Genomic DNA, 57671 nt, shown 5'->3' on the forward strand with positions numbered 1-57671 from the left:
ATGGACGGGGTATCAACATATCTGGCGTTGACTTTTGGCACGCTGTTGAGTTCTCAAGGAACGGACGCTTCCTTCGAAACCGTTTCACCGGTTTCTCCGGGCGCTTCCCTTCGGTGTTTCACACGCTATCAGACTATTTCCGGCTCTCCGTACCCGCGTCTCTCGCAAGGCATGCGAAAGCGGACCCGAGATTTGGATCAAGTAGCTGATGGCGCCGCCCTGAACCTGGATGTGCACGCAGATGTCCGCGGTGCTTCATCCGGTGGGCAGGGATACGACAGTACAGCGCCCCGCGCGGCCGTGGCAAATCGATTCCTGCCCCGGGCACCCCCTCCTGCCTGCGCCACGTGTGCGGAATCCGTAGTTCCTATGACTTACTCTTCTGGGCAGTGCGCTGTCCGGGACAGGTGGTGACGGCGCGTGATGAATCTTCACCCCCCGGGAGGCTCCCATGACCAGCGTGACCTCACCGGTCGCCGGCCGCGTGATCGGACTCGAAGCAGTGCCCGATCCGGTGTTCTCCGGCGCCATGGTCGGTCCGGGCACGGCGATCGACCCGGTGGTCGAGCCCTTCGTGGCCGTGGCCCCGGTCGACGGCATCGTCGTCTCCCTGCACCCTCACGCGTTCGTCGTCGTGGACGGCGAGGGGCACGGTGTGCTCACCCACCTCGGCATCGACACCGTGCAGCTGAACGGTGAGGGCTTCGAGGTCCTCATCAACAAGGGGGACACCGTCAAGCGCGGTGACGCGATCGTGCGCTGGGACCCGGCCACCGCCGTGGCCGCGGGCAAGTCGCCGATCTGTCCGATCGTGGCGCTCGAGGCCACGGCCGATGCCCTGTCCGACGTCAAGGCGGACGTCGATGTGAAGGCGGGCGACGCACTCTTCAACTGGTGAGCCGGGCGTGCGTCCGGCGGCCGATGGAGACCGGACCGGGCGGCGTACTGCTGGTACGACATCCACCATGGCGGGGTTCCGCCGTATCGACCGGGGACGGGTGACATGGAGACAACGCTGCGAGGCGTCGGCGTGAGCCACGGGGTGGCCATCGGCGAGGTGCGCCATATGGGGACGGCGGTCCTGGAGCCGCCGGCGAAGCAGATTCCGGCCGACGAGGCGCCGCGCGAGCAGGGTCGGGCGCGCCAGGCGGTGGAGGCCGTGGCGGCCGATCTGGTCGCGCGCGGCAATCTGGCGGGCGGCGAGGCCCAGGCCGTGCTCGAGGCGCAGGCCATGATGGCGCAGGACCCGGAGCTGATCGCCGATGTCGAGCGGCGGATCACCGTGGGCAGCACCGCCGAGCGCGCGGTGTACGACGCCTTCGCCGCCTACCGGGCGCTGCTGGCGGGGGCCGGTGACTATCTGGCGGGCCGGGTGGCCGACCTCGACGATGTGCGGAACCGGATCGTGGCGCGGCTGCTGGGTGTGCCGATGCCGGGTGTGCCGGACAGCGATGAGCCGTATGTGCTGATCGCGCGGGACCTCGCCCCCGCCGACACCGCGCTGCTCGACCCGACGCTGGTGCTGGGGTTCGTGACCGAGGAGGGCGGGCCGACGAGCCACAGCGCGATCCTCGCCCGTGCCCTGGGGGTGCCGGCCGTGGTCGCGCTGCCCGGTGCCGGGGATCTGGTCGAGGGAACCATGATCGCCGTCGACGGCAGCACGGGTGAGATCTTCGTGTCCCCGAGCGAGGAGAAGCGGGCCGAGCTGACGCGGGCCGCCGAGGAGCGCCGGGCCGCGCTGGCCGCCTCCTCCGGTCCGGGCGCGACGTCGGACGGGCACAAGGTGCCGCTGCTGGCGAACGTCGGTGGACCGGCCGATGTGCCGGCGGCGGTCGAGGCGGGCGCCGAGGGTGTGGGGCTGTTCCGCACCGAGTTCCTCTTCCTCGACGACAGCACTCAGGCGCCGTCCGAGGAGAAGCAGGTCGCGGCGTACCGGCAGGTGCTGGAGGCGTTCCCCGAGGGCCGGGTGGTGGTCCGGGTCCTGGACGCGGGCGCGGACAAGCCGCTGGACTTCCTCACCCCGGCCGATGAGCCCAACCCGGCGCTGGGCGTGCGCGGTCTGCGTACCCTGCTGGACCACCCCGAGGTGCTGCGGACGCAGCTCACGGCGCTGGCCAAGGCGTCGGAGGGGCTGCCGGTCTATCTCGAGGTGATGGCCCCGATGGTGGCCGACCGGCTGGACGCCAAGGCGTTCGCCGACGCGTGCCGCGAGGCGGGGCTGCGGGCCAAGTTCGGCGCGATGGTGGAGATTCCGTCCGCCGCGCTGCGGGCGCGCTCGATCCTCCAGGAGGTCGAGTTCCTGTCGCTGGGCACCAACGACCTGGCGCAGTACACCTTCGCGGCCGACCGTCAGGTCGGTGCGGTCTCCCGGCTCCAGGACCCGTGGCAGCCCGCGCTGCTCGACCTGGTGGCGGCGTCGGCGGAAGCCGCGCAGGCCGAGGGCAAGAGCTGCGGTGTCTGCGGTGAGGCCGCCTCCGATCCGCTGCTGGCGTGTGTGCTGGCCGGTCTGGGTGTCACCAGCCTCTCCATGGGTGCGGCCTCCATTCCGTATGTGCGCGCGACGCTGGCCAAGCACACGCTGGCGCAGTGCGAGCGGGCCGCCTCCGCGGCGCGCGCGGCGGACACCGCGGAGGATGCCCGCCGGGCGGCGCAGGCGGTGCTGTCCGGCGAATGAGCCGGTGAGCTGCGAGATGCGAGCCGTGAGGTATGAGCCGTGAGCTTTGAGCTTTGAGCTGTGAAATGTGGGTTGTGAGCTTGGGGTATCGCTGAAGGCGTCCCGCCGGGCGGCGGGACGCCTTCGGTCATTCCGGGCGGCTGAGCGGAATGCCCGCCCGGTATTCGACGCCGTGCTCCGGAGGGATGGGTTCACCGGTCTCGGCGTCGGTGCAGTACGCGGTGAACACCTCCGCCTCGCTCAGCGGGCGCAGCCAGCCGTCCTGCAGCGCCCAGCCGCGGACCGTCTCCGGGGAGTCCGCCACGATGGTGCGCAGCACCAGGCCGCCGGGGCTGCGCAGGGCGAAACCGCAGGCCAGGACGGTGCGGAAGACCAGCCCCGAGGGCTCGGCCAGCTGTGGCGGGCCCGCTTCCCGCGCGTCGGCGTGGAGCACGGCGACCAGCGAGGTGCCGTCCGCCGGGACGCTGCAGACCAGATGGTGGATGCCTGCCCCGGCCGCCTCGACGACCGCGCGTAGCGCGGCCCCGGCGCGGTCGAACGCGGCGCGTGCGGTGGTGTCGTCGCGGCACTCCCCGTCGTGGCCGGCGCGGGAGAGCAGAGCCGTGGCGTACTCCCAGGTGGCCTGCTCCTCGGCCACACCGATGAGCCGTGGCACCAGACGGGCGATCGGCTGGCCCTCGTAGGTGACGGTGCCGCCCGCGGCGGCCAGCTCCGCCGTATAGCGCGTGCGGCTCGCGGCGGTGTCCGGGTCGAGCCGGGTGTCCGCGCAGAACTCCTCGTAGGCGACGGGGTCGAAGAGGGCGACGGTGGTGTGGACGCCCTTGGCGGCGAGCGCCTTCAGCAGCCCCTCCATCTCTCGTAGATACGCTCCGTGGTCGTCGAAGGCGAACGACGCGTAGTGCCGCATGGCGGCGAAGTCCCGCTCGTCGGCGAGCAGGGCCACGGTGCTGGGCACCTCTCTGCGGAGGGCGCGCCGGGTGGTCTGCCTCCGCGTACTCCTCGTACGCTGCCGCGTCGTCGGCTTCTGTGGCTTCGGCTTCTGCGTCTTGGGCCTCTGCGTCTTCGGCTTCCTGTGCTCGTCCGGGCGGTTTCGGTGGCTCCTGCGGCCGGTGTGCGCCATGACTCCCCCTCAGCGCGGATGTTCAGTGCTCACTCACCGTAACCGGGGCCACTGACAACGCTCCGTCACCGCGGTCCCGTACCAGGTGGCGCTGGGCGCCGCACATCGCGGCGAGCCCGGCGCCGAGGCCGAGCCAGCCGAGGGGGCCCGCCGCGATCGCCGCCGTCACCGCGAGCGGTCCCGCGCTGCGTTGGACGGCCTGGGCCAGGCCGTGCACGCCGAGGTAGGCGCCCTGTGCGACGGGCGGGGCGAGGGCGACGGATAGTTCCCAGGAGATCGTGGCGTGCAGCATCTCCGCGACGGTGAAGGCCGTGGCGGCCAGCACCAGCGTGACGGCCGCGAACCAGGGCGCGCCGACGGTCGAGACGGCCAGCGCGGCCCCGCCGACGAGGAAGGCGGCGGCCAGCGGCCACAGCGAGGTGCGCGCGGTGTGCGGGGTGGCGCCGAAGCGGGCGAATGGGACCTGGAAGAGCACCACGAGCACGTTGTTGAGGACGAGCAGCAGGGGGGCGAGTTGATGCGGTGTGCTGGTGGCCGTCACGGCCCACAGCGGCAGGCCGACCTTGAAGACGGAGTCGTCGAGGAAGAGGACGGCCTCGCTGGCGGTGTAGGCGAGATAGCGGCGGTCGCGCCAGGGGTTGGGGGTGGTGGTCTTCTCGGGTGCGGACGCGGGGGCGGATTCCCCGCTGGCGGGTTCGCCGGGTTCTCCGCGTTCGCCGGGTTCACCGGGTTCACCGGGTTCACCGGGTTCACCGGGTTCACCGGGTTCACCGGGTTCACCGGGGGCCGATTCCTCGGGCGCGCGCGCCGACTCGGCCGCGATGCGGGAGGCCGAGGGCGGTTCGGCGCAGCCGAGCGTGAACAGCGCGGAGGCGACGAAGGAGAGCGCGTCGCCGATGAGCAGCCAGCGGTAGACGGTGACCGTGCCGCCGGTGAGTGCCGCGGCCGCCACGAGGCCGCCGACGGCCCAGCCGACGTTCATGGCGGTGCGGCTGATGGCCTGGTAGCGGACGCGCTCGGGGCCCGCGACCCGGGTCGCGTACAGCTTGGTCAGGACGGAGGCAGCGCGGTCGCCGAGGCTGCCCACCGAGGCGATGGCGAGCAGGAGCCGGAGGTCGGGGGTGGTGAGGAGGGCGAATGAGGCGGCGGCGCGCACCAGTTGGACGCTGATCAGGAGTGGGCGCAGTCTGACGCGGTCGGCGAGGAGGCCGCCGAGGGGTGGGCCCGCGATGCCGATCGCTCCGGATACGGCCAGCAGCACGCCGATCTCGGCGGTGCTGAGCCCGGCGGCGAAGGTGAAGTAGAGCGTCGCGGTCGCGCCCCACAGGCCCGAACCGATCCGGTCGACGAAGGTGACGATCAGCATGCGTCGGCCGTCCCGGCCGCCGGGGATGCGGTCGCTGAGCGCGGTGCGGCGCGTTGGCTTGCCCACCCTGGTCCCCCTTGACATTCTCTTTTGTGTTGATACAAAGTGTCTTCTGTGGCGACACAATATGAGATCACCGGTGCGTCGGCCAAGGGGATTGCCGCGTCCGTCGAACGGGGCGTGGTGGAGGGGGCGTTGGCGCCCGGCACCGCGCTGCCTCCGGTGCGCCGGCTGGCGGAGCGGCTGGGCGTGAGCCCCGGGACCGTCGCGACCGCCTACAAGGAGCTGCGGCGGCGCGGGATCGTGGTGACGCAGGGGCGGGGCGGCACGGTGGTCGCCCCGACGCCCGCGGTCGCCTCGCGCCGCCCGCCGCCGGTGCCGGAGGGGGTGCGCGATCTGGCGGGCGGTCATCCCGACCCGGCCTTCCTGCCCGCTGTGCTGCCGACCGCGCGGCTGTCCCCCGGAGTGCGGTCGCACCGCGCCCAGCCCCGGCTGGCCGGTCTGGAGGAGCTGACCCGCGCCTGGTACGAGCGCGACGGCGTGCCGGCCGAGCACCTGACCTTCGCCCATGGCGCGCTGGACTGCGTGGCCCGGCTGCTGTCCGTCGAGCTCAGGCCGGGTGACGCGGTGGCGATGGAGGACCCCGGCTACCACCATCTGCTGGACCTCGTCCCGGCGCTGGGGCTGCGGAGCGTGCCGGTGGCCGTGGACGACGAGGGGATCCGGCCGGACGCGCTGCGGGCTGCGCTGCGGGCGGGGGCGCGTGCGCTGATCTGCAGCCCGCGCGGGCAGAACCCTTACGGCGGCTGGTTTTCGGCGGGGCGGCGGGATGCGCTGCTGGGGGTTTTGGGTGAGGCGGGGGGTGAGGTGCTGGTGATCGAGGACGATCATGCGGCGGATGTTGCGGGGGTGCCGTTGTACAGCCTTACGGGGGGTGGGTCGGGTGGTGCGGGTGATATGGGTCGTGCTGGTGGTGTGGCTGGTGTGGGTCCTGCTGGTGGTGCGGGTGGTGTGGGTCGTGCTGGTGGTGCGGGTGGTGTGGGTCGTGCTGGTGGTGCGGCTGGTGTGGGTCCTGCTGGTGGTGCGGGTGGCGTTGCGGACGGTCCGGCGCGGTGGGCGCAGGTGCGTACCGTCTCCAAGCACCTGGGGACCGACCTGCGGTGGGGCGCGCTCGCCTGCGACCGTACGACGCTGGCGCGCCATGACGGCCGGATGCTGCTGACCTCGGGCTGGGTCAGCCATGTGCTGCAGGAGACGGTCGCCCGGCTGATGACCGACCCGGAGACCCAGGCCCTGGTGGCCGCGGCCCGGTCCGCCTACGCCCGGCGGCGTGAGGCCCTGCTGGCCGCGCTGTCGGCCCGCGGGATCGCCGCGCACGGGGCGAGCGGGATGAACGTGTGGGTGCCGGTGCGGGACGAGGCAGCGGTGGTCAACGGGCTGCGGACACGGGGGTGGTGGGTGGCGGCCGGTGCGAGGTTTCGGCTGGCTGCCGGGGCGGGGGTGCGGGTGACGACGGCGGGGTTGGGGGAGGCGGATGCGGAGGTGTTGGCGGGGGATTTGGCGGGGGTGTTGGGGGAGGCGCAGGCGACGTATGGGGGGTAGGCGGGGTTCTTTCCCCACCCCGCCCCTTCCCGAACCGGGGCGCGGCCCCGGCCCCCGCCGGGGCTCCGCCCCAGCCCCCGTTTCGGGGGCTCCGCCCCCGGACCCCCGCCGGGGCTCCGCCCCTGGACCCCGCTCCCCAAACTCCCCCAGCCACCGCTGGGAGGTGCCCCCTGGAAGGGCTGGAGGGAGGCTCACGCTCCACAAACCCCGGCAGGGCCGGAGGGTGGCGCTCCGCCCCTAGGCCCCTCAAGCCCCGGAAGGGCGGCTCACCCCGGGGTTCCTCAAACACCGGAGAGAGCGGCTCGCCCCAGGACCCCTCAAACACCGGAGAAGACGGCTCACCCCAAGACCCCTCAAGGCCCACAGGGGGGGCGGCTCACCCCAAGACTCCTCAAGCCCCACAGGGGACGGCTCACTCCAGGACCCCCTCAAGCCCCACAGAGAACGGCTCACCCCAAGACCCCTCAAGCCCCACAGAGGCCGAAACCCTAAGCCCCCGCCCCGCCCCTCTCCCGGGCCAAGCGCTCGTAGTAGCGCAGCAGTTCCACGTCGTCCACCGAGCCCGGGTTGACCGCCTTGTCCAGGGACGTGCCCTGGAGGAGGCGCTTGACCGGGACCTCGATGCGTTTGCCGGTGAGGGTGTGGGGGACGCCGGGGACCTGGATGACTTCGTCGGGGACGTGGCGGGGGGAGAGTTGGGTGCGGATGGTGGTTTTGATGCGGGTCAGGAGTTCTTCGTTCAGGGTGGCGCCCGGGGTCAGGTGGACGAAGAGGGGCATCCAGTAGCCGCCGTCGGGTTGTTCGACGCCGATGACGAGGGATTCGCGGATCTCGGGGAGGCGTTCGACCGCCTCGTAGATGTCGGCGGAGCCCATCCGGACGCCCTGGCGGTTGAGGGTGGAGTCGGAGCGGCCGTGGATGATCACGGTGCCGCGGGAGGTCAGGGTGATCCAGTCGCCGTGGCGCCAGGCGCCGGGGAACATCTCGAAGTAGCTGTCGCGGTAGCGGCTGCCGTCGGGGTCGTTCCAGAAGCGGACCGGCATCGACGGCATCGGGCTGGCCACGATCAGCTCGCCGACCTCGTTGACCACCGGTTCGCCCTGTGGGTCCCACGCCTGGAGGTCGGTGCCGAGGCCGGGGGCCTGGAGCTCGCCGATGTAGACGGGGAGGGTGGGCACGGCGCCCGCGAAGCAGCTGCACACGTCGGTGCCGCCGCTGACGGAGGCGATCCACATGTCCTCGGCCACCTCGTCGTGGATCCACCGGAAGCCGTCGGGCGGCAGCGGGGAGCCGGTGGTGGCGACGCATTTCACGGCGGAGAGGTCGAAGTCGCGGCCGGGGTGGACGTCGGCCTTGCGGCACGCCATGACGTACGCGGCGGAGGTGCCGTAGAGCGTGGTGCCGGTGCGCTCGGCGACACGCCACTGGGCGGCGGTGTCCGGGTGGCCGGGGCTGCCGTCGTAGAGGACGACGGTGGCGCCCACCAGCAGCCCGGACACCAGGAAGTTCCACATCATCCAGCCGGTGGAGGTGTACCAGAAGAAGCGGTCGTCGGGGCCGAGGTCGCAGTGGAGGCCGAGCTGCTTGAGGTGTTCGAGCAGGATGCCGCCCTGGGACTGGACGATCGCCTTGGGCAGACCGGTGGTGCCGGAGGAGTAGAGCACCCACAGGGGGTGGTCGAAGGGGAGCTGTTCGAAGACCGGCTCCGCCGGTTCGCGGACGATGTCGTCCCACACCAGCGTCCCCTCGGGGGCGGGGGTGCCCAGCAGCGGGATGTGGACCACGGCGCGCAGGCTGGGCAGCTCGGCGCGCAGCTCGGTCACGGTCGCGGTGCGGTCGTGGGTCTTGCCGCCGTAGCGGTAGCCGTCGACGGTGAAGAGCACCACGGGTTCGACCTGCTGGAAGCGGTCCAGGACGCTGCGGGCGCCGAAGTCTGGGGCGCAGGAGGTCCATACGGCGCCGACGGCGGCGGCGGCCAGGAGGGCCACGGTGGCCTGGGGGATGTTCGGGACATAGCCGCTGACCCGGTCGCCCGGGCGGACGCCGAGGCGGCGCAGTTCGGCGGCGACCGCGCCGACCTGGCCGCGCAGCTCGGCCCAGCTGACCGGGCGCGGGTCGTGGACCTCGTCGACGTGGAGCAGCGCGGGGTCGTCGGCGCGGGCGGGGTCCTCGGCGGCGCGCAGGGCGTGCTCGGCGTAGTTGAGGGTGGCGCCGGGGAACCAGCGGGCGCCGGGCATGGTGGCATCGGCGAGCACCCGCTCGTACGGGGTGGCGAAGCGTACCTCGAACCATTCGGCGACCGCCCGCCAGAAGGTCTCCAGCTCCGCCACCGACCAGCGGTGCAGCGCGGCGTAGCACGCGGCCGGGTCGTCCGAGGCGGGCGCGGGCGCGCCGTGACGCTCGGCCGCCCAGGCGTGGAAGGCGGTCAGCCGGGACCGGGCGATCCGGTCCGCGCCGGGCTGCCACAGGGGGTGCGGCCGGTGGTCGGAGTGGGCTGCGGTGGTCATGGGTGTCGGCTCCCGGGCTGTCCGCGTCGGATGTGTCCATGGGGTGGCACATCCGCCTCGTATGCATCCGGTCAGGACGATGCCATGTGATCGACTCCCGCACCAGGGGCGCCACTCCAGATCACAGGCCGGGATCATGTGTGGGGACCCCAGGTGAACTGGAGTTGAACCATGTCCCTGCCGGGCGTCGGCAATGGCAGGCTGATCAGTATGGATGCGCGTGACCTGGTGCGGTCGGAGAAGCTGGTGCGGTCGGTGAGGGTGCTCTGCACCGCGCAGGGACTGCGGTCACTGCGCTCGGCGTGGCGGCGTCGGCGTTCCGACGCGGCCGGGCTGCCCCGCCGGGGCACCGAGCTGGCCCGGGTGCCGGGTCAGGTGCGGGGGGCCGATCCGGAGCCGGGGGGCGGGGTGGTGCGGTTCGCGCGGTCCTCGCTGCGGGTGCGGGTGACCACCGGTGGCGCGGTGTTCTGCGGCTGGGACGGGGCCGAGCCGGAGCCGTCGTACGCGCTGGACGGGCCCTGCCCGGAGGCGGACGAGCGGGCGGAGCTGGAGCCGGACACCGATGGCGGCTGGCGGGTGGTGTCGGAGCGGGTCACGGTGATGGTGGGGCGAACCGGCACGGTGGAGGTGCGCACCCCGGGCGGGGTGGTGCTGCGGCGGGATCTGCCACCGCGGTGGTGGGAACCGGCCGGAGCGCGGGGGCCCGCGGAGTCGGAGGCGGGGTCAGGGCTCGGCGGACCGGGGTCCGCGGAGGCGGGGCTGGAGGCGGGGTCCGCCGAGGCGGGGCAGGGGGCGGGGTCCGCCGAGCCGGGGCTGGGTGCGGGAGCCGCCGAGCCGGGGCAGAGGACGGGAGCCGCCGAGCCGGGGGCGGGGGCGAGGCTCTCGGAGCCGGGGCAGGAGCCGGGGCCCGCGGAGCCCGGACCCGCGGAGCCAGAGTTCGGGCCGGGGCTGGGCGGGGACGATGCCCGCTGGCTCCAGCTGTCCGAAGTGGCCGCGGACGCACGCTTCTTCGGGCTCGGCGGACGGGCCTCGGGACCCCGGCTGCGGGACGGGGTGTACCGGCTGTGGAACACCGATCCGGGCGGCAGCTTCGAGCCGGGGGACGATCCGCTGTATCTGACCATGCCGGTGCAACTGGTGGTGGCCGACGCGGGCACCCATCTGGTGTTCCACGACAACTCCTGGGACGGCACGGTCACCCTGCGGGAGGGCGAGGAGGGCGCGGGCTCCGGCCATGACCGGCCCGGCCGCTGCCGGACGCGGATGGAGGGCGGCCCGCTGCGCTACTGGGTGATCGTGGGCACCACCCCGGCGCGGGTGCTGCACGGCTGGACGGCGCTGACCGGCGCCCCGGCGGTACCGCCGCGGTGGGCGCTCGGCCATCACCACGCGCGCTGGGGGTTCCGCGACGCGGAGGAGGTCCGTCGGGTGGTGGCGGGCTACCGGGAGCGGGGTCTGCCGCTGTCCGCGCTGCACCTGGACATCGACCACTTCATCGGCCACCGGGTGTTCACGGTGGACGGCGCGCGCTTCCCCGATCTGCCGGGGCTCGCCGCCGAGCTGCTCGAGGACGGGGTGCGGCTGGTGTCGATCGTCGACCCCGCGGTGAAGGCGGAGCCGGGCAACGCGGTGTACGAGAGCGGGGCGGCGGACGACGTCTTCGTGCGCGACGCCCGGGGGCGTGAGGTGCGCGGAGTGGTGTGGGCGGGCGAGTCGGTGTACCCCGACTTCACCGATCCTCGGGTGCGCAAGTGGTGGGGCGGGCTCTACGCGGAGCGGCTGGCGCAGGGCTTCTCCGGGGTGTGGCACGACATGAACGAGCCGGTGTCGTTCGCCGCCTTCGGGGAGACCACGCTGCCGCGTTCGGCCCGGCACGCGCTGGAGGGCCGGGGCGGCGACCACCGCGAGGCGCACAACGTCTACGGGCTGGCGATGGCGCGGGCGGGCTACGAGGGGCTGTGCGAGCTGCGCCCCGACGAGCGGCCGTTCCTCTTCTCGCGCTCGGGGTGGGCGGGGCTCCAGCGGTACGGAGGCAGCTGGTCCGGCGACGTGGCCACGGGCTGGGCGGGGCTGCGGGCGTCGCTGTCGCTGGTGATCGGGCTGGGTCTGTCCGGGGTGCCGTATTCGGGGCCCGACATCGGTGGCTTCACCGGATTTCCCTCGCCGGAGCTGTATCTGCGGTGGTTCCAGCTGGGCGCGTATCTGCCGCTGTTCCGCACCCACTCGGCGATCTCGGCGGGGCGGCGGGAACCGTGGGAGTTCGGCTCGCGGGTGCTGGAGCACGCGGCGGCGGCACTGCGGACGCGGCAGCGGCTCCTGCCGTACTTCACCACGTTGGCGCAGTTGGCGGCGCGCACCGGCGCCCCGTATGTGCGGCCCGTGTGGTGGCGGACGCCCAAGGACCGGGCGCTGCGCGACTGCGAGGACGCCTTTCTGCTGGGGGACGCGCTGCTGGTGGCGCCGGTGCTGGAGGAGGGCGCCCGCCGGCGTCCGGTCCGGCTGCCGCGCGGCCGCTGGTACGACACGGTGACCGGCCGGGCCTACCACGGCCCCGGTCAGGTGGTGCTGGACGCGCCCCTGTCGGGCATTCCGGTCCTGGCCCGGGCCGGTTCGGTGGTGCCCGTGGCGGCGCCGGACGGCGGGGTGGAGCTGGAGGTGTGGACCCCGTGCCAGGGCCGCAAGGGCGCGGGCACGGGCACGCTGGCCGTGGACACGGGCGACGGCTGGGAGAAGCCGGAGCTGCTGCGCTTCACCACCCGGCTGCGGGACGGCGAGGTGACGATCGAGCGCGAGGGCGGCGGCGAGGTGGGATACCCGGTACGGGTGCGGGGCGAGGCCCCGCCCTCCGAAGACCGCCGCGGCTCCCGAACGAGCTGACCGCGACGCGGCCTGCCCAGTGCGCCGCGGGCTTGTTTTCGCTTCTCGTAGTGGGATAAGTGATGGGCATGCCAAGACTCGCCGTCGCGCTGCGCGCGCTCGCTCTGCCCGTTGCCGCTCTGCTGGCCGTCGCGCCGTACACCCCGGCGCAGGCGAAGGCGGAGCCGAAGGCTCCGAAGGAGTTCGTGGCTCTCCGGGACGTCGATCCGACGATTCGGCAGGAGATCCGCTACTTCACGCCGCACAACTTCACCGGCGATCCGGTGGACGGCTACCGCCGACCGATGTGCATCCTGACCCGTCCGGCCGCCGAGGCGCTGCACCGGGCGCAGCGTCAGCTGCTGCGGCGCGGCTACACCTTGAAGGTGTACGACTGCTATCGGCCGCAGCGCGCGGTGAACGACTTCGTGGAGTGGGCCAAGGATCTGGACGATCAGCGGATGAAGGGCGAGTTCTATCCGGAGGTCGACAAGACGCGGCTGTTCGAGGACGGCTATATCGCCGAGAAGTCGGGGCACAGCCGGGGCAGCACCGTGGACCTGACGATCGCGCGGCTGCCCGCGCTGCCCACGCGCCCGTATGTGCCGGGCGAGAAGCTGGTGCCGTGCTACGCGGCCAAGAAGGACCGCTTCCCGGACAACTCGGTGGACATGGGCACCGGGTACGACTGCTTCGACACGCTCTCGCACACCCTCGATCCGCGGATCAAGGGTGTGCAGCGGGCCAACCGGCTGCTGCTCAAGGGCATATTGGAGAAGCTCGGGTTCGTCAACCTGGCCGAGGAGTGGTGGCACTACACCTTCAAGCCGGAGCTCTTCCCGGACACCTACTTCGACTTTCCCGTCGCGCGCCGCTCGCTGAGCGGCTGAGCGGCTGAGCGGGCCTCACAGCCGTCCCCCCGCGGTGTCCGAGGACAGCCGCTGGGCGATGTACACGGGCACCACGGACACCAGGATGAGCAGCGCGGCGACGACGTTGACGACGGGGGCCTGGTGGGGGCGGGCCAGGTTCTCGTAGATCCAGATGGGCAGGGTGCGGGTGCCGGGCCCGGCGGTGAAGGTCGTGACGACGATCTCGTCGAAGGAGAGCGCGAAGGCCAGCAGTCCGCCCGCGAAGAGCGCCGAGCGCATGGCGGGGAAGGTGACGTACCGGAAGGTCTGCCAGGAGCGCGCCCCGAGGTCGGCGGACGCCTCGGCCAGGGAGGGCGCGATACGGCGCAGCCGGGCGCCGATGTTGTTGAAGACGATGACGACGCAGAACGTGGCGTGCCCGACGACCACCGTGAACAGGCCGAAGCCGATGCCGATCGGGTCGAGGACGGTGCGGAAGGCGGCGTTGAGGGCGATGCCGCTGACGATGCCGGGCAGCGCGATCGGCAGGACGAGCAGGAAGGACACGGTCCGCCGCCCGAAGAAGCGGTGCCGGTGGACGGCGTACGCGGCGAGGGTGCCCAGGACCAGGGCGATCGCGGTGGCGGCGAGCCCGGCCTTGAGCGAGGTGAGCAGGGCCTCGCGGGCGCCGTCGCTGTGCAGGGCGGCCCGCCACCAGCGGCCGGTGAGGCCGCTGGGCGGCCAGCCGAAGGAGCGGTCGGCGTTGAAGGAGTTCAGCAGCACCAGCAGCAGCGGGACATAGACGATCGCGAGGCCGGCCGCGGTGACACAGCCGAGGACCACTCGGGCGGTGCGCGAGAGGCGCATGGGCCCACCTCCTGGGGCGACTGGGACGACTAGGGCGACTGGAGCGGCTAGAGCGACTGGGGTGACTAGAGCGAGTCGAGGGCGCCCGCACGGCGTACGGCGGCCAGGTAGCAGACGATGAGGACCACGGGTACGGCGGAGAGCGCGGCGGCCATCGGCAGGTCCAGGGTGACCTGTGAGGCGATGACATTGCCCAGCAGCTGGGTCTTGCCGCCGACGATCTGCACGGTGAGGTAGTCGCCCAGGCTGAGCGAGAAGGTGAAGACGGACCCGGCGAGCACGGCGGGGCGTACGGCGGGCAGGACGACGGAGCGCAGGGTGCGCCACGCGCCGGCGCCGAGGTCGGCCGAGGCTTCCAGCATCCGCTCGGGGAGCCGTTCGAGGGCCGCGTACACCGGCAGGATCATGTACGGCAGCCAGAGGTAGGCGAGCACGACGACGACGGCGGTGGTGCCGTAGCCGGGCCCGTGCAGCCCGAACGGGGCGAGGGCGGCGCCCACGACGCCGTCCTCGCCCAGCATGACCCGCCAGGCGTACGCCTTGACCAGATAGCCGGCCCACAGCGGGGTGAGCACGGCGACCAGCAGCGGCCGCCGCCACCGCCGGCCCGCGACCCGCGCCATGCAGAACGCCATGGGCAGGGCGAGGAGCGCGTCGATGACGGTGACGGCGACCGCGATGGACAGGGTGCGCAGGGCGATGGTGCGGTAGACGGGGGTGGTCAGCAGTTCGTGGAAGTTGTCGGTGTTCCAGGTGTGGACGACGTCGGAGGTGAAGGAGTCGGTGGCCCAGAAGGCCGACAGCAGCAGGATGGCGAGCGAGCCCAGATAGGCCAGGGTCAGCCAGAGCAGGGGCGGGGCGAGGAGCGCGGTGAGGCGCAGCCGCGAGCCTGAGGTGGGCGCGGCGGGCATCTCAGCCCTTGACCTCCGTCCAGGCCCGGGTCCACTGGGCGTAGTCGGTGCAGGTGGCGTCCTTACGGCCGTCGAGGCACTCCTTGATGGGCGTGGTCCAGAAGTGGACGCGCTGGAAGTACTTCTCGTCGTCCGCGTGGAAGATCGCGCAGTGGTTCGGGTCGGAGGTCTCGGCGCACGCCTTACGGTTGGCCGGAGCCTCGCCGAAGTACTCGGCGACCTGGGCGTTGACCTTGGGCGAGACGATCCAGTCGAGCCATTTGTAGGCGCAGTTGGGGTGTTCGGCCTTGGCCGACACCATCCAGGTGTCGGACCAGCCGGTGGCGCCCTCCTTGGGGAGTACCGCCTTGACCGGGGCCTTCTCGGCCTTGGTGAGGTTGGCGATGACCTGCCAGGTGGTGCCGATGACGCTGTCGCCGCCCTTGAAGGCGGTGATCTCCTTCTGGTAGTCGCTCCAGTACTCCCCCACCGCCTTGTGCTGCTTCTTCAGCAGGGCGACGGCGGCGTCGAGCTGCTTCTGGTCCAGCGCGTACGGGTTCTTGATGCCGAGGGAGGGCTTGGCGCGCATCAGGTAGAGCGCGGCGTCGGCGATGTAGATGGGCGAGTCGTAGGCGGTGACGTGCCCCGCGTACCGCGCGGAGTCGTCGAAGACGGCGCGCCAGGAGTCGGGCGCGGGCTTCACCTTGTCGGTGCGGTACATGAGGAGGTTGGCGCCCCGGCCGTGCGGAATGCCGTACATCCGGCCGCCCTTGGAGTTGAACGGCTGCTGTTTGAGGGCCGGGAAGATGTCCTTGTAGTGGGGGACCAGCTTGGTGTTGACGGGGGCCGCGTCGCCGGAGGCGATGAGGCGCAGGGTGGCGTCGCCGGAGGCGGAGACCGTGTCGTACTGCCCGGTCTTCATCAGCGAGACCATCTCGTCGGAGGTGCCGGCCGTCTTGGTGTTCACCTGGCAGCCGGTCTTCTTCTCGAACGGGTGAACCCAGTCCACCTTGGGGTCGTTGGAGCCGTCCTCGGCGTAGCCGGCCCAGGCGATGATGTTGACTTTGCCCTCGCCCTTGCCGAGTTCGTCGGGTGCGTGACCGCTCTTGTCGTCGTCGCCGCCCGAGCCGCATCCGGCCGCGGTCAGCAGCAGCGCGCAGACGGCGGCCGCGGACCTCCACGCAGATGTCTTCCGTTTCCGCATCCGGTCCTCCTCGTCCCACTAGGCACTTGAGGCCCGGCCAGTATCGGGCGAGTGGTGGGTCCTCGCCAGGGTGCCGTCGGCAATGGCAAGGTCAACTCGGGACCGGGAAAGCGTCCTTATCGTCCCAGGACAGCCCGATCTCGCCGTCCAGACGGGCGGATTGGGGGAGTCCGGTGAGGTTCTGGCGGAGCACGGTGAGCCGATCGCCGTGCGGGAGCGCGATGGTGAAGCGGGTGTGCGCCCCGGCGTGCACGATGTCGGTGACGCGCCCCGTGACGGTCCGCCGGCCGTCGGCGGGCGGTTCCGCAGGCGGTTCCGCAGGGTCCGTGAGCAGGATCCGCTCCGGCCGGATGGAGTACGTGCCGGGGCGGCCCACGACACGCTCCGCCGCCTCGCCGCGCAGCAGGTTGGTGGTGCCGACGAAGCCCGCGACGAAGGCGGTGGCCGGGCGTTCGTACACCTCGACCGGCGGGCCGGTCTGCTCGACGCGGCCGTCGCGGACCACGGCGACGCGGTCGCTCATGGTCAGTGCCTCGTCCTGGTCGTGGGTGACCAGGAGGAAGGTGATGCCGGTGGTGCGCTGCAACTCCTTGAGCTCGGTCTGCATCTCCTGCCGCAGCGCCAGGTCGAGCGCGCCGAGCGGTTCGTCGAGCAGCAGCACGGCGGGCCGGTCGACGAGGGCGCGGGCCAGGGCGACGCGCTGGCGCTGGCCGCCGGAGAGCTCGGCGGGGCGGCGGGCGGCGAAGCCGTCCAGCCGTACGGTGGCCAGCGCCTCGCGGGCGCGGGCGAGCCGCTCGGCCTTGCGGACGCCGCGTACGGTCAGCGCGTAGGCCACGTTCTGCTCGACGCTCATATGCGGGAAGAGCGCGTAGTCCTGGAAGACGGTGTGCACATCGCGGCGGTTGGGGGGCGCCGCGGTGACGTCGTGTCCGGCGAGTTCGATACGCCCCGCGGTGGGCTGTTCGAACCCGGCGATCAGCCGCAGCAGGGTGGTCTTCCCCGATCCTGACGGGCCGAGCAGCGAGAAGAACTCGCCCTCGCGGACGGCGAGATCGACGCCGTCCACCGCGCGCACCGTCCCGAATTCCTTGGTGACGGCCTCGAGCCGGACGGCCGTGCGCGTCGTCGTGGTCCCGGTCCGCGTCCTGGTCTCCGTCTCCGCCACCGGCCGCTCCCCTCACCCTTCGGCTGATCAGGCCCGTGATCCGGCCCGTGATCGCGGTCACTGTACCGGGGTTACGCGCGCCGCGGTCCCCGTGCCACACTTCTGACACATCGTCAGTTACGAGGTATCGGGAGGGGCCGTGTCCCCCACGCGTGTGCCCGTGGTCGACGGGTGGTTCACCGCCGAGGGCGGGGAGTTCCGGCTGCTGGGGACGTGCTGTCGGGACTGCGGGGCGGTGTACTTCCCCCGGGAGGACGCCTTCTGCCGCGCGCCGGGCTGCGCGGGCACCGAGCTGGCGGAGGTGCCGCTGTCCCGCCGCGGGCGGGTGTGGTCGTACACCGACGGCCGCTACCGGCCACCCGCCCCCTACCCGTCCGACCCCGAGCGCACGTGGCGGCCCTACACACTGATCGCCGTGGAGCTGGCCGCCGAGCGGATGGTGGTCCTGGGCCAGGGCGCCCCCGGTGTGACCGTGGCCGATCTGGCCGTCGGCATGGAGGTCGAGGTGGTACCGGGGGTGCTGGCGGAGGAGGACGGGCGCACCCTCACCACCTGGCACTGGCGGCCCGTTCCCGGGGAGGCGTCATGACCGGCGAAGTGGCCGTGCTCGGCGCCGGGATGCACCCGTGGGGGAAGTGGGGCCGGAGCTTCGTGGAGTACGGCACCAAGGCGGCGCGGGCCGCGCTCGCGGACGCCGGGCTCGAGTGGTCCGCGATCCAGTCCGTGGTCGGCGCCAACACCGTGCGCTGCGGCTATCCGGGGCAGGTCGCGGGCGCGACCTTCGCCAAGGCGCTGGGCTGGCAGGGCGCCCGTGTCACCAGCGTGTACGCGGCGTGCGCGTCCGGTGCGCGGGCCATCGACACCGCCCGCGCCCAGATCCTGTCGGGGATGGCGGACACCGTTCTGGTGGTGGGCTCCGACGCGGCGCCCAAGGGGTTCTTCGCCCCGGCCGGCGGTGAGCGGCCGGACGATCCGGACTGGCTGCGCTTCCGGGTGCTGGGCGCCACCAACCCCGCCTATTTCGGGCTCTGGGCGCGCCGCCGAATGGCCCTGTACGGCGACACGGCCGAGGACTTCGCGCGGGTGAAGGTGAAGAACGCGGCCGCGGGCGCCGCCAACCGTTACGCCCGCTACCGCTCCCCCGTCACCGCCGAGGAGGTCGCCGCGTCGCCGGTCGTCGCCGATCCGCTGCGGCTGCTGGACATCTGCGCGACCTCCGACGGGGCGGCGGCGCTGGTGCTCGGCAGCGTGGAGACGGCGCGGCGGCTCGGAATGGCGCGCCCGGTCCGCATCCGCGCGGTCTCGTCGGTCTCCCCCACCCATCCGCGCACCGCGCTGGACCTGCCGGACATCGCCACCGACTCCGCCCCGCCGGGCTCCCCCGTCCCCGATCCGTTCCGGCCCTCCATCGCGCGGGCGGCGTACGAGGAGGCGGGTCTTGGACCGGAGGATCTGTCGCTGGCCGAGGTGTACGACCTGTCCACCGCCCTGGAGCTGGAGTGGTACGAGGACTTGGGGCTGTGCGCGCCCGGGGAGGGCGCGAAGCTGCTGCGCGAGGGGGCGACGGCGCCGGGCGGGCGGATTCCGGTCAATCCGAGCGGGGGTCTTGCGTCCTTCGGGGAGGCGGTTCCGGCGCAGGCCATCGCCCAGGTGTGCGAGTTGACCTGGCAGCTGCGCGGGCAGGCGGGCGAGCGGCAGGTGCCCGGCGCGCGCGCCGGAATCACCGTCAACCAGGGGCTGTTCGGGCACGGCTCGTCGGTCGTCGCGGTCCGCTGAGCGGCGCCCGAGCGGTAGCCGCTCGGTGGCCACCGGGTGGCTGTTCGGTGTCCGCCCGGTGGTCAAGTGGTGCCCGAGTGCGCGGCGATACCAGGGCAACGCCCTTACGGTTGTCACGAACACCGTTGCCGTCCATCACCTTGACGCCCCCTGACCACCGGTGAACACTGCTGCGGTGTCAGTCGGCGTCGCCGCACGCAGGCTCTCTCCACGGTCACCCCCCATGGGCGATTCCGATGCACCCGCACGCTCGAAAAGACCCAGCACGGAGGACCGGGGCCACCCGCCCCGGGCGAGGTCCTAGGAGCCGCCATGAGCAATGGGGACATCTTCACCGGTGAGGTCATCGGCACCGCGATACTGATTCTCTTCGGGGCGGGCGTGTGCGCCGCCGTCACCCTGAACCACTCCAAGGCCAAGTCGGCCGGGTGGATCGTCATCGCCTTCGGCTGGGGCTTCGGCGTCATGGCCGGCGCGTACACCGCGGCCCCGCTGTCCGGCGCCCATCTCAATCCGGCGGTGACCGTGGGCGTCGCCGTGGACACCGGCGACTGGGACAAGGTGCCGCTCTACATCCTCGGGCAGCTGGTGGGCGCCGTGATCGGCGCGGTGCTGACCTGGGCGCTGTACTACGCGCAGTTCGCCGCCAACGCCGATGAGAAGACCGCCCTGCCCACGCTCGGGGTCTTCTCCACCGTCCCGGAGATCCGGAACCCGGTGGCCAACCTCGTGACCGAGATCATCGCGACCGCCGCGCTGGTGCTGCCGCTGCTCGCGTTCGGCCAGGTCGAGGGCATCGGGATCGGCCCGGTCACCGAGGGCGGTGGCACGGTGGTCCTCGGCTCGGGCATCTCCGTCCTGCTCGTCGCCTTCCTGGTGGTCGGCATCGGCCTCTCCCTGGGCGGGCCCACCGGCTACGCCATCAACCCGGCGCGCGACCTCGGGCCACGTCTCGCCCACGCCCTGCTGCCCATCCCCAACAAGGGCACCTCGGACTGGGGTTACGCCTGGATACCGGTGGTGGGCCCGCTGATCGGGGCCGTGCTGGCGGGTCTCGTCTTCAACGCAGCCTTCTGACCGAAGGAGACGCCATGCCGCATCCGACGGACACGTACGTCGCCGCGATCGACCAGGGCACCACCTCCAGCCGCTGCATCATCTTCGACCGGAACGGCGCGATCGTCGCCGTCGACCAGCGCGAGCACCGCCAGATCTTCCCCAAGCCCGGCTGGGTGGAGCACGACGCCACCGAGATCTGGTCCAAGGTGCAGGCCGTGGTGGCCGGCGCGCTGGCCAAGGCGGGGCTGCGGGCCGACCAGCTGACCGCGCTGGGCATCACCAACCAGCGCGAGACGACGGTCCTGTGGGACCGCCGCACTGGCAAACCGGTGCACAACGCGATCGTCTGGCAGGACACCCGCACCTCCGGCCTGTGCGAGGAACTGGGCGGCGAGGTGGGCCAGGACCGCTTCCGGGACACCACCGGACTGCCGCTGGCCAGCTACTTCTCCGGGCCCAAGGCCGCCTGGCTGCTGGACCACGTGCCCGGGCTGCGCCGCCGCGCCGAGATGGGCGAGATCGCCTTCGGCACCATCGACTCCTGGCTGATCTGGAACCTCACCGGCGGCACCGACGGCGGAGTGCACGTCACCGATGTGACCAACGCCGGACGCACCCTGCTGATGGATCTGCGGACCCTCCAGTGGGACACCTCGATCCTCTCCGCGATGGGCCTTCCCGAGGCGATGCTGCCGGAGATCCGCTCCTCCGCCGAGGTGTACGGCACGGCGGTCGGGCAGCTGGCCGGTGTGCCGGTGGCCTCCGCGCTCGGCGATCAGCAGTCCGCCGTCTTCGGCCAGACCTGCTACGGCGTCGGCGAGGCCAAGAACACCTATGGCACCGGCAGCTTCCTGCTGCTCAACACCGGTGACCGCCCGGTGCCGTCCAAGAGCGGGCTGCTGACCACGATGGGCTACCGGCTCGGCGGCGAGCGGCCCGTCTACTGCCTCGAGGGATCGATCGCGATCACCGGCGCGCTGGTGCAGTGGTTCCGCGACCAGCTGGGCATCATCCGCTCCGCCGACGAGATCGAACCGCTCGCCCGAAGCGTGGACGACAACGGCGGGGCGTACATCGTCCCGGCCTTCTCGGGGCTGTTCGCCCCGTACTGGCGCTCGGACGCCCGCGGTGTGATCACCGGCCTCACCCGCTATGTCACCAAGGCGCATCTGGCCCGCGCCGTCCTGGAGGCGACCAGCTGGCAGACGCGCGAGGTGGTCGACGCGATGTACCAGGACTCCGGGGTGCGGATCAGCACGCTCAAGGTCGACGGCGGAATGACCGCCAACGGGCTGCTGATGCAGCACCAGGCCGATGTGCTGGGCGTTCCGGTGATCCGTCCGGTGGTCGCCGAGACCACCTGTCTGGGCGCGGCGTACGCGGCCGGGCTCGCCACCGGCGCGTGGCAGGACCTGGACGAGCTGCGGGCCCACTGGAAGCGGGATGCCGAGTGGACCCCGCGGATGTCCGAGGAGGAGCGGACGCGCGAGTACGGCAACTGGCGCATGGCGGTGGAGCGCAGCTTCGGCTGGCACAGGGAAGGGCTGCGGGCCGAGGACTCCTGACCCTCGCCCGGCGCCGACGAACGGCGGCCCGTACCGCCGGTGCGAACGGCAACCCGTACCACCCGTGCGAACGGCGCGGCCCGCACCCCGGACGGCGGGGTGCGGGCCGTGCCGTTCAGCCCCGTGCGGAAGCCGGCATCTCAGCCCCGCGCGGAAGCCGGCATCTCAGCCCCGCGCGGAAGCCAGCATCGCGTGCTCCACCACCGAGATCAGCACATGCTTGACCGAATCGCGCTCCCGGGCGTCGCACAGGACGACCGGGGTGCCCGGGTCGAGGTCCAGGGCGTCGCGCACCGAATCCTCCGGATAGCGGTCGGCCCCCTCGAAGCAGTTGACGGCCACGGTGAAGGCGATGTCCCGCCGCTCGAAGTAGTCGATGGCGGCGAAGCAGTCCTCGAGACGGCGGGTGTCGGCCAGCACCACCGCGCCCAGCGCGCCGGTGGCCAGCTCGTCCCACAGGAACCAGAAGCGGTCCTGGCCCGGTGTGCCGAAAAGATAGAGCACCAGGTCCTCGCGGAGCGTGATGCGCCCGAAGTCCATGGCGACGGTGGTGGTCGTCTTGGACTCCACCCCCGCGATGTCGTCGACCGGCCGGCCCGCCTCGGTGAGGATCTCCTCGGTGCGCAGCGGTCTGATCTCGCTGACCGCGCCCACCAGGGTCGTCTTCCCCACCCCGAAGCCGCCGGCCACCAGTATCTTCAGCGTGACCGGTTCGACGATATGAGGGCGGCCCAGGTCAGAGTGCCCGTAGCCCATTGATCACCTCGCGCAGAATCCTCTCGTCCGGCAGTTCCGCCGGAGGTACGGGCCGGGACACTCGGACGAGTGCGGCGTGGAGCAGATCGCCGATGAGCACACGGATCACGCCGATCGGAAGGTCGAGCTCCGCCGCCAGTTCGGCGACGGACTGCGGGCTGTCCCGGCTCAGCTCGACGATGTCGATGTGCTCCGGGGACAGCGTCTGGTCGGCGACGGTCCGGTGGTCGGCGCTGTCGGCGACGACCACCGCGATCAGATCCAGCTTCTCCTCGGCGGCGCTGCGGGTGCGTCCCCGCGTCATCGCATAGGGCCTGACCACCGGTCCCGCCGCGTCGTCGAACCACCGGGCGGCGCGCTCCGGGTCTCCGCTCATTTCCCCCGGCCTCCGTCACCCGGTGGAGCGCGGGGCCGAGCCCAGATGCACGCCCACCCGCTTGACCAGCAGCGTCATCTCGTACGCTATCTGGCCCACATCGGAGTCGGCGTCGGCCAGGACGGCGAGACAGCTGCCGTCACCGGCCGCGGTGACGAACAGGAAGGCGTCGTCGAGCTCGACGATGGTCTGCCGGACCCGGCCGACGTCGAAGTGGCGGCCGACGCCCTTGGCGAGGCTGTGGAAGCCGGAGGCCACGGCGGCCAGGTGCTCACCGTCCTCGCGGGACAGATCGCGTGAGCCGCCGGTGGGGAGTCCGTCCCCGGAGAGCACCAGCGCCTTGCGGATGCTGCCCACTCTTCCGACCAGTTCGTCCAGCAGCCAGTTCAGCTCGCCCGACGCGTTGGGCGATCCGTTGGGCGCTGCGGCGTTCGATGCGGTCATCGACCGTCCCCCTCGTGTGTCGTTCCCGGGCTTGCGTCCGCGCCTCCGGATCCGGTGGCCGACTGCCGCCGACCGCGCTGCCAGCCCCGTTGGAGCGAGGCCATGGTGGCCCTCGCCTGTTCGGCTTCGCGCTCGGGATCGATCTCGGCAGGGGTTCGGTCGTCGGTCGGGGGTGCGGGGTCGTTCTTCAGCTGCGGGGCCAGGCTGGCCTGCCGTACCCGCTTGGGGAGGCCGGAGGCCGCCCGCTGGGTGGGCACCGGGCTCTGCTCCGGGCCCCGGCGCTCCGGCTTCCGGCGCTCCGGCTCCCGGCGCTCCGGCCCCGTGCGCCGCGGGCCCTGGCCGCGGCCCTGGGCCTGGTCCTGGCCCTGGCCCTGGCGTTCGGAGCCCTCGGCCCAGGACGGCTGCCCCGGGCCCTGCGTACGGCCGTGCCGTCCGCCGGACGTGCCCTCGACCGGCCGGCCGTGGTCGGCGACCAGGACCGGCGGGACACGGCGGGGCAGCGGCGCGGGGCCGCCGCCCGGTTGTGGGCCCGGGCCGTCCGGAGCCTGCTGGTGCTGCTCCACGGTGGACGGGACGGGCCCGGTGCGCACGGACTGGCGCGCCTTCAGACCGCGGGCGCGGAAGATGCCGCCCACTTCGTCGTCCTCGTCGGCGTCGTCGTGGGCCTCGTGCATCAGGGACGCGGTCAGGGAGGCGAGCTGGGAGTCCTGCTCGGCCTCGTCGACGGGCCCGAGCCGGACGTCGCCCACGCCGGGCCGCGCGGTGTCGGCGTAACGGCCGCCGGCGGCGCGGTCGTCGGTGCCGCGGTCGTCGGCGTCCCCCCGGGCGCCCTCGTCGGTGAGCAGGTTGGAGGGGATGAGCACGATGGCCGTGGTGCCGCCGTACGGGGAGGGCTGGAGCGAGACCCGCACGTTCTGCCGCTGGGCGAGCCGGCTGACCACGAACAGCCCGAGCCGGTCGGTGTCGGACAGCTCGAACTCGGGGGTCTCGGCCAGCCGGAGGTTGGCCTCCAGCAGCGCGTCGGGCGTCATGCCGAGACCGCGGTCGTGGATCTCCAGGGTGAAGCCCTTGGCCACCCGCTCGCCGTGCACCTGGACGGCGGTGTGCGGCGGCGAGAAGACGGTGGCGTTCTCCAGGAGTTCGGCGACGAGGTGGGTGAGGTCGCCGACGGCCGGGCCGACGACCGCGATCCGAGGCAGCCGGCGGATCTCGATCCGCTCGTAGTCCTCCACCTCGGCGACGGCGGCGCGTACGACGTCCATCAGCTGGATCGGCTTGCGCCACTGCCGGGAGGGGGCCGCGCCGGAGAGGATGACCAGACCCTCGGCGTGCCGCCGCATACGGGTGGTCATGTGGTCCAGGCGGAACAGGTCGGCCAGCTCGTCGGTGTCCTCGGTGCGCCGCTCCATGGTGTCCAGCAGGGTGAGTTGACGGTGCAGCAGCACCTGGCTGCGGCGGGCGAGGTTGACGAAGACATCGGAGACGCCCTGGCGGAGTTCGGCCTGTTTGACCGCGGCCTCGACGGCGGCCCGCTGGAGGGTGTTGAGGGCCTGGCCGACCTGGCCCATCTCATCGGGGCCGTAGTCCAGCCGGGGCGCCTCGGTCTCCACGTCGATCTGCTCGCCCGCGCCGAGGCGGCGCATCACGCTCGGCAGCCGGACGCTGGCGACCTCCTGGGCGTCCCGGCGCAGCCGGGACAGATCGCGGACCAGGCTGCGGCCGATCCGGAACGAGACGAGGATGGAGACGATGAGCGCGAGCAGGCCGAGGATGCCGGCGATCCCCGCCTTGAGCATCACACTGCTGGCCACCGGGTCGATGCGCTTCTGGAGCCGGTCGGTGGCCTCCTCGCCCAGCCGGTCGTAGTCGTTGAGGACGGGCTGGGCCGCGGCCTCCCAGTGCTCCTGGTCCAGCGACGTGATGGCGGTGGCGGGGTCCATCGAGGAGAGGATCTTGCCCTCGGCCACGCGCAGGGCGGCGGGGGCGGCGTTGGTGCGCCGGTAGTCGGCGAAGACCTTCTGCTCGGAGTCGGGGAGGATCGGCAGGTTGATCTCGTAGAGCAGGGTGCGCTCGGCGATGAGGTCGGACATCGCCTGGAGGTCCGCCAGCGTCATCTTGCGCGCCGTCAGCGCCGAGACGTACAGCGCGTCCTCGCGGGAGAGCGCCTCCCGGGCGCGGATCATGGCGACCAGCGCGCGGCCCTGTTTGTCGAGGTCGGTGTCGGGCACCGCGTGGAGGGAGCTGCGGAAGGTGTAGCAGAGGTCGACGAGCTTGTTGTAGTACTCATACGCCTGGGTCGAGGAGATGCCGTCGTCCTCGACCTTGCGGCGCAGACTGTCCAGTCCGTCCGCGGCCTTGAGGATGTTGTCGAGCTGTTCCTCGGAGTCGTCGTTCATCTTGCCGTGCACATCGCCGTCCGACTCCGCGGCCCGCAGCTTGTCGATCGCCTGGTCGGTTCTGCGCTGCAGGGAGTGGAGCACGGGCAGGGCGTCCGACTGCCGCGGATCGGCCAGCAGGATGAGCGTCTGCCGGCGCTCCTTCTGGACGGCGTGCACCGCGTCCTCGGCCGGCTGGCCCGCCTTGTCGATGATGTCGGACGCGTCCAGCAGTTGCATTGCCTCCCGACCGGTGATCACCGTGGCGAAGGCCCAGATCGCCGTCAGTGACACGAGCGGCACCAGCAACAGCGCCACGATCTTCCTGCGGATGGACTTACCGCGAAAGCGCATGGCCTCCCTAACGTCAACCCCGATTCCAGGGGCGGGGTTCCGAGTTTTCGACAACAAGCGGGCGCGAGCCTACTACTGCCGGTTGGACAGATCGAAGGCATGTCCACTTGATGCAGGGAGTCCTTTACGGTCCGTGATCAGGAGTTGTCGGGCGATTCCCCGACTTACCCCCCTCCGCTCGGCACTGCTCCCCCGGTCGCCGGATGAGGCCATTCGGCGGCGCTTGGCTTGTTTTCCCCTCCCCGGGGGAACCCGGGGTCGGTGCCATTCGTGATCCAACGGGGCACACTAGGGGGGCATACGACCCAAGTCCCGCTATCTGACTCGGCCGCACCGAGGCAGAGCATGGAAAGGGGTGGGAGCGTCATGGACGCGATGGACAAGGATCGCGACATCCCGGCGCACGGGGTCCGGCCGTTGTGGACCGAGGAGCCGGCGCGCAGGCGGCGGCTGCCCGATCCCGTCCGTACGGCGGCGGTGCGGGCGGTCATCATCATCGCCGTGACTCTGGTGGAGGTGATGGTCGCTCTGCTGTGCACCCTGGCGGGCACGTGGTCCGCCTTCCCCGTCGTGCTCGCCACGGTGGCGAGCACGGTGGTGGCGACCTGGGGGGTGCTGGACGTGTGGGTGACCCGGCAGGTCTGGCGCCAGCGCTACGGGGTGGTGTCCCGGCCCAGCAGCACGGCCCGCGAGTTGCGCCGCCGGCGCCGCCGGGAGCGGGCCCGTGAGGCGGACCCGACGGTCACCTCCCGGCCGGCTGCGGAGCGCGGGCCAGCTCGCGGCGCAGCCGCATGAAGGGCCGGGGCCGGTCCACGCCGAGGGCGGCGGTGGGAATCCCGTCCCGTTCGTAGACGGCGAGGAAGCCGCCGCCGTCGGCCGGGTCCCCCTCGAGGATCCGGACCGTGTCCCCGGGTTCGCGCCGCCCGGCGTACTGGATCCGCGCACCGTACTGGTCGGACCAGAAGTAGGGGAGCGCGTCGAACGTTGCGACGGTGGACCCGGCGAGCAGATTGCGGGCGGCGACGTCGCCCTGGAGCATGCCGCTGGTCCAGTGCTCGGCCCGGACGGTGCGGGCGGTGCCCGGCCGGTCCAGCCGGGCCACGTCCCCGACGGCCACGACGTTGGGCAGCGCGGTGACACAGCCCTCGTCGCACCGCACCCCGTCGTCCAGGGCCAGACCGGAGCCTTCCAGCCACCCGGTGACGGGGCGCACCCCGACCCCGACGACCACCACATCGGCGGGCAGCACCCGCCCGTCGGTGAGCTCCACGCCGGTGACCCGGCCGCCGCCGCGCAGACCGGCCACACCGGTGCCGCACAGCAGGGTGGCCCCGCCCCGCGCGTGCAGCCCGGCGCACACCCGGGCCATCTCCTCGCCCAGTTGGGGCACCATTGGCAGCGGCGCGGCCTCCACGACCGTGACGTCGAGCCCGAGGGCGGCGCAGGAGGAGGCCACTTCGGCGCCGATGAAGCCCGCGCCGATCACCACCGCCCGCGCGGCACCCGCGCGCAGCTCGGCGCGGAGCCGGAGCGCGTCGTCGAGGGTGCGCAGGGTGTGCACCCCGTCCAGCCGCGGGAGGGGCAGCGTTCTGGGCGTGGCGCCGGTGGCGATGACGACGCCGTCGGCGCGCAGGGCGCGGCCGCCGGTGAGACGGATCTCACCGGCCGCGGTGTCCAGCGCCTCGGCCCGGACGCCGAGCAGCCACTCGGCGTCCAGCTCGGCCTCCTCCTCGGGGTCGGTCAGGGCGAGCGGGCCCAGCCCCTCGCCCGGGTCGCCGTCCCCGGTCAGGAACTCCTTGGACAGCGGCGGACGGTCGTAGGGGCGGTGGCGCTCCTCCCCGACGACGACCAGCCGCCCGTCGTACCCCTGGGAGCGCAGGCCCCGCGCCGCGTGCAGACCCGCGAGCGAGGCCCCGACCACGGCGACCGTCCCGACCGCCGTCATGCCACGGCTTCTTCCGGCGCCGCGTGCACGGGCTGACCGGGAACGGTCCGCGCCGCGGGGTGGACATACAGCATTCCGTCCACGACCGTGACAGCGTGGGTCCGTACGGGCTTACGGGCGGGCAGACAGGTCGGCTCGCCGGATCGCAGATCGAACAGCGCGGCGTGCAGCGGGCATTCCACGTAGCAGCCTTCCAGCCACCCGTCGGAGAGGGAGGCGTCCTGGTGGCTGCAGGTGTCATCGATGGCGTAGAACGCACCGTCGGTGTGGAACACCGCGATCGGCGCGGTGGCGTCGCCGGCCTCGATACGCACCGACTCACCCTCCGGCAGGTCCTCGATACGGCAGACGGGAATCATTGGCCCCCCTCACGTTGATCGGTATCATGCGTTGTGGATAGTGCACTGAAAAGCGCGATGCGCAACAGAATCCAGATCGGGAAGGCAGCCGTCAAGAGTTCCCCGGCCCGAGGGGCCCCACGCAGAGCCGCCGGATGGTGAGATCAGAACCATGACGAACACGACCGAGGATCGGGCCGAGGAGAAGCGGGGGGCCGCCGGGGCAGTGCAGTCGGTGGACAGGGCGGTCAGCGTCCTGGAGATCCTTGCCAGACTCGGCGAGGCCGGAGTGACCGAGATCGCCGACGAGCTGGGGGTCCACAAGTCGACCGCCTTCCGGCTGCTCGGCGTACTGGAGAACCGCGGACTCGTCGGGCAGGAACGGGACCGGGGCAAGTACTACCTGGGCGCCGGGGTGCTCAGACTCGCGGGCGCCGCCGCCATCCGCCTGGACATCTCACAGGAGGGCGCCCCGGTGTGCCGGGCGCTGGCCGACGAGACCGGCGAGACGGCCAATATCGCCGTTCTGGACGCGGACGCGGCGGTCAACATCATGCAGGCGCGCGGCGCCGCCGCGGTGACCGCCTTCAACTGGCTGGGGCGGCGCACCGCGCTGCACGCGACCGCGAGCGGCAAGGTGCTGCTCGCACATCTGTCGGGCGAGCGCCGGGAGCGGCTGGTGACGCGGAAGCTGCCGCGCTTCACCGAGCACACCATCACCACCTCCGCCGAGCTGCGGCAGCAGCTGGAGACGGCGGCCGAGCGCGGGTTCGCCTACTCCTGCGAGGAGCTGGAGATCGGGCTGAACGCGGTGGCGGCGCCGGTGCGCGGCCACGACGGCGCGGTCATCGGGGCGATCGGCGTCTCGGGACCGGCGTACCGGATGGCGCAGAGCCGGCTGCCCGATCTGGCCGAGTACGCCGTGAAGACCGCCGAGGAGCTGTCCCGACGGATGGGCTTCCCCGGCTGAGCCACCCCACCACCCCACCCACCCGACGAGGGGGCCGGACGACTCCGGCCCCCTCGTCGCGTCCGTGACCAGGGGCACCGAGAGGCGTGCGAGCTACGCGAATTTCCCGTCAGCGCCGGTTCACAGACGGTTTACGCGCACCCCTTGACCGCACGGGGCGGCGACTTTCAGGATGTCTCTCATCGCGCAACACGCCGCGCTATACGCAACTGGGGGGTAACCGGCGGCCGTTGAACGGCCTCGGCCTCACCCTCCCTCGAGGCAGTCATGCCAGCTCCCGTGCACCGGTCCCTGCGAGCGCAGGAGAACAGAGGAGTGAGCCATGCCGCAAGAAGCCCGCGCCGTCGTCGCGGTCAAAAAGGGCGCCCCGGTGGAGGTGGTGCCCGTTCTCGTGCCCGAGCCCGGCCCCGGTGAGGTGCTGGTGGGAGTACAGGCGTGCGGCGTGTGCCACACCGACCTGCACTACCGGGACGGCGCTATCGGTGACGAATTCCCGTATCTGCTCGGGCACGAGGCGGCCGGGATGGTCGAGGCCGTGGGCCCCGGCGTCACCGCACTCGCCCCCGGTGACTATGTGGTCCTGGCCTGGCGGGCGCCGTGCGGCGGCTGCCGCTCCTGCCGCCGGGGCCGCCCGTGGTACTGCTTCGACAGCCGCAATGCCGCCCAGCCGATGACCCTGACCGACGGCACCCCGCTCAGCCCGGCGCTGGGCATCGGCGCGTTCGCCGAGAAGACGCTGGTCGCGGCCGGGCAGGCGGTGAAGATCGACCCCTCGGCGCGCCCCGAGGCGGCGGGCCTGATCGGCTGCGGGGTGATGGCCGGTTACGGCGCGGCCGTGCACACCGGCGGGGTGTCCAACGGCGACACGGTCGCGGTCATCGGCTGCGGCGGCGTCGGCAACGCCGCGATCGCCGGGGCCTCGCTGTCCGGGGCGCGCCGGGTGATCGCCGTGGACATCGACGACGCCAAGCTGGACGCGGCGACCCGCTTCGGCGCCACCGACACCGTCAACTCCCGTGGTACGGACCCGGTCGAGGCCGTGCGCGAGCTGACCGGGGGCTTCGGCGCGGATGTGGTCATCGACGCGGTGGGCCGCCCCGAGACCTACACCCAGGGGTTCTACATGCGCGATCTGGCCGGGGTGCTGGTGCAGGTCGGGGTGCCGGACCCGGAGATGCGCATCGATCTGCCGCTGATCGATCTGTTCTCGCGGGGCGGCGCGCTCAAGTCGTCCTGGTACGGCGACTGCCTGCCCAGCCGGGACTTCCCGGTCCTGGTCGACCTCCACCTCAGCCGCAAGCTGGATCTGGAGGCGTTCGTCAGCGAGACGATCACGCTGGACGAGGTCGAGGCCGCGTTCGCGAAGATGCAGCGCGGCGAGGTGCTGCGGTCGGTGGTGGTCCTGTGAACACCCCTTTGAGCTGCCGTGTCGTGATCGTCGGGGCCGGGATCGTCGGCTGCTCGCTCGCCGACGAGCTGACCGCCCGTGGCTGGCGGGACGTCACCGTCCTGGAGCAGGGCCCGCTGCTCGCCCCCGGCGGCTCGACCTCGCACGCCCCCGGTCTGGTCTTCCAGACCAGCCCCTCCAAGACCCTGACCGACTTCGCCCGGTACACCGTGGAGAAGTTCTCCTCCCTCGAGGTCGACGGGCTGCCCTGCTTCAACCCGGTGGGCGGTCTGGAGATCGCCACCAGCGAGGAGCGCTGGGCCGATCTGCACCGCAAGGCCGGTCTCGCGGCCTCCTGGGGGGTGCGGGCCGAGCTGCTCGGCCCGGCCCGGTGCGCCGAGATGTGGCCGATGCTGGACCCGGAGCGGATCCTCGGCGGCCTCCACACCCCGGACGACGGGCTGGCCCGGGCGCTGCTCGCCTCCCGCGCCCAGATGGAGCGGGCCACCGCGCACGGCGCCCGCTTCCTGGACCGGCACACCGTGACCGCCATCGAGCGGGAGGGCGGCCGGGTGACCGCCGTCGTCACCGACCGGGGCACCTTCCCGGCCGACATCGTGGTCTCCGCCGCCGGCTTCTGGGGCCCGCTGATCGGCGCGATGGCGGGGGTCCCCGTCCCGCTGCAGCCGCTGGCCCACCAGTACGCCAAGACCGGGCCGCTGCCCGAGCTCGCGGGGGTGAACGACCCCCGTACGGAGGCGAGCAAGCCGATCCTGCGGTTCCAGGACCGCGACCTGTACTACCGCGAGCACACCGACCGCATCGGCATCGGCAGCTACGCCCACCGCCCGCTCCCCGTGGACCCGGCGCGGCTGCCCGCGTACGACGACGCCCCGGTGATGCCGTCCTCGCTGCCGTTCACCCCGGAGGACTTCGCCCCCAGCTGGGAGGAGAGCGTCCGGCTGCTCCCCGCGCTCGGCGCGAGCCGGGTCGAGGAGGGCTTCAACGGCGTCTTCTCCTTCACGCCCGACGGCATGCCGGTCATCGGCGAGTCCCGCGAGGTGCGCGGCTTCTGGCTGGCCGAGGCGGTGTGGGTGACCCACTCCGCGGGCGTCGCCCGGGCCGTGGCCGAGTGGATGACGGACGGGCGGCCGGGCATGGACGTCCATGAATGCGATCTGTACCGCTTCGAGGACGCCCAGCGCTCCCCCGCCTACGTCACCGAGCGGGGACAGCGGAACTTCGTCGAGGTCTACGACGTCATCCATCCGCTGCAGCCGATGGAGCAGCCCCGTCCGCTGCGGGTCAGCCCCTTCCACGTCCGGCAGCGAGAGTTGGGCGGGTACTTCCTGGAGGCGGCGGGCTGGGAGCGGCCGCACTGGTACGAGGCGAACGCCCCGCTCGCCGAGTCCGTCGAACTGCCCCCGCGCGACGCCTGGTCGGCCCGCTACTGGTCGCCCATCGCCGCCGCCGAGGCCAGGGCCACCCGGGAGCGGGTCGCGCTGTACGACATGACGCCGCTCAAGCGGCTGGCGGTCAGCGGCCCCGGGGCGCTGGACTTCCTCCAGCGCATGACCACCAATCAGCTGGCCAAGAAGCCCGGCGCGGTCACCTACACCCTGCTGCTGGACGAGGCCGGGGGCATCCGCAGCGACCTCACCGTCGCCCGGCTCTCCGAGCACCACTTCCAGGTGGGCGCCAACGGCGGGCTGGACCTGGACTGGCTGCTGCGCCACGCGCCGGATGACGTCCACATCGCGGACATCACGCCGGGCACCTGCTGCGTCGGCGTGTGGGGTCCGCTCGCCCGGGAGCTGGTCCAGCCGCTGACCCACGACGACTTCTCGCACGAGGCGTTCGGCTACTTCAAGGCCAGGCAGACCCATATCGGCCATGTCCCGGTGACCGCGATGCGGCTGAGTTACGTCGGCGAGCTCGGCTGGGAGCTGTACACCACCGCCGACCTGGGCCTGCGGCTGTGGGACACCCTGTGGGAGGCCGGACAGCGCCACGGGGTGATCGCCGCCGGGCGCTCGGCCTTCAACAGCCTGCGGCTGGAGAAGGGCTATCGCGCCTGGGGCCATGACATGACCACCGAGCACGATCCCTACGAGGCCGGGGTCGGCTTCGCCGTCCGGATGAACAAGGGCGACTTCATCGGGCGCGCGGCGCTCGAGGGCCGCTCCGAGGAGACCGCGGCGCGCAGGCTGACCTGTCTCACCCTGGACGACCCGGCCGCGGTCGTCATGGGCAAGGAGCCGGTGTACGCCGACGGCGTCCCGGCGGGCTATGTGACCAGCGCGTCCTACGGCTACACCGTCGGCCGGACCGTGGCCTACGCCTGGCTGCCCGCCGCGGCCGCCGTGCCCGGCACCGCCGTCCACATCGAGTACTTCGGCGAGAAGGTGCCCGCGACCGTCGTCGCCGAGCCCCTCTTCGACCCGCGCATGGAACGCATCCGCCGCTGACGCCGAGCGCCGCGAGAGCGGGAAACGACCGCTTGGAGGACCCGCTTGGAGGACCCCTTGGCACTCACCGGTGACACCGCCCACCCCATCGAGCTCTTCGACCCCCGCCGGCTGATCGCCGCGCCCGCCTGAGGAGAACCCATGACTGTGGCTCCCGAGTCCCCCGCCGTCACGACCCCCAGTCTGCTCGCCACGCTCCCCGGCCACTGGTACACCGCTCCCGGGGTCTTCCGCCGGGAGCAGGAGCACCTGTTCGAGGCCATGTGGTTCTGCGCGGTGCGCGGGGCCGACCTGGACCGGCCGGGCGCCTTCCGCACCGTGCGGATCGGCCGGGAGAGCGTGCTGATCACCCGCAACCGGCGGGGTGAGCCGCGGGCGTTCCTCAACATCTGCCGCCACCGCGGCGCCCGGCTGTGCACCGAGGAGTCCGGTACGGTGCGGCGCTCGCTGCAGTGCCCGTACCACGCCTGGACCTACGACCTGGACGGCCGGCTCACCGCCGCCCCCAACCTATCGAAGATGCCCGATGTCGACCGGGTCGAGCGCGGACTGGTGCCGGTACGGCTTCGCGAATGGCTCGGCTATGTCTGGGTCTGCCTGGCCGAGGAGCCACCGTCGTTCGAGGAGACGGTCATCGGGGCGGTGGCCGAACGGCTCGGCGACGCGGACTCCGTGGAGCGCTACGGCGTGGCGGGGCTGGCGCTGGGCCGCCGGATCTCCTATGACGTCAAGGCCAACTGGAAGCTGATCGTCGAGAACTTCATGGAGTGCTACCACTGCGCCACGATCCACCCCGAACTCACCGACGTGCTCCCGGAGTTCGCCGACGGTCTGGCGGCGCAGTACTTCGTCGGGCACGGCGCCGAGTTCGCCGAGGAGGCCCGGGGGTTCACCGTGGACGGCAGCGAGGGGTTCGACCGGTTCGCGGGGATCGCCGACGAGCAGGACCGCCGCTACTACGCGATCACGGTACGGCCGCAGGTCTTCCTCAATCTGGTCCCCGACCACGTGATCATGCACCGGATGTTCCCGCTCGCCCCCGATCGCACGCTGGTCGAATGCGATTGGCTCTACGCACCCGAAGTGGTGGCGTCCGAACGGGATCTGTCGAAGTCGGTGGAGCTGTTCCACCGGGTCAACTCCCAGGACTTCGACGCCTGTGAGCGCACCCAGCCCGCCATGGACTCCCGCGCCTACCGCGACGGCGGGGTGCTCGTCCCCAGCGAACACCACATCGGCGCCTTCCACCGATGGGTGACCGACCATGTCCCGACCCCGGAAGCGGAGGAATGCCCGTGACGGACCTCTTCATCGGTGGCCAGTGGACCGGCGCGATCGACGAGCGCACCCGGGAGATCCGCTGCCCGGCCGACGGATCGCTGGTGGCGGTCGTCGACGAGGGCGGCGGCAAGGACGCGGCCGAGGCGGTGGCCGCCGCCCGGCAGGCGTTCGACCAGGGGCCGTGGCCCCGTACCCCGGTCGGGGCGCGCGGCGATCTGCTGCTGCGCGTCGCCGGTCTGGTGGAGCGCGACAAGGCCGCGCTCGCCCGCGCCGAGTCCCTGGACACCGGGAAGCGCCTGGCCGAGAGCGAGGTCGACATCGACGGTGTGGTGGCGTGCTTCCGCTACTACGGGCAGCTGGTGCGCACCGAGGCGGACCGGGTCGTGGACACCGGCAGCGAGCACGCCGTCAGCCGGGTGGTCTATGAACCGGTCGGGGTCTGTGCGCTGATCACGCCGTGGAACTATCCGCTGCTGCAGACCGCGTGGAAGGTGGCGCCCGCGCTCGCCGCGGGCAACACCTTCGTGCTGAAACCCAGTGAGCTCACCCCCAGCACCGCGATCGCGCTGATGCGGCTGCTGGCGGAGGCCGGACTGCCGGACGGGGTGGCCAACCTGGTGCTCGGCCCGGGCGCCGAGGCCGGGGCCCCGCTCACCGACAACCCCGATGTGGACATGGTGTCCTTCACCGGGGGCCTGCGGACCGGGCGCCGGATCATGGCCGCGGCCTCGGGCACGGTCAAGCGGACCTCACTGGAACTGGGCGGCAAGAACCCCAATGTGGTCTTCGCCGACGCGGACTTCGACACGGCGGTGGACTACGCGCTCACCGCGGTCTTCCTCCACTCCGGGCAGGTCTGCTCGGCCGGGGCCCGGCTGCTGGTGGAGGACCCGGTGCACGACGCCTTCGTCGAGGAGGTCGTGCGCCGCGCCCGCGGGATCCGGCTCGGCGGGCCGTTCGACGAGCGGGCCCAGGCCGGCCCGCTGATCTCGGCCGCGCACCGGGCCAAGGTCGAGGCGTACGTGGCGGCCGGGCTCGCGGAGGGCGCCCGGCTGCGCTGCGGTGGCACCCGCCCCGACGATCCGGCCCTCGCCGACGGCTATTACTTCCTGCCGACCGTCCTCGACCGCTGCCACAGCGGGATGTCGGTACTGGCCGACGAGTCCTTCGGGCCGGTGCTCACGGTGGAACGTTTCTCCGGTGAGGACGAGGCGGTGCGGCTGGCCAACGACACCGTGTACGGGCTCGCCGGGGCCGTATGGTCCGGCGACGAGGAGCGGGCGCAGCGGGTGGCCTCGCGGCTGCGGCTGGGCACCGTCTGGATCAACGACTACCACCCCTATCTCCCGCAGGCGGAGTGGGGCGGGTTCAAACAGTCGGGGACCGGGCGGGAGTTGGGGCCCAGTGGGCTCGCGGAGTACCGGGAGGCCAAGCACATCTGGCGCAATACGCGCCCGCGTCCGCAGGGCTGGTTCGCCTGACCTCCGCGGGGCCGGTTCGCCCGACCCGGGAGTGCGCCCGGGCACGGGCACGGGACCACGAGGGCGACAGGGCGAGGCGGCGCGATGCGCGCTGAGCGCGGTGCGCGCTGCGCCATTCGGGTGAGCCACGGTCAAGGTCATTGCCCGGGTCCCACCGGAATGGGTTACTGAATCCGTCCGATTCCGGTGGGCTGCCCATCCTTTCCGGCGGAGTGGAAGACGCCTTGCCAGATCGGAGCCGTCATGCCCTGTCGCCCGTTGGGACTCTTCGTCGTCACCGATCCCGGCGAGAACTGCATCGCCGTCGTCGACCCGGAATCCCACAGGCTCGTTCCGACGCTCAGCGCGCCGATCCCGCTCCCGGCGCGGAGCATGCCCGACCGGCTGGTGGTGCGCACCGCGCCCGACCGCCTCGACGCGCTGGCCGCCCTCCGCCACGGCACCCTGATGGACCCCCTCCCCGGCGACCCGGACCGGCCGGTGTTCCCCGGGGCGCGCACGAGTCCCGAGGCCGTTCGCCCCCTGAGCACGTACGAGCTCTTCAACCAGTTCGCCGGCATCTTCCCCCACCAGGGCCCCTACAGCGGCGGGACGCTGGTGACCGTCATCGGCAGCCACTTCTCGGGCGCCACGGACGTGTTCTTCGGCACCCGCCGGGCGGCGAGCTTCTCCGTCCTCGACGACCAGACCATCGTCGCGGTGAGCCCCTCGGGGACGGGCTCGGTCCCGGTGTATGTCACCACCCCGGGCGGAACGGCCCCCATCGGCTCCTTCTTCTACATCCCGTGGCCCACTCTGACCGGCATCACACCCGTCGCCGGACCGCTCGGCGGGGGCGGCATCGTCGAGCTCACCGGCGTCAATCTGAGCACCGCGCGGCTGGTGCGCTTCGGCGACTCCGTCGCCCACCCCACGGCCGTCTCCGACCAGCACCTCCTGGTGACCGCTCCCCCGGCCTCGGGGCCCGGCACCGTTCCGGTGTACGTCATCACGGTGGGCGGGGTGAGCAACCGGCTGCGCTACACCTACGCCGCCGTGCCGGTCGTCACCGACGTCAGCCCGGCCACGGGGGCCACCGCGGGCGGCGAGCCCGTCGTCCTGACCGGCACCGGGCTCAGCCATGTCACCGCCGTCACCATCGGCGGCGTCCCCGCCACGTCCTTCGGGTCGATCTCCGACACCCTGCTCGTCGTGGTGACACCCCCGAACGTCCCCGGCCCGGCCGACATCACCGTCACCACCGCCGGGGGCAGCGTGACGGTTCCGGACGGCTTCGGCTACGTGGCCCCGTCCACCACGACCGTCACCTCCGCGCCCGACCCCTCCGCCGTCGGCCAGCCGGTGGCCTTCACCGCCGCGGTGGCGGGCGTTCCGCCCACGGCGGGCACCCCCACCGGCACCGTCACCTTCGACTTCGGCGACGGAAGCCCGGCCGTGACCGTCTCCCTCACGGGTGGCACGGCCACCGCCGGCCACGCCTACGCCGCCCCGTCGATCGGCCCGTACGCCGTCACCGCCGAGTACGGCGGCGATCTGTACTTCACGGCCTCGGCGGGCACGGACTCCCAGACCGTCGGCCAGGCATCGACCACCACCACGGTGAACTCCGCCCCCGATCCGTCCGTGCCCGGACAGCCCGTCAGCTTCGTCGCCCAGGTGGCTCCCGCGCCGCCGGGGGCCGGTGCGCCGACCGGGACGGTGACGTTCGACTTCGGCGACGGCACGGCCGCCACCCGGCCGCTGGCGAACGGTGCGGCGACGGTGACCCACGCCTACGCGGACGTCTCCGGGAGCCCGTACCCGGTCACCGCCACCTACGACGGCGACACCAACTTCACCGCCTCCACGGGCGCGGACACCCAGATCGTCGAGCAGGCGGGGACGGCCACCACGGTGGGCTCCGCACCGGGTCCGTCCGTCGTCGGCCAGCCGGTGACCGTCACCGCCGCGGTCACGGCCGTACCACCCGGCGCGGGCACTCCCACCGGCACCGTCACCTTCGACTTCGGCGACGGCACCCCGACCGTGGCGGAACCCCTCGCCAGCGGCACGGCGGCCACCAGCCACACGTACACCGACACCACCGGCAGCCCCTACGCCGTCACCGCCACCTACAACGGCGACACCAACTTCACCGCCTCCACGGGGACGGACCTCCAGTCGGTGGGGCGGTCCTCGACCGCGACCGCCGTGTCCTCCGCACCCGATCCCTCGGCAGTGGGCGAGCCGGTGACCGTCACCGCCACGGTCACGGCCGTCTCCCCGGGGGCGGGAACGCCGACGGGCACGGTCACCTTCGACTTCGGCGACGGCACCGCGACCGTCACCCAGCCCGTGGCCGCGGGCCAGGCGGCGGCCACGCACACCTACACCGGCGCCTCCGGCAGCCCGTACGCCATCACCGCCACCTACAACGGCGACGCCAACTTTCTGACGTCCCTCGGCATCGACTCGCACACCGTGCGGCCGGCCGCCACCGCCACCGCCGTGGCCACCGCGCCCGACCCCTCGGCGGTGGGCGACCCCGTGACCTTCACCGCCACGGTCGCGGCGGTGCCGCCCGGCGCGGGCACCCCCACCGGGACGGTCACCTTCGACCCCGGGGACGGCACCCCGCCCCTCACCGCGCCCCTGTCCGGCACCACCGCGACCGCCACGTACGCCTACACCGACACCGCGGGCAGCCCCTACACGGTCACCGTCACCTACAACGGCGACGCCGACTTCACCGCGTCCAGCGGCACCGGCACCCAGACCGTCGAACCGGCCGCCACCGCCACCGCCGTGGCCTCCGTGCCCGACCCGTCCAGCGTGGGGCAGTCCACGACGTTCGTCGCGAAGGTCACCTCCGACACCCCGGGGGCCGGTTCGCCCACGGGCACGGTGACGTTCGAGTTCAGCGACAGCACGCCACCCGTCACGGCGCCCGTGGCCGGTGGCACGGCCACGGTGGCCCACACCAACCCGGAGTCGGCGACCCCGTACACGGTCACGGCCACCTACAGCGGCGACACCAACTTCACCGCCTCCTCGGGGGCGGACGACCATCAGGTCGTCCAGGGCGTGTCGGCCACGGTGCTGACCACCTCGCCGTCCCCCTCGGTGACCGGCGAGCCGGTGACCTTCACCGCGACCGTCGCGGCCGTGCCCCCCGCCTCCGGCACGCCGACCGGCACGGTCACCCTCGACTTCGGCGACGGCACCGCGCCCGTCGCCCTCCCCCTCACCGGCGGTACGGCGACCACGGATCACGCCTACACCACCGCGGTCGGCAGTCCGTACCCGGTCACCGCCGCCTACGACGGCGACGCCGACTTCGTGGCGTCCGTCGGCACCCGGCTCCACCCCGTCGACCCGGCCGGGACCACCACCACGATCACCGCCACGCCCGACCCGTCCGTCACGGGGGAGCTGGTCACGGTCACCGTGGCGCCCACCGGGCCCGGCGCGGGCACCCCGACCGGGCCGGTCGCCCTCGACTTCGGCGACGGCACCCCGACGGTCACCGCCGAGCTGGTGAACGGCTCGGCCTCGGTCACCCATGCCTACGCCGGCACGGCGGGCAGCCCGTACACCATCGCGGCCGAGTACGGCGGCGACGCCGACTTCGCCCCGTCCGAGAACACCCTCGTCCACGCCGTCGCACCGGCCGCGACCACCACCGTCGTGACCTCGTCGCCGACTCCGTCGGCCGTGGGCCAGACCGTGACGCTGATCGCGCGGGTGGCGCCGGTGCCGCCCGGCGCGGGCGCGCCGACCGGCACCGTGACCTTCGACTTCGGCGACGGCGCCACGGCCGCCACCGTGCCGGTCGCGAACGGTGTGGCCACGACGGCGCACGCCTACACCTCGACCGCCGGCAGCCCGTACACCATCACCGCCGCCTACGGCGGTGACGACAACTTCGCCGCCTCCACCGGCACCGCCGTCCAGCAGGTGGAGATGGACGTCTCCGCCACCGCGACCACGGTGACCTCCGCCCCGGACCCGTCCGTCGTCGGCGAGGCGGTGACCGTCTCCGCGACCGTGGCGGTCCTCCCGCCCGCCGTGGGCACCGCCACCGGGACCGTGACGTTCCACTTCGGCGACGACGCCCCGACCGTCACCGTCCCGCTGACCGGCGACACGGCGACGACCAGCCATGCCTACGCCTCCACCGCGGGCAGCCCGTACACCATCACCGCGGTCTACAGCGGGGACGAGGACTTCACCGGGTCGGCCGGGCTGGACATCCAGCCGGTCACCCCGGCCCCGTCGTCCACGACGGTGAGCTCCACGCCGAATCCGTCCGTGACGGGCGAGCCGGTCACCTTCACCGCGACCGTGGCGTCGGGCCAGGCGGGCGCGGGGACCCCGACCTCCACGGTGACCTTCGACTTCGGCGACGGCAGCCCGCCGGTCCGGGCGCCCCTCACCGCCGGGACGGCGATCGCCGTCCACGCCTACCCGCACACCGCGGGCAGCCCGTACGCCGTCACCGCCACCTACAGCGGGGACGCGAGCTTCACCGGATCCACGGGCACCCTCACCCAGACCGTGGACCCGGCGGCCACCTCCACCGCCCTCTTCTCCTCGCCGGACCCGACCGAGGTCGGCCAGCCCGTGACCGTCACCGCCAACGTGGCGGTCGTCGCCCCGGGTTCGGGCACCACCAACGGCACCGTCACCTTCGACTTCGGCGACGGCACCCAGGCGGTCACCGCCCCCAGCGTGGCCGGAGTGGCGACGGTGACCCATGCCTACACGGAGACCTCCGCCAGCCCGTACACCCTCAGCGCCACCTACGGCGACGACGGCGACTTCGCGCCCTCCACCGCCACCGACACCCACACCGTCCATCCGGCCTCGACCACCACCACGGTGACCGCCGATCCCGATCCGTCGGTGGTGGGCGAGGAGTTGACCGTCACGGCGACGGTCGCGCCGGTGCCGCCGGGGGCCGGGGTGCCGTCCGGCACGGTCACCTTCGACTTCGGCGACGGCACCCAGGCGGTCGATGTGCCCCTGGCCGGAGGGGCGGCCATCCTCCCGCACGCGTACGCGAGCAGCCTCGGCAGCCCCTACACGATCACCGCGACGTACGGCGGCGGCGACGACTTCCGGTCCTCGGTGGACACCGAGCCGCAAACCGTCCTCCGGTCCGCGACGACCACCACGGTGAGCTCCGCGCCGGAGCCGTCCGTGGTGGGCCGGCCGGTCACCTTCGCGGCGACCGTGGCGCCCGTGGCACCGGGCGGGGGCTCGCCGTCGGGGACGGTGACGTTCGACTTCGGCGACGGCACCACCCCGGCCGCGGCCCCGGTCGTCGACGGCCTGGCGACGGCCGTGCACGCCTATACGACCGCGGCGGGCAGTCCGTACCCCGTCACCGCCACGTACGGGGGCGACCCCGACTTCACGGGCTCCGGCGACCTCGTCACCCACTCGGTCGGCCGGGCCCTCACCGCGACGGCGGTGGTCTCGGCACCGGATCCGTCGGTGGCGGGCCAGCCGGTGACCGTCACCGCCACCGTCACGGCGGTCTCCCCGGGGGCGGGCACCCCCACCGGCACGGTCACCTTCGGCTTCGGCGACGGCACGGCCCCCGCCACCGCGCCGGTCACGGCCGGGGTGGCCACGGTCACCCACGCCTGGGCCGACACCTCGGGCAGCCCGTACACCCTCACGGCGGACTACGGCGGCGACGCCGACTTCACCGCCTCCACCGGCACCGACACCCACACCGTCGCCCCGGCCGCCACCCACACCGATGTGGCCTCCTCTCCCGATCCCTCGGTGACGGGCCGGCCGGTGACCCTCACCGCCACCGTCTCGGCCGTCTCCCCGGGAGCCGGAACCCCCACCGGAACCGTCACCTTCGACCCCGGCGACGGCACGGCCCCCGTCACCGCGCCCATGACCGGGGGCGTGGCCACCGTCATCCACGCCTACACCGACGCCGGCGGCAGTCCGTACACCATCACCGCCACCTACCACGGCGACGCGGACTTCCTGACGTCCCTCGGCACCGACAACCACACCGTGGGCCGCGCCTCGACCACCACCGCCATCGGCGACCTGCCGGATCCGTCGGTCACCGGCCAGCCGGTGACGTTCTCCGCGAGGGTGGCGCCGGTCGCACCGGGCGCGGGCGCGCCCACGGGCACGGTGACCTACGACTTCGGCGACGGCACCCCGACGGTGGACGTCCCGGTGGCGGACGGTGTGGCCACGGCCGGGCACACATACGCCACCGCGGCGGGCAGCCCGTACACGGTCACCGCCACCTACGGCGGGGACGCCCACTTCATCGGCTCGGTGAACACGGAAAGGCACCTCGTCGAGCGGGCGTTGTCGACGACGACGGTCGGCTCGTCGCCGAATCCGTCGGTCACCGGCCAGCCGGTGACCGTCACCGCCACCATCGCGGCCGTCGCGCCGGGAGCCGGAACCCCCACCGGCACGGTCACCTTCGACTTCGGCGACGGGACGGGGGCCGTCACGGCGCCGGTCAGCGGCGGGGTGGCGACCATCACCCACGCCTATCCGATCGCGTTCGACAGTCCGTACACCATCACGGCGGACTACGGCGGCGACGCCGACTTCACCGCGTCCACCGGCACCGCCACCCAGACCGTGCACCCTGCCGCGACCGACACCACGGTGACCTCGAGCCCCGACCCCTCGGTGGCCGGCCAGGCGGTGACCATCGCCGCCACCGTCGCACCGGCCGTACCGGGGGACGGAATCCCCACCGGCACCGTCACCTTCGACCCCGGCGACGGCAGCCCGGCCGTCACCGCGCCGCTCGTCCAGGGCTCGGCGAGCATCACCCACGCCTACGCGAGCACCTCCGGCAGCCCGTACACCATCACCGTCTCCTACGGCGGCGACGCCGACTTCACCGCCTCCACCGGAACCGGTACGCAGACGGTCGGTCAGGCGGACTCGGCCACCGCCCTGGTCACCTCTCCGGACCCGTCCGTGGCCGGTGAGCAGGTCACCTTCACCGCCAGGGTCTCCGCCGCGGTCCCGGGGGCGGGCAGCCCGACCGGCACGGTCACCTTCGACTTCGGCGACGGCACGCCGACCGCCACCGCACCGGTCAGCGGCAGGGTGGCCACCGTGGTCCACCCCTACGCGACCTCGGTCGGCAGCCCCTTCACGGTCACCGCCACCTACAGCGGCGACGCCGACTTCGCGCCCTCCACCGCCACCAGGACCCATACGGTGCTGGTGAGCGCCGCCACCACATCGACCACCGTGACCTCCTCCCCGGACCCCTCGGTGACCGGCCGGGCGGTGACCTTCACCGCGACCGTGGCCCCGACCCCGCCCGGTGCCGGGGTGCCCACCGGCACGGTGACCTTCGACTTCGGCGACGGCACGGCGACCGCCACGGCGTCGCTCTCCGCCGGGGTGGCGACCGTGGTCCACGCCTACACGACCGCGGTGGGCAGCCCGCACACGGTCACCGCCACCTACAGCGGGGACGTCAACTTCAGCTCGTCCGCGGGCACCGACACCCAGACGGTCGTCCCCGCCTCCACGACCACGACGGTGGCCTCCGCGCCCGATCCCTCCGTGGTCGGGCAGCCGGTGGCCCTCATGGCGACCGTGGCCCCCGTAGCCCCGGGGGCGGGGGTGCCGACCGGGACGGTCACCTTCGACTTCGGCGACGGCTCTCCGGTCGCCTCGGCGCCGCTGGCCAGTGGGGTGGCCACGATCAGCCACACCTATACGAGCGCCGACGGCTTCACGGTGACCGCCACCTACGACGGTGCCCCCAGCTTCCTCCCGTCCAGCGGCACCGACGCCCAGGCCGTGAACCGGGCGGCCACCACGACGGCGGTGGTCTCCTCGCCGGATCCCACGGTCAGCGGTCAGCCCGTCACCCTCACCGCGACGGTGGCGCCGATCGCCCCGGGGGCCGGGGTGCCGACCGGGACGGTCACCTTCGACTTCGGCGACCGCACGCCGACCGCCACCGCACCGCTCGCCGACGGCCTCACGTCCGTCACCCACTCCTACGCGGGGGCCTCCGGCAGCCCGTACACCATCACGGCCATCTACAACGGGGACGCCGACTACACGGCGTCCAGCGGCACCGATGTGCACACGGTCAACAGGGCGGCCACCACGACGGCGGTGTCCTCCTCACCCGACCCCACCGTCACCGGCCAGACCGTGACCCTCACCGCCACCGTCACCACGCTCGCCCCGGGCGCCGGAACGCCCACCGGCACCGTCACCTTCGACCCCGGCGATGGCACCCCGGCCATCACCGCGCCGCTGACCGGTGGCACGGCCACCGCCACCCACGCGTACGCCGGCGCCGCGGGCAGCCCCTTCACGGTCACCGCCACCTACAACGGCGGCACCGGCTTCGCGCCCTCCACCGGCACCGACACCCAGACCGTGGGCCGGGCGGCCACCACCACGACCGTCGCCTCCACCCCCGACCCCACCGTCACCGGCCAGACCGTGACCCTCACCGCCACCGTCACCACGCTCGCCCCGGGCGCGGGAACCCCGACCGGCACCGTCACCTTCTCCTNCGGAACGCCCACCGGCACCGTCACCTTCGACCCCGGCGATGGCACCCCGGCCATCACCGCGCCGCTGACCGGTGGCACGGCCACCGCCACCCACGCGTACGCCGGCGCCGCGGGCAGCCCCTTCACGGTCACCGCCACCTACAACGGCGGCACCGGCTTCGCGCCCTCCACCGGCACCGACACCCAGACCGTGGGCCGGGCGGCCACCACCACGACCGTCGCCTCCACCCCCGACCCCACCGTCACCGGCCAGACCGTGACCCTCACCGCCACCGTCACCACGCTCGCCCCGGGCGCCGGAACGCCCACCGGCACCGTCACCTTCGACCCCGGCGATGGCACCCCGGCCATCACCGCGCCGCTGACCGGTGGCACGGCCACCGCCACCCACGCGTACGCCGGCGCCGCGGGCAGCCCCTTCACGGTCACCGCCACCTACAACGGCGGCACCGGCTTCGCGCCCTCCACCGGCACCGACACCCAGACCGTGGGCCGGGCGGCCACCACCACGACCGTCGCCTCCACCCCCGACCCCACCGTCACCGGCCAGACCGTGACCCTCACCGCCACCGTCACCACGCTCGCCCCGGGCGCGGGAACCCCGACCGGCACCGTCACCTTCTCCTTCGGGGACGGCACACCGGCCGCCACGGCGCCGGTCACCGGCGGCGTGGCCACCGTGACCCACGCCTACGCGGGGACCTCGGGCAGCCCGTACACCGTCACCGCCACCTACAACGGGAGCAGCGGCTACGCCTCGTCCACCGGCACCGACACCCAGACGGTCAACAAGGCGGCCACGACGACGGCCGTCGCCTCCACGCCCGACCCCAGCGTCACCGGGCAGACCGTCACGCTCACCGCCACCGTGGCACCGGTCCCGCCCGGCGCCGGAATTCCGACCGGGACGGTCACCTTCGACTTCGGAGACGGCGCACCGGCCGTCACCACGCCCCTGTCCGGCGGCACGGCCACCACCACCCACGCCTACACCACCAGGACCGGCAGCCCCTACACCGTCACCGCCACCTACAACGGGGACACCAACTACACGGCCTCCACCGGCACCGACAGCCAGACCGTGGGCCGGGCGGCCACCACCACGACCGTGGTCTCCGCGCCGGACCCCTCGGCGACCGGGCAGTCGGTGACCGTCACCGCCACCGTGGGATCCCTCTCCCCCGGCGCCGGAACCCCGACCGGCACCGTGACCTTCAGCTTCGGCGACGGTACGGGCAACAGCACCGTGTCCCTCTCCGGCGGCGTCGCGACCGTCACCCACACCTACACCACCAGGACGGGCAGCCCCTTCTCCATCACGGCCACCTACAACGGGGACACCAACTTCAACGCGTCCAGCGGCACCGACACCCAGACCCTCAACGCCAAGGTCGCGACCACCACCACGGTGGTCTCGACCCCCGACCCCTCGGTGGTGGGCCAGCCGGTGACCGTCAGGGCGACGGTCTCGTCCGCGTCCGGCACCCCGGCCGGAGCGGTCACCTTCTCCTTCGGCGACGGCACCAACACCGCCGTGGGCACCCTGTCCGGCGGCATCGCGACCGTCACCCACACCTACACGGCCACCACCGGGAGCCCGTTCACCATCACGGCCGCCTACAACGGGACCGCGGACTTCGCCACCTCCAGCGGCACCGACACCCAGACGGTGGGGACGGCGGCGACAACGACCTCCGTGAGCTCCTCCCCGAACCCCTCCTTGGTGAGCGATCCGGTGACGGTCACCGCGACCGTGTCCCCCGTCGCCCCCGGCGCGGGAACGCCCACCGGGACCGTCACCCTGGCCATCACCGAGCGCACCCCCCAGGTGGTGACACTGGTGAACGGCACCGCCTCCGCGACGTTCAACCCGCTGCAGAAGGGGCCGCACACCGTCACCGCCAGCTACAACGGCGACGTCAACTACGCGGCCTCCTCGGCGTCCATCACCCAGACGGTGAACACCGGTCCGGGATGACCCGCCGGGGCTCATGGCCGGTAGGGACCGCCACCGCGCTCACGGCCGGTCCGCGGCCCCGGCGGGCGCCTCCGCGTCCGCCTCGGGGCGGCGGTACATCCGGGTGGCGGTGATCTGGCCGTGGACCTGCTGCTCCTCCTCCGGCTCCCGGACCGGAAGGCCCGGCCGCAGATGCTCCTCGACGCTGATGTACTTCAGCCCGGCCCGCAGGTCCGCGTCATTGCGCAACCGGATCACCAGCGGGAACTCGGCCAGCGCCGTGGTGTCGAACAGCCCCGTCGTATAGAGCAGCTGCACCCCCAGCGCGTCCGCGACCGCCCGCTGGAGCTCCAGCAGATAGGTGGCGTTGGCGCGGCCGATGGGGTTGTCGAGGAAGAGGGTGCCCGCGTGGCGGTGCTTGTCGCGGCCCCGGTCGTTGCTGCGCAGGGCCGCCATCGTGCAGTACAGCGCGATGGCGGCGGTCAGCAGCTGGCCGCCGGAGAACACATCGCCCATCTGCCCCACCGGCACCCGCTCGGCCCGCAGCACCGCGTCCGGCTTGAGGATCTCCACGGCCACGCCGCGCGGCTGGAGCGCGGCATGGACCCCGCGCAGCAGCAGTGACATCCCGTCCCGGCGCAGATCGGAGTTCTTCCGGACGGCGGAGCGGGTCGCCTCGTCGATGACCTCGCCGAGCCGCTCGGTGAGCGTGGCCTGATCGGGGTCCTCGAAGCGGATCCGCAGGAACTCCTGGCCCGACCACTCACCAAGCCCCTCCGGGAGCCGGGAGAGCCGCTGCGCCGAACGCAGCGTGGCCAGGCAGGACTCGACCAGGCCGCGCAGCCGGTCCACGATCGAGTCGCGGTTGCGCTCCAGCTGCTCCAGCTCGTCGGTGAGCACGCGCAGCCGGGGCGCGAACGCCTCGGCCCAGGCGGCGGCGTGCTCGGGCAGCGCGGCCGCGGGGAGCTCCCGGATCTGCTGGCGGGCGGGGGTGCGCACCTGCTCGTAGCGGGTGGAGTTGGCGTGCCGTACGAGGACGTCGCTCGCCTCCCGCACCGAGGACTCGGCCGCCGACAGGTCGGCGGCGCAGCCGCGCAGTGAGCGGCGGGCCTCGGCGGCGGCCTGACGGGCCTCGGCGAGACCGCCGGCGTACGGCTCGGGCCGCTCGCCGTCGTCCTCCGCACCGGGGCCGTCCCGCAGCAGATCCCGCAGCAGGGCGGCGGTCTCGTCGAAGCCGCCCGCCGCGTCCTCGGCGGCGCGGTGGGCGCGCACCAGGTCGGCGTGGGCGGTGCGGGCGGTGTCCAGGGCGTCTGTACGGGCGGCCAGTTCGCCGTTGGCGGTGCGCAGCAGCTCCTTCGCCTGCTCGGCGTCGGCCGGGACCATCTCCTCCGGCAGCTCGGTGTGGGCGTCGCCGTCGGCGGGGGCGAGCCGCTCCGCCTCGCCGCGCAGCCGGCCCAACTGCTCGCTCGCCGCGGACGCGCGGCTCTCCAGCATCTGGACGAGCGATTCGGCGCGGGCGGCGGCGGCCTGCCGGGAGGGGCCGTCGGCGCCGTCGGTGCCCTCCAGGAGCTGGGCGGCGCGGGTGCGGACCTTGTTGGTGAGACGGTCGAGGGAGGCCAGGGCCGCGCTCTCGTCGCTTTCGGCGCGGGCCTGTTCGGCGCGGAGGTCGGCGCCGACGCCGACCTTCTCGTAGACCTGGGAGGCGGCGCGGTACGCCTCGCGGAGCGCGGGCAGCGAGGCGGAGGGCGGCTCGGTGTCCTCGCCGAGGTCGTCGGGGGCGCCCGCGATCTCCGCGCGCTCGGCGCGCAGGGCGCGGGCGGTACGGCGCGCGTCGTCGGCCGCGCGCTGGGCGGCGCGCCGGTCCTCGTCGGCGGCGCGGGCCCGGTCCACGCAGCCCGCGGCGCGCTCCTCGTACTCGACGGCCTCCTCGGCCAGTTCGCGCAGCCGGGTCTGCCAGGTGGCGCGCTCCCGCAGCCGGTACGCCAGCCCGGCCAGCGCGTCCGCCACCCGGCGGGCCCGCTGCGCCGCCTCCTGGCGCTCGTCCCGGACGCGGGCGGCCTCGGTGGCGGCCTCGTCTGCCTCGGCCCGTGCCGTGCGCGCCTCCACGAGGTCGCTCTGCGCGGTGTCGGCGGTCTCCCGGGCGGTCTCGGCCGCGGCCGCGAGCTCCGCGAGCCGTCCGGGCGGGCAGCCGGTGCGCCAGGAGGCGAGCCGCGCGGACAGCGCCCGGTCCCCGGCCAGCCGGGCGGCGAGCGCCCTGATCTCCTCGTCCCGCGCGGTGGCGCGGGCCCGCAGCTCGCGCCGCTCGTCGTCGGCGGCGCGCTCGTCGTGCATCGCCGGGTTCGGCGGCACGAGGAAGACCCCGCTGTCCTCGGCGCCGGGCGCGGGCGTCGGCGCGAGCAGCGCGGCCGACGTCCCGACGGCCACGGCGGACCGCGGCAGCAGCGACGCCTGGCCCAGCACCTCACGGGCGCGGGCGTGGGTGCCGGGGTCGGTGATGACGACACCGTCCACCAACTCGGGGCGGGCCGCGAGCACGGCGGCGTGGTCGACGGGGTCCACGGCCTGGGCCAGATACCGCCAGCCGGGGAGCGCGGGGATGCCGTGCTCCCCCAGGAACTCGACGGCCGCCAGCACATCGGCACTGGGCGGCAACAGCCCCCCGTCACCGAGCGCCCCCAGGATCCGCGCGTCCTCGGCGGCAGCGGTCCGCAACTCGAACAACTGCCGCTCGGCGGTGCCCACGCTCTCCTCGAGCAGCTCCCGCAGCGCCTCGGCGTTACGGTCCAGCTCCTCGGCGGTGAGCGGCCCCTCGCCGAGGGGGCGTGGGGCGGGCCTGGCGCGGCCGCTACGGTCGCGACCGGGTTCGCCACCGGGTTCGGGAGCCCAGCAATCGGAGTCGTCGGTGTCGGTGACATCAGCGCTGTCGACGGCGCCGCGAGGCACATTGGTGGTGTCAGGGGCGGCGTCTGCCTCGGCCCGACCGCCGTGGGCGGCACCGGGAGCGCCGTCCGTCCCCGCCTGACCGCCGTCACCGTCCCCGACCCGAGCCGACACCTCCCCGGGCGGCCGGGATTCAGCCGCCACCACCCGCGCACCGCCACGGGGGCCGCCCGGGCGCGGGCCGCCGCCCGACGAGGCCGCCTGGGCGACGTTGGCGGTGCCGGGAGCGGCCGCGGTCTCGACCTGACCGCCGTGGGCGGCACCGGCGGCGCCGTCCGTCCCCGCCTGACCGCCGTCACCGTCCCCGACCCGAGCCGACACCTCCCCGGGCGGCCGGGATTCAGCCGCCACCACCCGCGCACCGCCACGGGGGCCCCCCGGGCGCGGGCCGCCGCCCGACGAGGCCGCCTGGGCGACGTTGGCGGTGCCGGGAGCGGCCGCGGTCTCGACCTGACCGCCGTGGGCGGCACCGGCGGCGCCGTCCGTCCCCGCCTGACCGCCGTCACCGTCCCCGACCCGAGCCGACACCTCCCCGGGCGGCCGGGATTCAGCCGCCACCACCCGCGCACCGCCACGGGGGCCCTCAGCGCGCGGGCCGTCATCGCCCGAGGGAGCGCCCTCGACCTCGTCGAGCCGCACCGTCACCCGCCCCCCGGGGCGCGACTCCGCCGCGAGCGGACGGCGCCGCCGAGCCTCCCCCCGACCCGCCCCCGCGTCCTCGACGGAGGCCGCTCCGTGCCGAGCGGGGCGCGTCTCTTCCGCCTCACCACCGACGAGAGCGGTGTCCCCCACCTCGCCGACCCGACCGGTGTCCAGCCGGCGGTCGCCCATGGAGGGGGCGTCGCGCTCCATGCGCTCCACGGGACCTGCCTCGCCCACCGGGCCGGTGGCCGAGAGGCTGTCGCCCGCCACGGCGGGGGCGCCCTCCGTGCCCGCGACGGCATCCGTCGACCGGGCCGCTGAGCCCGGGGCGGCGCCCTCGTCCGTATGACGCGCCGGGGCGGCGCCCCGCATGCCACCAGCCCTCGCCCCGTCGCCCTCCTCGACCCGGCCCACAGCCGCGCCCGCCGGGCACGGCTCACCGACCGCGCAGGAGGCGGAAACGCCGTCACCGGGCGTCGGTCCGGTGCCTGGGAGCCGGTCGCCCGCAGCCGCGGCATCGCCTTCCGCGTCCGCGACGGCGTCCGTCGACCGGGCCGCCGGGCCGGGGGCGGCGCCCATCCCGGCGGAGTCCCCTCCCCCGAGGCGTGCGCGGGTGTCGGTGGGGGGCTCCTCGGGGGCGTAGGAGTGGTCCGAGGGGGCGGGAGCGTCGTCCAGGGGAATCGGGTGGGCGGAGGGGTCCGCGCGGAAGGCGGCGGGGAGTTGGGAGAGGCCGACGTCGTCCGCGTCCTCCTCGTCCACGTGGACCGTGATCCACCCGGCCCGGTCGGAGTCGGTCGGCAGGGCGCGGGCGCCTCGGCGGCCCACGCCGTCCGCGTCCGCGTCCGCGTCCGGAATGCGTACCGTCACCCCGCGCGCCGCGCGCGCGTCCGCCGGTGACGGGCGGCTGGTGGTGCCGCGCGGGGCGGGGACGGCGGCAGGGGGCTGTGGCAGGCCCAGCAGTTCGACCAGGCGCTGCTCCGCGCCCAGCGCCTCCGCGGCGCGCCGCTCCGCGTCGTACGCGGCCTCCGCGGCCCGCGCCGCGTCCACCGCCCGGGCCGCGGCCAGTTCGGCGCGGGCCTCCTCGGCGGCCGCCGACTTCGCGTGGTCGGCGGTGCGCCGGGCGGTCTCGCGGGCCTCGTCGAAGGCGGCGACCGTGGTCTTCTCGGCGTCGCTCGCGGCGAGCGCGGCGCGGGCCGGGTCGGCGTCGGGGGCGGAGTCGTCGAGCCATCCGGCGCGGACGGCCTCGGCGGTCTCCTGCTCGACCTCGGCGAGCCGCTGGCGCAGGTGCTCGGCGTCGCTGCGGGCGCGCTGGGCCGCCGTGGCGGCCGAGGTGGCGTCGCGGTGGGCGGTCTCGCCCGCCTCCTGGAGGGCGGCGGAGCGCTCCTCCTCCTCGTTGGCGACCCGCTCGCCGTCCTCCGCGGCCGCGTGCAGGGCGCGGACGAGGTCGGCGGCGGCCTTGGCGCGGGCGGCGAGCGCGGGGGCCGCGTCCCGCTCGGCCTCGCGGATGGCGGCGGCCACGCGCGCGGAGCGGTCGGCGGCGGCGCGGTGGCGCAGCACCGTCTCGGCGGCCTGCCAGGCGGAGTGCAGGGTGCGGGCGTCGTTGAGCTCGCGGCGCTGCGCGGCGGCGCCCTTCTCGGCGGCGGCGAGCGCCAAGGAGGCGTGCCGGTAGGCGAGTTCGGCGGCGACGAGATCGCTGCGGCCGCGCGCTCCCTCGGCTTCGGTGACGGCCTCGGCGGCGGAGGCGACCCGCTCCGCGAGCTCGGCGGCACGCGCCCGCTCCTCCGCGCCGCGCGCGGACAGCCGCCGGGCGAGCGTACGGGTGCGGCGCTCGGCGCCCGCGTGCACCCCGCGCGCCTGCTCACGCCGCTCCGCGGCGTCCGCGATGCGCTGGAGCAGATCGAGCGAACCGGCGGTGAAGTCGCGCTCGGCGGTCAGCTCGGCGCGGCGGCCCAGCTTGTGGGCGAAGCCGTGGACGAGGTCGGCGAGCCCGTCGGTGTCGCGGGTGTCGGTGACGGCGCGCAGCAGCAGGTCGGTGAAGTCGGAGTCGTTCTTGACCGCGAAGAGCCCGGCGGCCTCGCCCTCGTCGGCGTTCATCTCCCGCTGGTAGCGGAAGAGTTCGGGGTCGAGGCCGAGCTCGCCGAGGTGTTCGTTCCAGCGCTCGTGGATCTCCACCCAGACCACGTCCAGATGCGGGTACGCCTTGCCGGCCTCCGTAAGGGCGTCACGGAAGCCCTTCATGGTGCGGCGGCGGCCGCGTGCGGTGGAGGCGCCCTCGACGGCGGGCCGCACCGCCGCGGACTCGGCGACCGGCAGCGAGTCCAGGCTCATTCCGGGGCCGGGCCGGAAGGAGTACCACGCCTCGGCGAACTTCCGCGGGTCGTTGGAGACCTGACGGCCGCGCCATTCGCTGACCTTGCCGACGACGACGGTCTCACCGGTGACGGTGTGCTGCCACTCCAGCGCGACATGCCCGCAGTCGTCGGCGAGCAGGAACTTGCGCAGCACACCGGAGCTGGCGCCGCCCAGGGTGTTGCGATGGCCGGGCAGCATCACCGAGAAGATCAGCTTGAGCAGGACGGACTTGCCGCCGCCGTTCTCCAGGAAGAGCACCCCGGCGGGGGCGGGGCGGCGCGGCGGGCCGACCGGCTCCTCCTCGAAGAACTCCGCCTGGGTGGGCGCGGGGCTGGGCACCGGCTCGCCGACTCCGCGCAGGTCCAGCACGGTGTCGGCGTACCGCGCACCGGCCGGCCCGATGGAGTAGAGGCGGATCCGGGACAGCTCGTACATGGCGGCGGACTCTCGTTGTCGGGAGGGTGAGGTGGTTTCGGGGTTCAGGAGTGGAAGGGGAGACCGGCGTCGGCCACCAGGTCGAGGTCGTCGCCCTGGTCGGGGGGCAGCAGGGTGGCGCTGCCGTCGCTGACGGGGACGACGCCGAGCTCCAGCAGCTCGGCCATGGCGGCGGACGCCGCCATGTCGCGCACCTGGAGCTGGTAGCGGGCGGTCGTGCGGTAGGTGCCGCCGGATTCGTCCCCGGTGCGCTGGAGGAAGCCGGAGTCGACCAGGAAGGCGACGGCCTTGCCGACGATGCCGGTGGTGGAGCCGGCGAGCCTGCGCGCGTCCTTGGTGGCGCCGGTCGCGCTGCGCCGGGCGTAGACCCGCCAGGCGGACTCCAGCCCGGGCGCACCGGTGGCGGGGTCGGTGTTCTCCCCCTGCTCCTCGGCGCGCTCCTCCAGCCGCCGGCACGCCTGGCGGACGAAGGCGTCGACGCCGTTGACGGTGACGCGGCCGATATAGCCGTCGTCGGCGAGGTCCTCGGGGCGGGGGAACGCCAGGGCGGCGACGGCGAGATGGGCGAGGCCGTGCAGGAACCGGTCGGCGGAGTCGGTGGCGGCGCGGCGGGCGTAGTCGCCCATGCGGACGGCGAAGACGGAGTCCTCGGCGGCGGTCACCGCCATTCCGGCGCGGGTCGACACCTCCAGCACGATGAGCCCGAGCCCGGCGGCGACGGCGTCGGTGAGGCGCGCGAACGCCGGTTCGTCGCGGTGGCGGCGCAGCAGCTCGGCGTATTCGACGTCCCGCGCGGGCAGCAGCTTGGGCTGGAGCCCGAAGGCCACCAGCCGCGCGGCGTCGGCCGCGTCGGCGGGCGTCAGCCCGGCCGCCGCCGGGGCGGGGGCCGCGTCCGGCGGTGTCATCTCGTCGATGTCGTACTCGGTCACGGCTGAACCTCCTCGCACGCGGCGTACTCATCGGTCGCGGCCATCACGCCACCTCCGCGCGGTCGGCCGCCATACCGGCCGCGTCCAGCAGGGCGGTGCCCACTATCAGGTCGGCGCCGCCGAATTCGGGGTCGTCCAGCTCGGTGCCGTCGTCCACGGCGAACAGCAGCCGCTGCTCGCCCTGGCGGTAGGCGGTGCCGACCGGGGGGCTGGCGGCGTGGACGGCGAGGAGGGCGATCAGATAGGGCAGATCGGGGTCGCGGCGGCGGGCGTCGGCGAGCAGCCCGGACAGCCGTCGGGGAGCGTCCGCGGGCAGTTCGAGCAGTTCCATGGCCACCGCCAGCTGCTCCTCGCTGAAGCGGCTGTCGTCGGGGGTGGCGATGAGATCGGGCTCGGGCATCTCGGCGCCGAGGTGCTCCCGCTCCACGGGCGGGGTGAGCAACATCTCGACCAGGTCGCTCATCCGCACCGAGGTCGGGGTGCGCAGCCCCGTGCCACGGGCGAAGAACGCGTCGGTGACCCGGCCCGCGCGCTCCAGCGGCAGCGGGAGGACGGGGGCCAGCAGCTGTCCGTACAGGTCGTATCCGGAGCGCGGGGCCGGGGGCGCGAAGGCTTGGCGGTCCTGCTCGGCGCGGAACAGCGGCCCGGCCTCCAGCAGCCGGGACTGCAGCTGGGTGTGGCGCCGGATGCAGTCCTTGACGATGTCGACGAGCTCGGCGGCGCGCCGCTTGTGCTCGGCGCCCTCGGCCTCGTCGCGCGCCTTGCGGATGTTGGTGAGGATCGCGTTCTCGTGGCGGTAGCGGTCGGCGACGTGGTCGAGCGCCTCGCTGATCAGCTCGGGGACGGTGCTCAGCCAGTCGACGGCGCGGACGTTGCGCCGGGTGGCGTCGAGGGTGCGGCGCAGCGTCTCCGAGTACTGCACGGTGCGGTAGCGGGCCTGCTCGGCGGCGAGTTGGGCATCGGCGAGGCGGCCCCGGCTGATGAGGACCTCCAGCTTGACCTCGGCGGCGATCTGCGCGCTGGTGACGTCCGTGTCGAGGGCGCCGACCAGGACGTTGACCGCCTCGTCGGTGGTGCGCAGATAGACGCTGCCGCCGGGCCCCGGCACCTCCTCGATCAGCTTGAAGTCGTAGTCCCTGCGGACATACACCCCATCGGGCCCGAACGTGCCGTAAACGGCGCGGAAGCCGCGGTCCACGCTGCCGACGTTGATCAGGTTCTCCAGCACCCAGCGGGCGACGCGGTCGTGCTCGGCGGCGGGGCGCCCGGGGGCCTGGGCCGCCACCCGGGGCAGCAGCCTGGCCACTATCTGCTCGTGGTCGGCGCCGGTGTCGAAGTCCATGTGGAGCGTGACGAGGTCGATGGCGGCGAGGGCGACCTCCGCCATCGCGTACACCCCGTACTCCCCCGCGAGGTTGGCCTTGCGCGCGTCCAGGTCGTGCAGCGGCGCGGTGCAGGCGAGCGCGCGCAGCCGCCGGGCCAGGCCCTCGTCGGCGGCCGGGCCCGGGGCCGGCCGGGCAGCCCCTTCAGCGGTGTTGAGCTGGGGCGCGGCGGCCCCCGGGGGTGGAGATGTCACGTCGCACAGAGTAGGCGGTCGCACCGACAACGTACGAAACGGCACGGAGATCCCGCTATGGCATACCAGGTCCCCCGCGCGTGCACGCGGGTACACCGGCGCGTCCCCCGCACCTCACCGATCCGTCAGTCTACGGCTCACCGGCCGGTGGTCCGTCCAGGGCGAGCGCCGCGAAGGTGGCGAGCCAGTGGTCGCCGGTGAAGTCCCCGGAGACGGTGGCCGGGAGCCCGGCGGCCAGATGGTCACGGGCCGCCGTCCGCAGCACGTCCGCCCGCGGATCGCCGTGCGGCAGGGCGGCGGCCAGGCGGCGGAGCGCGGCGGCCCGGCTGAGGATGAGGCCGAGGAGGTGACCGATCTGTGGATCGGCGGGGTCGGAGACTATGGGCGGGGTGAGCACGGTGACGGGCGCGCCCCATTCGACACCGGGGAGGAAGCGTTCCAGCCAGCGCGCGAACTCCTCCTCCGGCAGCACCCGGCACATCGCCTCGGCCTCGGTGAGCGCGGGCGAGAGGAAGTCCTGTCCGGAGGGCTCCCAGTGGACGGGGGCGTCGCGGTCGTCGGCGAACCAGTCGAGGACGGCCTCGGTGACGGGCTCGACGATGCCCTTGGCGCCCGCGGCGGCCGCGCTGTCCAGGACCAGGCCGAGGGCGAAGGCGCTGTTGGTGTGGACGCCGTGCCGCACCGGATAGGTGGCGCGTTCCAGCCATCCGCCCAGCAGCATACAGACGGCGTCGGCGGCCGGTTCCAGGGCCTCGGACCAGCGCTCGCCCGCGGGTCCCGGCAGGCTCCGGCACTCGGCGGTCAGCGCGAGCAGCCAGGCCCATCCGTAGGGGCGCTCGAACCAGGGATGGGCGCGCAGATAGTCCGCCTCGGCGGCGAGGGCGCCGGCGTTGAGGTGCCCGTCCAGTACGGCGGTGACCTCGTCGGCGCGGACGCGGTCGGGGCAGCGGCGCAGCAGCCGGACCAGCAGCCAGTGCATATGGACCGCGGAGTGCCAGTCGTAGGAGCCGTAGAAGGCGGGGTGGTGCCGGCGCGGCTCCACCAGGTCCTGGGGTCCGCGCAGCAGATGCCCGGGGGCGTTGGGGTAGGCCCGGGTGACGTTGGCGGTGGCGAGGGCGGCGAACCGGGCCGCGTACCGGCCGAGTTCGCTCCCCGTCCCGTCCGGCTCGTTCATCTCGTCCGGCTCGTTCGCCGCGTCCGGCTCGTTCGCCGCGTCCGGCTCGTCAGCGTTCAATGCGTGGCCCCCTCGGCGACGCGCAGATCGGTCCGGGTGCTCACGGCCGCCGCGATGATCGCCCGCAGCGCGTCGGCGGCCATGGCGGCGGGCAGTGCGGGCTCGGCGCCGTCCACGACCTGTTCGGGCGCGTACGGAAGGTGGACGAAGCCGCCGCGCAGGGCGGGCCGCTCGGTGGCGATGAGATGGGCCAGACCGTAGAAGACGTGGTTGCACACAAACGTTCCGGCGGTCTGCGAGACGGCGGCCGGAATCCCGGCCTCGCGGACGGCCGCGACACACGCCTTGACGGGCAGGGACGCGAAGTAGGCGGCGGGACCGCCCTCGACCACCGGTTCGTCGATGGGCCGGCGTCCGGCGTTGTCGGGTATGCGGGCGTCGTCCACGTTGATCGCGACCCGCTCGACGGTGACGCCGGGACGGCCGCCCGCCTGGCCCACGCACAGCACCAGGTCGGGGTCGGCCTCCGCCACGGCGGCGGCCAGCTCCTCGAGGGCGGTGCCGAAGACGCAGGCGAGCTGCACGGCCGTGACCTCGGTGCCGGGCGGCGGATCGGCGGCCACCAGGGACACGGCCTGCCACGACGGGTTGACGGCCGAGCCCGCGAAGGGTTCGAAGCCGGTGAGAAGCACGCGGGTCACAGCAGCGGCCCCCTTCAGAAGGCGAACAGCGAGATGATGGCGATGTTGCAGATCAACAGCGCCCCGGCGGTGGGGATCTGCGCCTTGATGGGCCCGTACTGGTCCTTGAGCTCCAGCAGGGCGGCGGGCACCAGGTTGAAGTTGGCGGCCATGGGGGTCACGAGGGTGCCGCAGAATCCGGCCAGCATGCCGACGGCGAGGACGACGGGCGCGTCCCCGTGCATCTGCTCGATGAGCACGGGCCAGCCGATGGCGGCGGTCATCACCGGGAAGGCGGCGAACGCGTTGCCCATGATGACGGTGAACAGGGCCATTCCCACGCAGTAGACGGCCACGGCGACGTACTTCTGGCCCTCCGGCAGCACCTGTTCGGTGATCTTGCCGACCTGGGTGCCGACCCCGGCCTCCTGGAAGATGGAGCCGAGCACGGCGAGCAGCTGGGGCAGCAGCAGCGCCCAGCCCATGGACTCCAGCAGGCTCCGGCCCGCGTGCAGCGGCACCGCGGGCCGCCGCTCGCGCACCACGGCCATGGCGACCAGCAGTCCGACGATGGCGCCGAAGCCGAGGCCGAGGATGGTCTCGCTGCCGGCCTCCAGGACCGGTTCGCCCCCGATGTGCCAGTGCTTGACGGCCGAGGCGCAGACGACGGCGACCAGCGGGATGGTGAGCGCCGGGACGAACAGCCTGCTGCCGAGCCGGGCGGCCGAGGCGGCGCGCTGCTCGGGCGTGGTGGTGCGCGGCACACCGCGCC

35 protein-coding genes (1 of these 35 running past the window's edge) are annotated in these 57671 nt (G+C 73.5%); 16 read left to right on the plus strand and 19 right to left on the minus strand.

Annotated elements, in window-relative coordinates:
* The first annotated feature begins 451 nt into the window (after positions 1–451).
* A complete protein-coding gene (locus tag IEJ02_RS22455; RefSeq protein ID WP_137976681.1) occupies positions 452–898 on the plus strand; it encodes a PTS sugar transporter subunit IIA in 447 nt (148 codons plus the stop codon).
* Positions 899–1003: 105 nt separating this feature from the next.
* Positions 1004–2674, plus strand: coding sequence for a phosphoenolpyruvate--protein phosphotransferase (gene ptsP / locus IEJ02_RS22460; protein WP_137976682.1), 1671 nt, complete (start codon positions 1004–1006; stop codon positions 2672–2674).
* 127 nt (positions 2675–2801) lie between these two features.
* Here the strand turns inward: ptsP and IEJ02_RS22465 are convergent, their stop codons facing one another.
* A complete protein-coding gene (locus IEJ02_RS22465) occupies positions 2802–3794 on the minus strand; it encodes a DUF8829 domain-containing protein (RefSeq protein ID WP_191066506.1) in 993 nt (330 codons plus the stop codon).
* Positions 3795–3816: 22 nt separating this feature from the next.
* Positions 3817–5226 (minus strand): MFS transporter, encoded by a 1410-nt coding sequence (locus IEJ02_RS22470; RefSeq protein ID WP_191066507.1) that lies wholly within the window; start codon positions 5224–5226, stop codon positions 3817–3819.
* Between the two features lie 48 nt (positions 5227–5274).
* Here IEJ02_RS22470 and IEJ02_RS49930 point away from each other — a divergent pair, with 48 nt between their 5' ends.
* The gene (locus IEJ02_RS49930; protein ID WP_317985877.1) at positions 5275–6762 is read left to right on the plus strand and encodes an aminotransferase class I/II-fold pyridoxal phosphate-dependent enzyme; all 1488 of its coding nucleotides are present in this window, start codon (positions 5275–5277) and stop codon (positions 6760–6762) included.
* A 488-nt stretch (positions 6763–7250) separates the two neighbouring features.
* On the opposite strand, the gene IEJ02_RS22485 is transcribed toward IEJ02_RS49930, so the two are convergent.
* Positions 7251–9269 (minus strand): acetoacetate--CoA ligase, encoded by a 2019-nt coding sequence (locus IEJ02_RS22485; protein ID WP_191066508.1) that lies wholly within the window; start codon positions 9267–9269, stop codon positions 7251–7253.
* 210 nt (positions 9270–9479) lie between these two features.
* Between IEJ02_RS22485 and IEJ02_RS22495 the strand changes: the two genes are divergently transcribed.
* Both IEJ02_RS22495 and IEJ02_RS22500 read left to right on the plus strand, forming a co-directional pair.
* Complete coding sequence (locus IEJ02_RS22495) at positions 9480–12146, plus strand: TIM-barrel domain-containing protein (protein ID WP_223864257.1); 2667 nt, start codon at positions 9480–9482, stop codon at positions 12144–12146.
* A gap of 68 nt (positions 12147–12214) precedes the next feature.
* Positions 12215–13015 carry a M15 family metallopeptidase gene (locus tag IEJ02_RS22500; protein WP_191066509.1) on the plus strand — a complete coding sequence of 267 codons (801 nt, stop codon included), beginning with the start codon at positions 12215–12217 and terminating at the stop codon, positions 13013–13015.
* Between the two features lie 15 nt (positions 13016–13030).
* Here IEJ02_RS22500 and IEJ02_RS22505 read toward each other — a convergent pair whose 3' ends face one another.
* The 4 genes from IEJ02_RS22505 to IEJ02_RS22520 all read right to left on the minus strand — a co-directional run bounded on the left by IEJ02_RS22505 (position 13031) and on the right by IEJ02_RS22520 (position 17102).
* Complete coding sequence (locus tag IEJ02_RS22505; RefSeq protein WP_020873588.1) at positions 13031–13843, minus strand: ABC transporter permease; 813 nt, start codon at positions 13841–13843, stop codon at positions 13031–13033.
* 65 nt (positions 13844–13908) lie between these two features.
* A complete protein-coding gene (locus IEJ02_RS22510; protein ID WP_191066510.1) occupies positions 13909–14754 on the minus strand; it encodes an ABC transporter permease in 846 nt (281 codons plus the stop codon).
* A gap of 1 nt (position 14755) precedes the next feature.
* Positions 14756–15937: an ABC transporter substrate-binding protein gene (locus IEJ02_RS22515; protein ID WP_191066511.1), complete on the minus strand. Its 1182-nt coding sequence runs from the start codon at positions 15935–15937 to the stop codon at positions 14756–14758.
* A 91-nt stretch (positions 15938–16028) separates the two neighbouring features.
* Positions 16029–17102, minus strand: a complete 1074-nt coding sequence (locus IEJ02_RS22520) for an ABC transporter ATP-binding protein (RefSeq protein WP_191066512.1) — start codon at positions 17100–17102, stop codon at positions 16029–16031.
* Between the two features lie 139 nt (positions 17103–17241).
* Here IEJ02_RS22520 and IEJ02_RS22525 point away from each other — a divergent pair, with 139 nt between their 5' ends.
* The 4 genes from IEJ02_RS22525 to glpK all read left to right on the plus strand — a co-directional run bounded on the left by IEJ02_RS22525 (position 17242) and on the right by glpK (position 21502).
* On the plus strand, positions 17242–17691 hold the full coding sequence (locus IEJ02_RS22525; RefSeq protein WP_191066513.1) for a Zn-ribbon domain-containing OB-fold protein: 450 nt from the start codon (positions 17242–17244) through the stop codon (positions 17689–17691).
* Positions 17688–18878: a lipid-transfer protein gene (locus IEJ02_RS22530; RefSeq protein WP_191066514.1), complete on the plus strand. Its 1191-nt coding sequence runs from the start codon at positions 17688–17690 to the stop codon at positions 18876–18878. Before IEJ02_RS22525 ends, IEJ02_RS22530 begins: the two co-directional genes overlap by 4 nt.
* Before the next feature lie 312 nt (positions 18879–19190).
* Entirely contained in the window at positions 19191–19955 is a 765-nt protein-coding gene (locus IEJ02_RS22535) for an MIP/aquaporin family protein (RefSeq protein ID WP_137976689.1), read from the plus strand.
* Positions 19956–19969: 14 nt separating this feature from the next.
* Entirely contained in the window at positions 19970–21502 is a 1533-nt protein-coding gene (gene glpK, locus IEJ02_RS22540) for a glycerol kinase GlpK (protein WP_191066515.1), read from the plus strand.
* Positions 21503–21667: 165 nt separating this feature from the next.
* Here the strand turns inward: glpK and IEJ02_RS22545 are convergent, their stop codons facing one another.
* Genes IEJ02_RS22545 through IEJ02_RS22560 form a run of 4 tightly spaced genes read right to left on the minus strand, consistent with a single transcriptional unit; the run spans position 21668 to position 25807 of the window.
* Positions 21668–22258: a GTP-binding protein gene (locus IEJ02_RS22545; RefSeq protein WP_191066516.1), complete on the minus strand. Its 591-nt coding sequence runs from the start codon at positions 22256–22258 to the stop codon at positions 21668–21670.
* Positions 22239–22634 carry a DUF742 domain-containing protein gene (locus tag IEJ02_RS22550; protein WP_137976692.1) on the minus strand — a complete coding sequence of 132 codons (396 nt, stop codon included), beginning with the start codon at positions 22632–22634 and terminating at the stop codon, positions 22239–22241. The genes IEJ02_RS22545 and IEJ02_RS22550 overlap by 20 nt, the downstream gene beginning before the upstream one ends.
* A gap of 15 nt (positions 22635–22649) precedes the next feature.
* Complete coding sequence (locus IEJ02_RS22555; protein ID WP_137976693.1) at positions 22650–23078, minus strand: roadblock/LC7 domain-containing protein; 429 nt, start codon at positions 23076–23078, stop codon at positions 22650–22652.
* Entirely contained in the window at positions 23075–25807 is a 2733-nt protein-coding gene (locus IEJ02_RS22560; protein ID WP_191066517.1) for a nitrate- and nitrite sensing domain-containing protein, read from the minus strand. The genes IEJ02_RS22555 and IEJ02_RS22560 overlap by 4 nt, the downstream gene beginning before the upstream one ends.
* Positions 25808–26173: 366 nt before the next feature.
* Here IEJ02_RS22560 and IEJ02_RS22565 point away from each other — a divergent pair, with 366 nt between their 5' ends.
* Positions 26174–26602 (plus strand): hypothetical protein, encoded by a 429-nt coding sequence (locus IEJ02_RS22565; RefSeq protein WP_191066518.1) that lies wholly within the window; start codon positions 26174–26176, stop codon positions 26600–26602.
* Here IEJ02_RS22565 and IEJ02_RS22570 read toward each other — a convergent pair.
* Together IEJ02_RS22570 and IEJ02_RS22575 are read right to left on the minus strand one after the other, a co-directional pair.
* Complete coding sequence (locus tag IEJ02_RS22570; protein WP_191066519.1) at positions 26550–27752, minus strand: NAD(P)/FAD-dependent oxidoreductase; 1203 nt, start codon at positions 27750–27752, stop codon at positions 26550–26552. The genes IEJ02_RS22565 and IEJ02_RS22570 overlap by 53 nt on opposite strands.
* Positions 27749–28111 carry a bifunctional 3-phenylpropionate/cinnamic acid dioxygenase ferredoxin subunit gene (locus tag IEJ02_RS22575; RefSeq protein WP_191066520.1) on the minus strand — a complete coding sequence of 121 codons (363 nt, stop codon included), beginning with the start codon at positions 28109–28111 and terminating at the stop codon, positions 27749–27751. The genes IEJ02_RS22570 and IEJ02_RS22575 overlap by 4 nt, the downstream gene beginning before the upstream one ends.
* A gap of 151 nt (positions 28112–28262) precedes the next feature.
* Between IEJ02_RS22575 and IEJ02_RS22580 the strand changes: the two genes are divergently transcribed.
* The 6 genes from IEJ02_RS22580 to IEJ02_RS22605 all read left to right on the plus strand — a co-directional run bounded on the left by IEJ02_RS22580 (position 28263) and on the right by IEJ02_RS22605 (position 46192).
* Positions 28263–29060, plus strand: a complete 798-nt coding sequence (locus tag IEJ02_RS22580) for an IclR family transcriptional regulator (RefSeq protein ID WP_137976695.1) — start codon at positions 28263–28265, stop codon at positions 29058–29060.
* Positions 29061–29382: 322 nt separating this feature from the next.
* Positions 29383–30468, plus strand: a complete 1086-nt coding sequence (locus IEJ02_RS22585) for an S-(hydroxymethyl)mycothiol dehydrogenase (RefSeq protein ID WP_191066521.1) — start codon at positions 29383–29385, stop codon at positions 30466–30468.
* Positions 30465–32915 (plus strand): GcvT family protein, encoded by a 2451-nt coding sequence (locus IEJ02_RS22590; protein WP_191066522.1) that lies wholly within the window; start codon positions 30465–30467, stop codon positions 32913–32915. The genes IEJ02_RS22585 and IEJ02_RS22590 overlap by 4 nt, the downstream gene beginning before the upstream one ends.
* A gap of 141 nt (positions 32916–33056) precedes the next feature.
* Positions 33057–34214 carry an aromatic ring-hydroxylating oxygenase subunit alpha gene (locus IEJ02_RS22595; protein ID WP_191066523.1) on the plus strand — a complete coding sequence of 386 codons (1158 nt, stop codon included), beginning with the start codon at positions 33057–33059 and terminating at the stop codon, positions 34212–34214.
* Positions 34211–35677, plus strand: coding sequence for an aldehyde dehydrogenase family protein (locus IEJ02_RS22600; protein ID WP_191066524.1), 1467 nt, complete (start codon positions 34211–34213; stop codon positions 35675–35677). Before IEJ02_RS22595 ends, IEJ02_RS22600 begins: the two co-directional genes overlap by 4 nt.
* Positions 35678–36124: 447 nt before the next feature.
* A complete protein-coding gene (locus tag IEJ02_RS22605; RefSeq protein ID WP_498067088.1) occupies positions 36125–46192 on the plus strand; it encodes an Ig-like domain repeat protein in 10068 nt (3355 codons plus the stop codon).
* Positions 46193–46231: 39 nt separating this feature from the next.
* On the opposite strand, the gene IEJ02_RS22610 is transcribed toward IEJ02_RS22605, so the two are convergent.
* From IEJ02_RS22610 to IEJ02_RS22635, 6 genes are all read right to left on the minus strand, one after another.
* Entirely contained in the window at positions 46232–52540 is a 6309-nt protein-coding gene (locus tag IEJ02_RS22610; RefSeq protein WP_191066526.1) for a hypothetical protein, read from the minus strand.
* Positions 52541–52584: 44 nt separating this feature from the next.
* Complete coding sequence (locus tag IEJ02_RS22615; protein ID WP_223864267.1) at positions 52585–53445, minus strand: hypothetical protein; 861 nt, start codon at positions 53443–53445, stop codon at positions 52585–52587.
* Positions 53446–53512: 67 nt separating this feature from the next.
* Positions 53513–55045: a hypothetical protein gene (locus IEJ02_RS22620; protein ID WP_191066528.1), complete on the minus strand. Its 1533-nt coding sequence runs from the start codon at positions 55043–55045 to the stop codon at positions 53513–53515.
* A 130-nt stretch (positions 55046–55175) separates the two neighbouring features.
* On the minus strand, positions 55176–56219 hold the full coding sequence (locus IEJ02_RS22625) for a DUF2891 domain-containing protein (RefSeq protein WP_191066582.1): 1044 nt from the start codon (positions 56217–56219) through the stop codon (positions 55176–55178).
* A gap of 56 nt (positions 56220–56275) precedes the next feature.
* Positions 56276–56920, minus strand: coding sequence for a pyroglutamyl-peptidase I (gene pcp, locus IEJ02_RS22630; protein ID WP_191066529.1), 645 nt, complete (start codon positions 56918–56920; stop codon positions 56276–56278).
* A 14-nt stretch (positions 56921–56934) separates the two neighbouring features.
* Positions 56935–57671: the 3' portion of a DUF979 domain-containing protein gene (locus IEJ02_RS22635; protein ID WP_191066530.1), read on the minus strand. The gene runs 232 nt beyond the window's last position; 737 of the gene's 969 nt are visible here — the last part of the coding sequence; its start codon lies beyond the right edge, outside the window; the stop codon is at positions 56935–56937.

The sequence above is a fragment of the Streptomyces sp. 5-10 genome (genome assembly GCF_014712245.1).
Lineage (GTDB): Bacteria > Actinomycetota > Actinomycetes > Streptomycetales > Streptomycetaceae > Streptomyces > Streptomyces violaceusniger.

Bases quoted from the DNA above. Each gene is read 5' to 3' on its own strand.
- IEJ02_RS22585 (WP_191066521.1), top strand. From the start codon at position 29,383: ATGCCGCAAGAAGCCCGCGCCGTCGTCGCGGTCAAAAAGGGCGCCCCG.
- IEJ02_RS22595 (WP_191066523.1), top strand. From the start codon at position 33,057: ATGACTGTGGCTCCCGAGTCCCCCGCCGTCACGACCCCCAGTCTGCTC.
- IEJ02_RS22455 (WP_137976681.1), top strand. From the start codon at position 452: ATGACCAGCGTGACCTCACCGGTCGCCGGCCGCGTGATCGGACTCGAA.
- IEJ02_RS22495 (WP_223864257.1), top strand. From the start codon at position 9,480: ATGGATGCGCGTGACCTGGTGCGGTCGGAGAAGCTGGTGCGGTCGGTG.
- ptsP (WP_137976682.1), top strand. From the start codon at position 1,004: ATGGAGACAACGCTGCGAGGCGTCGGCGTGAGCCACGGGGTGGCCATC.
- IEJ02_RS22575 (WP_191066520.1), bottom strand. From the start codon at position 28,111: ATGATTCCCGTCTGCCGTATCGAGGACCTGCCGGAGGGTGAGTCGGTG.
- IEJ02_RS22510 (WP_191066510.1), bottom strand. From the start codon at position 14,754: ATGCCCGCCGCGCCCACCTCAGGCTCGCGGCTGCGCCTCACCGCGCTC.
- IEJ02_RS22515 (WP_191066511.1), bottom strand. From the start codon at position 15,937: ATGCGGAAACGGAAGACATCTGCGTGGAGGTCCGCGGCCGCCGTCTGC.
- IEJ02_RS22610 (WP_191066526.1), bottom strand. From the start codon at position 52,540: ATGTACGAGCTGTCCCGGATCCGCCTCTACTCCATCGGGCCGGCCGGT.
- IEJ02_RS22565 (WP_191066518.1), top strand. From the start codon at position 26,174: ATGGACGCGATGGACAAGGATCGCGACATCCCGGCGCACGGGGTCCGG.
- IEJ02_RS22550 (WP_137976692.1), bottom strand. From the start codon at position 22,634: ATGAGCGGAGACCCGGAGCGCGCCGCCCGGTGGTTCGACGACGCGGCG.
- IEJ02_RS22500 (WP_191066509.1), top strand. From the start codon at position 12,215: ATGCCAAGACTCGCCGTCGCGCTGCGCGCGCTCGCTCTGCCCGTTGCC.
- IEJ02_RS22580 (WP_137976695.1), top strand. From the start codon at position 28,263: ATGACGAACACGACCGAGGATCGGGCCGAGGAGAAGCGGGGGGCCGCC.
- IEJ02_RS22530 (WP_191066514.1), top strand. From the start codon at position 17,688: ATGACCGGCGAAGTGGCCGTGCTCGGCGCCGGGATGCACCCGTGGGGG.
- IEJ02_RS22505 (WP_020873588.1), bottom strand. From the start codon at position 13,843: ATGCGCCTCTCGCGCACCGCCCGAGTGGTCCTCGGCTGTGTCACCGCG.
- glpK (WP_191066515.1), top strand. From the start codon at position 19,970: ATGCCGCATCCGACGGACACGTACGTCGCCGCGATCGACCAGGGCACC.
- IEJ02_RS22560 (WP_191066517.1), bottom strand. From the start codon at position 25,807: ATGCGCTTTCGCGGTAAGTCCATCCGCAGGAAGATCGTGGCGCTGTTG.
- IEJ02_RS22465 (WP_191066506.1), bottom strand. From the start codon at position 3,794: ATGGCGCACACCGGCCGCAGGAGCCACCGAAACCGCCCGGACGAGCAC.
- IEJ02_RS22535 (WP_137976689.1), top strand. From the start codon at position 19,191: ATGAGCAATGGGGACATCTTCACCGGTGAGGTCATCGGCACCGCGATA.
- IEJ02_RS22545 (WP_191066516.1), bottom strand. From the start codon at position 22,258: ATGGGCTACGGGCACTCTGACCTGGGCCGCCCTCATATCGTCGAACCG.
- IEJ02_RS22615 (WP_223864267.1), bottom strand. From the start codon at position 53,445: ATGACACCGCCGGACGCGGCCCCCGCCCCGGCGGCGGCCGGGCTGACG.
- IEJ02_RS22625 (WP_191066582.1), bottom strand. From the start codon at position 56,219: ATGAACGAGCCGGACGGGACGGGGAGCGAACTCGGCCGGTACGCGGCC.
- IEJ02_RS22570 (WP_191066519.1), bottom strand. From the start codon at position 27,752: ATGACGGCGGTCGGGACGGTCGCCGTGGTCGGGGCCTCGCTCGCGGGT.
- IEJ02_RS22555 (WP_137976693.1), bottom strand. From the start codon at position 23,078: ATGACCGCATCGAACGCCGCAGCGCCCAACGGATCGCCCAACGCGTCG.
- IEJ02_RS22485 (WP_191066508.1), bottom strand. From the start codon at position 9,269: ATGACCACCGCAGCCCACTCCGACCACCGGCCGCACCCCCTGTGGCAG.